This is a genomic window from Bifidobacterium sp. LH_512 (assembly GCF_056356435.1).
On the sequence record NZ_JBKEUE010000002.1, the window covers coordinates 1 to 57671 of the forward strand.

38 protein-coding genes, 1 tRNA gene and 1 other RNA gene (1 of these 40 running past the window's edge) are annotated in these 57671 nt (G+C 57.3%); 12 read left to right on the top strand and 28 right to left on the bottom strand.

The features are described from left to right. Positions 1 to 480: InlB B-repeat-containing protein (locus AC1AWD_RS05905; RefSeq protein WP_476564662.1), on the bottom strand; the 480-nt coding region annotated here is incomplete at its 3' end. Positions 481 to 1145: 665 nt separating this feature from the next. On the opposite strand from AC1AWD_RS05905, the gene AC1AWD_RS05910 reads away from it, so the two are divergent. Then, positions 1146 to 2651 (top strand): hypothetical protein, encoded by a 1506-nt coding sequence (locus tag AC1AWD_RS05910; protein WP_476564664.1) that lies wholly within the window; start codon positions 1146 to 1148, stop codon positions 2649 to 2651. Then, the gene (locus tag AC1AWD_RS05915) at positions 2648 to 5428 is read left to right on the top strand and encodes a hypothetical protein (RefSeq protein WP_476564666.1); all 2781 of its coding nucleotides are present in this window, start codon (positions 2648 to 2650) and stop codon (positions 5426 to 5428) included. The genes AC1AWD_RS05910 and AC1AWD_RS05915 overlap by 4 nt, the downstream gene beginning before the upstream one ends. Here AC1AWD_RS05915 and AC1AWD_RS05920 read toward each other — a convergent pair. The 3 genes from AC1AWD_RS05920 to AC1AWD_RS05930 form a co-directional block, all read right to left on the bottom strand. Beyond that, on the bottom strand, positions 5358 to 6509 hold the full coding sequence (locus tag AC1AWD_RS05920; protein ID WP_476564668.1) for a glycosyltransferase: 1152 nt from the start codon (positions 6507 to 6509) through the stop codon (positions 5358 to 5360). The genes AC1AWD_RS05915 and AC1AWD_RS05920 overlap by 71 nt on opposite strands. Before the next feature lie 26 nt (positions 6510 to 6535). Then, positions 6536 to 7576: a glycosyltransferase family 2 protein gene (locus tag AC1AWD_RS05925; protein WP_476564670.1), complete on the bottom strand. Its 1041-nt coding sequence runs from the start codon at positions 7574 to 7576 to the stop codon at positions 6536 to 6538. A 192-nt stretch (positions 7577 to 7768) separates the two neighbouring features. Further along, complete coding sequence (locus tag AC1AWD_RS05930; RefSeq protein ID WP_476564671.1) at positions 7769 to 9760, bottom strand: glycoside hydrolase family 25 protein; 1992 nt, start codon at positions 9758 to 9760, stop codon at positions 7769 to 7771. 561 nt (positions 9761 to 10321) lie between these two features. Here AC1AWD_RS05930 and AC1AWD_RS05935 point away from each other — a divergent pair. Then, positions 10322 to 10409 (top strand) — tRNA-Ser (locus AC1AWD_RS05935). Positions 10410 to 10649: 240 nt separating this feature from the next. Here AC1AWD_RS05935 and AC1AWD_RS05940 read toward each other — a convergent pair. The 3 genes from AC1AWD_RS05940 to AC1AWD_RS05950 all read right to left on the bottom strand — a co-directional run bounded on the left by AC1AWD_RS05940 (position 10650) and on the right by AC1AWD_RS05950 (position 14848). After that, complete coding sequence (locus tag AC1AWD_RS05940) at positions 10650 to 11957, bottom strand: GmrSD restriction endonuclease domain-containing protein (protein ID WP_476564673.1); 1308 nt, start codon at positions 11955 to 11957, stop codon at positions 10650 to 10652. 469 nt (positions 11958 to 12426) lie between these two features. Continuing rightward, positions 12427 to 13392 (bottom strand): aldo/keto reductase, encoded by a 966-nt coding sequence (locus tag AC1AWD_RS05945; protein WP_476564675.1) that lies wholly within the window; start codon positions 13390 to 13392, stop codon positions 12427 to 12429. A gap of 67 nt (positions 13393 to 13459) precedes the next feature. Further along, complete coding sequence (locus tag AC1AWD_RS05950) at positions 13460 to 14848, bottom strand: hypothetical protein (protein WP_476564677.1); 1389 nt, start codon at positions 14846 to 14848, stop codon at positions 13460 to 13462. A gap of 761 nt (positions 14849 to 15609) precedes the next feature. Here AC1AWD_RS05950 and AC1AWD_RS05955 point away from each other — a divergent pair. Both AC1AWD_RS05955 and AC1AWD_RS05960 read left to right on the top strand, forming a co-directional pair. Next, the gene (locus AC1AWD_RS05955; RefSeq protein ID WP_476564679.1) at positions 15610 to 16995 is read left to right on the top strand and encodes an ABC transporter permease; all 1386 of its coding nucleotides are present in this window, start codon (positions 15610 to 15612) and stop codon (positions 16993 to 16995) included. Between the two features lie 5 nt (positions 16996 to 17000). Beyond that, the gene (locus tag AC1AWD_RS05960; protein WP_476564680.1) at positions 17001 to 18212 is read left to right on the top strand and encodes an ATP-binding cassette domain-containing protein; all 1212 of its coding nucleotides are present in this window, start codon (positions 17001 to 17003) and stop codon (positions 18210 to 18212) included. A 163-nt stretch (positions 18213 to 18375) separates the two neighbouring features. On the opposite strand, the gene AC1AWD_RS05965 is transcribed toward AC1AWD_RS05960, so the two are convergent. From AC1AWD_RS05965 to AC1AWD_RS05980, 4 genes are all read right to left on the bottom strand, one after another. Beyond that, entirely contained in the window at positions 18376 to 19119 is a 744-nt protein-coding gene (locus AC1AWD_RS05965; RefSeq protein WP_476564682.1) for an HD domain-containing protein, read from the bottom strand. Between the two features lie 498 nt (positions 19120 to 19617). Next, positions 19618 to 21795: a KUP/HAK/KT family potassium transporter gene (locus AC1AWD_RS05970; protein ID WP_476564684.1), complete on the bottom strand. Its 2178-nt coding sequence runs from the start codon at positions 21793 to 21795 to the stop codon at positions 19618 to 19620. Positions 21796 to 22108: 313 nt separating this feature from the next. Then, entirely contained in the window at positions 22109 to 23065 is a 957-nt protein-coding gene (locus AC1AWD_RS05975; RefSeq protein ID WP_476564686.1) for a TatD family hydrolase, read from the bottom strand. 136 nt (positions 23066 to 23201) lie between these two features. Further along, positions 23202 to 23735 (bottom strand): GtrA family protein, encoded by a 534-nt coding sequence (locus tag AC1AWD_RS05980; protein WP_476564976.1) that lies wholly within the window; start codon positions 23733 to 23735, stop codon positions 23202 to 23204. A gap of 134 nt (positions 23736 to 23869) precedes the next feature. On the opposite strand from AC1AWD_RS05980, the gene AC1AWD_RS05985 reads away from it, so the two are divergent. Next, the gene (locus tag AC1AWD_RS05985; RefSeq protein WP_476564688.1) at positions 23870 to 24217 is read left to right on the top strand and encodes a phenylpyruvate tautomerase MIF-related protein; all 348 of its coding nucleotides are present in this window, start codon (positions 23870 to 23872) and stop codon (positions 24215 to 24217) included. Between the two features lie 753 nt (positions 24218 to 24970). On the opposite strand, the gene AC1AWD_RS05990 is transcribed toward AC1AWD_RS05985, so the two are convergent. The 4 genes from AC1AWD_RS05990 to ptsP all read right to left on the bottom strand — a co-directional run bounded on the left by AC1AWD_RS05990 (position 24971) and on the right by ptsP (position 31173). Next, positions 24971 to 26488, bottom strand: a complete 1518-nt coding sequence (locus tag AC1AWD_RS05990) for a formate--tetrahydrofolate ligase (protein WP_476564689.1) — start codon at positions 26486 to 26488, stop codon at positions 24971 to 24973. A gap of 262 nt (positions 26489 to 26750) precedes the next feature. Further along, positions 26751 to 28352 carry a C69 family dipeptidase gene (locus AC1AWD_RS05995; RefSeq protein ID WP_476564691.1) on the bottom strand — a complete coding sequence of 534 codons (1602 nt, stop codon included), beginning with the start codon at positions 28350 to 28352 and terminating at the stop codon, positions 26751 to 26753. 93 nt (positions 28353 to 28445) lie between these two features. Next, on the bottom strand, positions 28446 to 28997 hold the full coding sequence (locus tag AC1AWD_RS06000) for a YbhB/YbcL family Raf kinase inhibitor-like protein (protein WP_476564693.1): 552 nt from the start codon (positions 28995 to 28997) through the stop codon (positions 28446 to 28448). Between the two features lie 526 nt (positions 28998 to 29523). Continuing rightward, positions 29524 to 31173 (bottom strand): phosphoenolpyruvate--protein phosphotransferase, encoded by a 1650-nt coding sequence (ptsP, locus tag AC1AWD_RS06005; protein ID WP_476564695.1) that lies wholly within the window; start codon positions 31171 to 31173, stop codon positions 29524 to 29526. Positions 31174 to 31466: 293 nt separating this feature from the next. On the opposite strand from ptsP, the gene AC1AWD_RS06010 reads away from it, so the two are divergent. Both AC1AWD_RS06010 and AC1AWD_RS06015 read left to right on the top strand, forming a co-directional pair. Continuing rightward, positions 31467 to 31724 (top strand): HPr family phosphocarrier protein, encoded by a 258-nt coding sequence (locus AC1AWD_RS06010; RefSeq protein WP_476564697.1) that lies wholly within the window; start codon positions 31467 to 31469, stop codon positions 31722 to 31724. A 198-nt stretch (positions 31725 to 31922) separates the two neighbouring features. Next, positions 31923 to 32954, top strand: coding sequence for a LacI family DNA-binding transcriptional regulator (locus tag AC1AWD_RS06015; protein WP_476564699.1), 1032 nt, complete (start codon positions 31923 to 31925; stop codon positions 32952 to 32954). Between the two features lie 53 nt (positions 32955 to 33007). Here the strand turns inward: AC1AWD_RS06015 and AC1AWD_RS06020 are convergent, their stop codons facing one another. From AC1AWD_RS06020 to ffs, 5 genes are all read right to left on the bottom strand, one after another. After that, positions 33008 to 34168 (bottom strand): DNA polymerase III subunit delta', encoded by a 1161-nt coding sequence (locus AC1AWD_RS06020; RefSeq protein ID WP_476564701.1) that lies wholly within the window; start codon positions 34166 to 34168, stop codon positions 33008 to 33010. Beyond that, positions 34165 to 34881: a dTMP kinase gene (gene tmk, locus AC1AWD_RS06025; RefSeq protein WP_476564703.1), complete on the bottom strand. Its 717-nt coding sequence runs from the start codon at positions 34879 to 34881 to the stop codon at positions 34165 to 34167. Before tmk ends, AC1AWD_RS06020 begins: the two co-directional genes overlap by 4 nt. A gap of 122 nt (positions 34882 to 35003) precedes the next feature. Then, positions 35004 to 38063: a type I DNA topoisomerase gene (gene topA / locus AC1AWD_RS06030; RefSeq protein ID WP_476564705.1), complete on the bottom strand. Its 3060-nt coding sequence runs from the start codon at positions 38061 to 38063 to the stop codon at positions 35004 to 35006. 79 nt (positions 38064 to 38142) lie between these two features. Beyond that, positions 38143 to 39684: a phosphatase PAP2 family protein gene (locus AC1AWD_RS06035; protein ID WP_476564707.1), complete on the bottom strand. Its 1542-nt coding sequence runs from the start codon at positions 39682 to 39684 to the stop codon at positions 38143 to 38145. Between the two features lie 52 nt (positions 39685 to 39736). Continuing rightward, an RNA gene (gene ffs, locus AC1AWD_RS06040) (signal recognition particle sRNA small type) lies at positions 39737 to 39833 on the bottom strand. 382 nt (positions 39834 to 40215) lie between these two features. On the opposite strand from ffs, the gene glf reads away from it, so the two are divergent. Further along, the gene (gene glf, locus AC1AWD_RS06045) at positions 40216 to 41394 is read left to right on the top strand and encodes a UDP-galactopyranose mutase (protein ID WP_476564709.1); all 1179 of its coding nucleotides are present in this window, start codon (positions 40216 to 40218) and stop codon (positions 41392 to 41394) included. A gap of 498 nt (positions 41395 to 41892) precedes the next feature. Here the strand turns inward: glf and AC1AWD_RS06050 are convergent, their stop codons facing one another. After that, the gene (locus AC1AWD_RS06050; RefSeq protein WP_476564711.1) at positions 41893 to 42600 is read right to left on the bottom strand and encodes a hypothetical protein; all 708 of its coding nucleotides are present in this window, start codon (positions 42598 to 42600) and stop codon (positions 41893 to 41895) included. A 706-nt stretch (positions 42601 to 43306) separates the two neighbouring features. After that, entirely contained in the window at positions 43307 to 44449 is a 1143-nt protein-coding gene (locus AC1AWD_RS06055) for an inositol-3-phosphate synthase (RefSeq protein ID WP_476564713.1), read from the bottom strand. Positions 44450 to 44685: 236 nt separating this feature from the next. Between AC1AWD_RS06055 and AC1AWD_RS06060 the strand changes: the two genes are divergently transcribed. Beyond that, positions 44686 to 47052, top strand: a complete 2367-nt coding sequence (locus AC1AWD_RS06060; RefSeq protein WP_476564714.1) for a transglycosylase domain-containing protein — start codon at positions 44686 to 44688, stop codon at positions 47050 to 47052. Positions 47053 to 47238: 186 nt separating this feature from the next. On the opposite strand, the gene leuA is transcribed toward AC1AWD_RS06060, so the two are convergent. Beyond that, positions 47239 to 49149 (bottom strand): 2-isopropylmalate synthase, encoded by a 1911-nt coding sequence (leuA, locus tag AC1AWD_RS06065; RefSeq protein WP_476564716.1) that lies wholly within the window; start codon positions 49147 to 49149, stop codon positions 47239 to 47241. 172 nt (positions 49150 to 49321) lie between these two features. Here leuA and AC1AWD_RS06070 point away from each other — a divergent pair, with 172 nt between their 5' ends. Continuing rightward, entirely contained in the window at positions 49322 to 50800 is a 1479-nt protein-coding gene (locus AC1AWD_RS06070; protein WP_476564718.1) for a metallophosphoesterase, read from the top strand. A gap of 170 nt (positions 50801 to 50970) precedes the next feature. On the opposite strand, the gene AC1AWD_RS06075 is transcribed toward AC1AWD_RS06070, so the two are convergent. Beyond that, positions 50971 to 51591, bottom strand: coding sequence for a DUF5701 family protein (locus tag AC1AWD_RS06075; protein WP_476564720.1), 621 nt, complete (start codon positions 51589 to 51591; stop codon positions 50971 to 50973). A gap of 185 nt (positions 51592 to 51776) precedes the next feature. Here AC1AWD_RS06075 and asd point away from each other — a divergent pair, with 185 nt between their 5' ends. Further along, on the top strand, positions 51777 to 52871 hold the full coding sequence (gene asd / locus AC1AWD_RS06080; protein ID WP_476564722.1) for an aspartate-semialdehyde dehydrogenase: 1095 nt from the start codon (positions 51777 to 51779) through the stop codon (positions 52869 to 52871). A 318-nt stretch (positions 52872 to 53189) separates the two neighbouring features. Here the strand turns inward: asd and AC1AWD_RS06085 are convergent, their stop codons facing one another. From AC1AWD_RS06085 to dnaX, 4 genes are all read right to left on the bottom strand, one after another. Continuing rightward, complete coding sequence (locus tag AC1AWD_RS06085) at positions 53190 to 53756, bottom strand: ACT domain-containing protein (RefSeq protein ID WP_476564723.1); 567 nt, start codon at positions 53754 to 53756, stop codon at positions 53190 to 53192. A gap of 150 nt (positions 53757 to 53906) precedes the next feature. Then, positions 53907 to 54671: an aspartate kinase gene (locus AC1AWD_RS06090; protein ID WP_476564725.1), complete on the bottom strand. Its 765-nt coding sequence runs from the start codon at positions 54669 to 54671 to the stop codon at positions 53907 to 53909. Between the two features lie 143 nt (positions 54672 to 54814). Further along, the gene (gene recR / locus AC1AWD_RS06095; RefSeq protein ID WP_476564727.1) at positions 54815 to 55417 is read right to left on the bottom strand and encodes a recombination mediator RecR; all 603 of its coding nucleotides are present in this window, start codon (positions 55415 to 55417) and stop codon (positions 54815 to 54817) included. A 170-nt stretch (positions 55418 to 55587) separates the two neighbouring features. Then, positions 55588 to 57671 carry the 3' portion of a DNA polymerase III subunit gamma/tau gene (gene dnaX / locus AC1AWD_RS06100; RefSeq protein WP_476564729.1) on the bottom strand. Its footprint extends 604 nt past the window's final position, so 2084 of the gene's 2688 nt are visible here — the last part of the coding sequence; its start codon lies beyond the right edge, outside the window; its stop codon occupies positions 55588 to 55590.

Sequence of the window (57671 nt, forward strand, 5' to 3'; positions counted from 1 at the left end):
GGCGAGCTTGTCGCCCGGGGCCAGCTTCACGACACGGTCGGCAGGCTGGTTGGCGGTGCCGTCCTGGTCGGTGTCGGCGAATTTCGCGTAGGAGTTGTCCGTGAACGTGATGGTCTTGACCTCGGACGTCTTCGCCCAGTGCGCATACAGGGTCATGTCGCCGTAGTGCGGCGCGGTGAAGTCGACCTTCTCGCCCTCGCCCAGGCCCGGCTCGGTGTACCAGCCCGTGAACTCCCAGTCGGAACCGCTGTAGGTAGCGTCATTCTCGGTGAGCTTGTACGACTGAGCGGCGACACTGTTGTACTTCAGCTCCTCGGTTGCCTTCGTGACCGTGCCGCGGCCGTTCGTGTCGAACGTGGCCTTGAACGTCGGTTCGCCGGCCGCGTTCGCGGTGGCGGCGGCCATGCCCATGGTCGCGATCATCGCGACGGAGGCCAGACCGGCGAGCGGGGCGCGCCAAATCTTCGTGTTTCCTGTCATCTTCAGAAAACCTTTCTTTCTAGGACATCGGGTTTATGTGGGGACTCTCCCCACCCGACTGTGATACTTTTTACCCCGACCCCTCGATAATGTCAAACTCATTGTCATGTATGTAAGACATACATCCTGCAGTTGCTGCCAACCCCACTCATATACGCATCTGACCTATATGTCGATTACGCATATGGTGGGCAGGCAGCTATTTCAGGAAAACAGCAGTCCGACACGCCGAGGAATTCGGTTTTCTCACAATTCTTGGATTTTACCTTGTATATCGCTAATAGGCGGGATTTAACGCAAACCGCGTTTTGCGCACCGTGCTTTACGCGGCTCACCATTGCGACGCGCATGTACCATAATCGCCGCACATGGCTTATACTGTGTGCAGGCGCTTACTTTGTACGAAATACGAATAATGCACCTGAAGACATGTTTTACATATGTCGCGCTTTCGGGACATCGCGGTGTTTGTGGCCCTCGACGGATTCGTCGAGGGCCACAAACATATATGTTTCTTCACGGTCATACTGCGATAATCTTTTATTCCCTAGCCGACATTAATTCATCATCTCGTAATCTAACTTCGTCATTGCCTTGCCTTTCCTCGTCGTGGTATACCCAAAATGGGTATTTCCTACCCTCAACGCTCATCGAGGGAGAGCAATATGATCAGCGACGATTTTTATGCTGCGGTACAAACACAAACCATGGGTGCCGACGGTATCGATTATGGGCTGAAGCCACTTTGTCAAGACATCATGGTTCGTGCTCTTCAGTATGGAGATAGCCTCACAGGAGTCACATTCCATGGCGGCGGAGAGGGGTGCAACGGTTTTCTCACTGACACGAGCGTACTCGGGCACCTGAGCGAAACGGATGCGGACACCGTAGGCGCCATGTGTCTTACCTACACCTGCCTTCTCATCAATCAGGACGCTCAAACAACTGACGGTGGAGACAAAATCCGGAACGCTTTAAGATTGGACTCGAAAAATCCGACTTTGGACAATTTCAAGACTCAACTCGACTCCCAATGGGCAGACATTTCAATCAAGCTACTAGCGCTCAGGATCGGCGAATGCATCAAGGATTTCAATATTACCGAAGACAAGATCCACACAATGGTCACCGATGAAATGGCAAATTCCACGTCATTATGGAGAAAAATTCATAAAAACGATATACCGGTTCGAACCGAGTTGAAAGCACTACTGATTTTTCTCAAAATCGTATTCCCCGATGAATACAAGAAATTCAAAAATTCATGGACTGACGAGGGCAAACAATCTGATATAGAATCAATGACCGCCGTATACATGTCGGACTGGGTCGGCAACGAGCTTATGAGCGGCCAAAGCCTATACAACAAAATCAACGCATGCATCCCCGGCATAATCAGAAGGGCCGAAGTCACATATGACGGCTGGTATACCACGGGCCCAGAAGGTGCTTTCGGCACGCCAACCACCACGCAAAAAGAATATACTTCAGCATTCCGCAACTGGACGGCATCCGTATCAGCCAAAGGGTATTGGAACAAAAAAGAGACGCTGAGCCCCAGCGCAGGCTGCGTCACCGTCGGCACAATGATCGAATTGGAAGACGGTACACTCAAGCCGATAGAAAAATTGTCCTTCCCCGACATACTACGTAATGCGCAAAATACTGCATCTCCCTGCTCACGCGACGTCATCGTCAATACGGAAGTGTCCGAACTTTACGCCATCAATAACGACAAGCCTTTCATGTCTTTAGACCATCCAATTCTCACACAACGCGGATGGTGTGCACCGCAGCCAGATATTGCGCGCGAAAATTGTCCGGATATCCCAATTCATCAACTTCAAATCGGAGACATGGTATTGCGCCGCTTCAATGGTATCAACACATATGAGCGAGTCAACCGCATCGTTATCACCGAGAACACCGAGCATACGGAATGCCGAGACCTGAACGTATACGATGGTTATCGCTCCTATTTCGCCAACGGCTACGCATGCCTGATCACTTATCCGGTACTCACAGCAGCATCACTGCGTCGTACGCTTGAAGACCTTCCAAGTGAAGAACAACAACGTGTACTGGCTCTTTTCACCGACAACGCCAATCTATGGGAAAAAATCCTGCCAAGCGGCGCATACGCACAGCTCATCGGAGGATTGACGCGATGACAGAACTCGTGAACGTAGTCCCGAATGAACTGACCATCTACTGGGACATCGACAACGACGTCACTTCCCCAAACCCCATACCTAACAGCATGCTGACCGACTCACGCGCTGCGCGGACGCTGCACATAGCCCGTGGACACATACTGTGGAACAACGTTCCCATGCTCACATACCATAACGGCAACGATATCTACTGGACAAACATCGGCGCCGGCAGCGACAATGGCGACGCGCCACAATGTTTTGGACGACTGCAAGCCACACGGTTCCCTCGCCTGTTTTCCGGCGTGGTTGTGGAAAACGGCGAGCGCCGTACGTTTCAGGCCTCTTACGATTTGATGTACAATCTGACGTTCGCTCCTTGCACGAACGCTTCAAGCATGGGCGCAAAAGCCGAAACGCAGCATTTGTGGCTCAGCCTGGGTAGCACATCGGAAGCTGGCGGCGTTGTTCAGTTCACTCGTGTGGAATATCCGGACGCCGACCATGTGGCGTATGCACGATGCAGCAATTACGAATATGTGGACCCGTCCACGCACAGCGTGTCATACAGTTACCGTGGCTTCTTATCCGACGGTTTGGACGCATATACCGGATTCGCTTACGTCGATATGCATCTGTCCTCGGATTACACGACGCTATCCGGGAGTGCTTGGCTTCATCCGGACAAATTCACCAGCGAAGCACCGAACTATATGCTAACTGGTACGTATCAGCCAGATTCATTAGGGACACCAATCGACTCCGCTGCATTGGATTCTTCAAATATCGCAGTGCGTCAGGGCGTTCCCCCTTGCCTGCATGCCGATCAGCTTGCCTCATTGGAAGATATACAGCCCAGAATTGAATCATTGTTCGCACTGCCGGCGCCCATTCCGGAAAACGTCGATTCAGACTACAGCACCGCATTGCATAACCTGATGTTGTACTACATCAGCGACGAGCAATTGAAATACATCGGATATGAACGACCGAGCGCGTCGGCAATTCCTGCGCAGCTTATCGATTTTGTCAACTCGCGGCAGGATGTGAAGGACCTGCTCACAGGCGACTATTTCTACGCGTTCTTCAGCTATATGCTGGCAAACAGTGATGCAGGCGCATATTCCGAATGCATTACCAGCATCGACCATTATCAGGAACGCTTGGACGCTTACTATAACGGCTCACTGGTTACGTCACTGAGCCAGAACCCGACTTTTCGTGCTTTGTCTGACAGGGTTTACGAGGTCTTGTATTTCCAAACCATTCCAGAAATCAACCCTTATCGGGAAAATGCGGCATTGTGGGCCAAGAAACTACATGATTTCATGCTGCAGGACGATAACGCCGAATATCTGTTGGGAGATTTGCAACGCTCTACTGGTCCGAAACTACATCATCTCGTAGTGGTGTTGAATTCGCTGGATAATTCACGGCAAATCCCATTGGATTGTCCGCAGACACCACCGCTAGCCGATACGAGCAGCAATGGCACTGCTCTAACAGGCGAAACAACAACGGTGGATTATCGGCTTACACTAGGAACGGACGTATACTATCGGCTGTTGAACCGGAAAACCTCTCGATATGCAATGTCGGTATCCGCACGCGATCTGACGATCACAGCCGACGAGCGCATGCAAGTCTATGAGCTGTCTTGCCGCCAGCGCATCGACTGGCTGTATCAGCAGGATGTTGACACGCTGCCGGATTCTTGGAAATCTTTACGAATTGAAATCGACGAACTTATCGCCAATCACTCCATTGATTCACCAGGTAGTTACTGGCAATACATTGTGTCCAATGTTCTTGCGGGATTCGAAACGGTGCTCGCCAACAATGAGGCGCTCCCCTGCTTGGACACTTTGAACAAATGGCTCCATACCAACTGTCCGAAACTGTACAGCATCGGTTTGGGTACATTGGCATTTACCGTGGGACAGACCATGATGCTCGTCAACGCCATCTCAACGCTCACCGACTGGTCATCACTAACCGATGCACAGCGAGCTTCCGCGATTTCCAGCCTCAGTTATACGGCCATCGACGCGGTATCCTATGGCTTGCAAGTCACGCAAACGTTTATCCCAGCGAAAGTAACCGCTACCGCCAGCAACAGCGCGGCATCGTCAATCAAATCAACCGTGCTGCTCCGAGACGGTCAAATCAGCATGCTATCTGGAAAAGGCAAGAATTTCTTCCGGCGTCTAGCGGAATCCACAACCGGCATGAAACCCGGAATGGCGCTAGGACTCAAAACATGCGGCGCGCTTATGAGCATGTTCGCATTCGCGACATCCGTCTGCGACGTTGTATCCGATAAAGCCACATACGGATTCAGCAATGCCGTTTTCGCATTCGATGTGATTACCGCAGTAGTCAATGGAGTTGCTGTCGCCTTTGCTCTACTTGATGCAGGCTGCTTCCTGTCCGTCGGATTTGCCACTTCGCTTGGCGCATTCGCGGCTATGGTTCCAGGAATCGGATGGGCTTTAGTCATTGCCGGCATTGTATTGGCTTTTATCACATCCATTCTGCGTAAATACACAAAAACTGCGGAACAGCGGTATATCGAAGAACATTGCGTACCGTTCGTCACCAGCCTTGGCATACCTAGTACGAACGCAGTCAGAGTTATCATCTTCATTCAGATGCAGCTGCAAGGCAGTGTCCGCAATATGAGGGAAGCAGCGCAACAACTTCTCTCCGGAGCATCACAAGCGATTACGCAGACCGTCCATGAACTAACCCCTGCGCCCATTGCACCAAGTTCCAGGCTACAGACGACGATGTAAAACGCGCTGATGCGTCAATGGCGTTCTGACGGGCCTGCGCATATGCAGTCTTATCGCTCAACAGCCATTCGATCGCATCGGCCAGTGCATGCGCATCGCCAGGTTTCACCAGTACCGCGCCGCCGTCCAGCATGCGGCGTTGCGGCGCGGTATCGCTTGTAATCACCGCGCAGCCGGCGGCCATTGACTGGTATACCTTGTTCGGCACCACATGCAGGCCCTTCGGCGTGGTGGAAAAAATGCCGAGAGCAATGCTATGCCTCGCCACCAATGCAGGCAACTGTTCCGGTTCCACCCATTCGAGGAATTCCACGTTGTCCAAATCGTCGGCGATGGAGCGTACCTGCGCGTAATCCTGGCCTTTGCCGATCATCGTCACGTGTGGCGTGATGCCGCGGTCAGCCAGCAGGCGTAGTGCCCGCGCAATCACCGGTACACCCTGCAGCGGCGTATACAGGCCATAGAACACAATGCCGTCACGCTGTTGCGGAGCGTTCTTACCGGCGGCGTACCATTCGTCCGGCGCACCGACTGGCACGACCATGCCCTGTACGTCCGACTCCAGCATGCGGCGGTGTTCTTCCGTGTCCACCAGCACCAGAGATGCCGCATGCGTGGACATATGATCCAAATGGTTCAACAGGCGAACCTTCAAGCCTTTTGCGCCGCGATCCTTCGCCGTGTCGCCGGCGAAAATCAGATGGTCCAGAATAATCGGCGTTTTCTTGAACACGTGACGGGCCAGCAATACATCGAAATGACCCATGTAGCCGACCAGGATCGCATCGGGACGGCCGTTGCGCTTCATCCACGCCTTGGCGTCGCGGCGTAGCGCGCACCACAGCGAAAGCAGATTCCAAGCGAAGCCGAACAGTTTCCATGGTTTCTTCAGCACTTCCACGCGTTGCGCGGTGGACAGTTCCAACGGATGGTTGATCTCCTCCACTGTGCAGCCGTTGCGGCGCAGCCCGTCGATCAGTATGCCGACGCGCGGGTGTTTACGGACGTTATAGGTGCCGAAGGCAAGCACACGCGGCGGACGGTTCGTCTGCTTCTGCGATGACGATGGAATCGTGTTCATATGCGTACCTTGCTCCGTGGAATCGGTCATTTCGTATCGGAATTAACGGTATCGGCACCGGTGGCCGACGTGGCGGCATCGGGGAAAGCGCCGAACTCGTCCTGCAATGCCCAGATCTTCTGATACGGCGTGCTGTACAGGATCTCCTTCGTCCGCTCCAGCTCGTCCTCCACCAATTTGCGCTGAATGCGCAACAGTTCGGAAATGATCAGCAGCATCAACGAAATCAGAGCGCAGGTCAGCAGCACAGTGCCTGCAATCAAGGACTGCACATGCTGGCCGCCAAGACCGCCGAAGAAATACACCAGATAACGCACGAACGGAATCAGGCCGACGACGCCGAACAGGATCGTCGCCCATTTGAAAATCGAATGCGCGCGGAACATCAGATAGCTGCGCACGATCGCACCGCCGCTCTTCGCCATATGTTCGAAGATGTTCGAAAACAGGCGGGATTCGCGTGTCTTCGGATTCGTTGTGATCGCATAGCTCGTAATGGCGATACGCTTGTTGCCGGCCTGGATGATCGTTTCCATGCAATAGCTGAATTCCGTAACGATATTCAGCTTCAGCAAGGAATTGCGCGAATAGGCACGGAAGCCGCTGGCCGCGTCCGGAATGTTCGTGCCGGCGGCCTTGTTCACCACCCACGAGCCAAAGCGCTGCATCAGCTTCTTGAAGGCGGAAAACTCGGCGATCTTCGACGTCTGGCGGTCTCCGACAACGATATCGGCTTCATGACGGACGATCGGCTGCACCAGCTCGCCGATTGCCTCCGACGGATACTGATTGTCGCCATCCGTATTCACCACGATGTCGGCGCCATGCTTCAACGCATAGTCCACGCCGTCACGGAAAGCACGGGCCAATCCCATCGGACGCGCATGATGCACCACATGCTTCACACCAAGACTTTTCGCCACCTCAACCGTGCGGTCGGAGCAGCCGTCATCGATGATCAGCAGCTCGATGCTGTCGATGCCCGGAATGGACTTCGGCATATTCGCCAGCACCAAAGGCAGGGTCTTTTCCTCGTTCAGGCATGGAATCTGAATGAACAGCTTCATAATCTATATCCTCACCTACATCTTCACCATTCAACGTGCATAACATACTTCACGGTACGCGCAGCACTGGGCCACGCGTACCGTGAAGGCGGCAACCGGCAATGATTGAAGCATCCGCGTTTTCATGCCGGCCTTTTACAACGGACTCTCACGACGGAGTCTTGTGATGTTCGCCGAAAATTCACGCGGTATTCAGCGACGAACGGCGAACGTGTCCTTACCGTCACCATCCCAATCACCGACAAGGACGCTGTCGCTCACAAGACCGTAATTCATCTCGATATCGGCCACGCCGCTCGCAATGGAGTTCTTGATGTAATACGTGCGACCGCGACGGACCGCGAACGTGTCCTTACCATCACCGTCCCAATCACCAACCAGCACCTCGTCATCGGTCTTGCCATAATAAATCACGGTATCAGCGTTGCCGCTCTCGATGGAATTCTTCACATAGTAGGCGTTGCCACGGCGGACAGCCAGCGTATCCTTACCGTCACCGTCCCAATCACCAACCAGCACGATGTCATCGGCACGACCGTACGAAATCGTCACGTCGGCGGAGCCGGCGGCAATGGAATTCTTGATGTAATAGACGTTGCCACGGCGAACGGCCAGCGTGTCCTTACCATCGCCATCCCAATCGCCAACCAGCACGTCGTCGCTTTCGAGGCCGTAGTTCACCTCGATATCGGCCGCGCCGCTCTCGATGGAGTTCTTGATGTAATACGTGCGGCCGCGGCGGACAGCAAGGGTATCCTTACCGTCACCGTTCCAATCGCCGGAGAACACGATGTCATCCGAACGGCCATAGGCGACGGTTTTGTCTGCGGTGCCACCGTTCAGCGTGTTGGAGAAGTAGTACATGTTGCCGGGGTATTCGGTGGAGGTGCCGCCGGAGCTGCTGCCGCCGCTGGAGGAATCGCTGTTGCTATTACCGTTACTGCTGCCGCCATTGCTGTTGGAGTTTCCATTGCTGGCGCCGATCTTCTGGCCGAACGCGTTCAAATCGACACGGCCGGAAATGCCGTTCACCGAGCCACCCGACGTATACTGCCAGGCGCGGTCGGTCGTCGAAAAAGCGGTGAACTGCATGTAAGCGCCGTACTGCGCCACCCAACGAGTGCGTGCGTGAATCCTCGTGCTGTTCAGCGGTCCGTTCAGATAGCTGGTGTACGAATAGACGCCAAGATTGGTGTAGCCGGCAGACTGCAGCGCCGTATACCATGCGTCGACGATCTTCTCATACACGGCAGGATCGGTCGGCGGCGTGTGACCCGTCCACGTCCAACGCTCCAAGTCGTAGAACACCGGATAGCTCAAATCGTTCGGGCTGACTCCGGCCTGATTCAGCAGGTCGACGACGCCTTCGCCTTCCAACGTGCCGAGTGCCGCCGTGTCCGCATACGAATACAGGTACACGCCGAAGGGAATGCCCAGACGCTTGCATTCGCTGATGTTGTATGCGGCCATCGTGTCCAGGCCGTTGCCGGCGCCATAGCCGATGCGGATGATCGCGCCTTCGACGCCGTCGGCCTTCGCGGCAGCCCAATCGATCTTGCCCTGCCAAGAAGAGACGTCAATCACGCCCTTCGCGCTCTGCGCGAATGGGGTGCCATCGGCCTCAAAGAAAGCGCTCGTATTGTTGTAGGTGCCCCAGTAGGCGCCGTATTCGTTGTTCTGAAGGGATGCAAGGGAGACCGTGGCGTTTTCTGAAGTGTTTGCGGTCTGTGCGCCGCCTTCCTGTGCATCGTCGGACTGCGCATCGTCAATGGCATCTTTCACGTCCGACACGGCGACCGGAATGAACGACTCGCCGTCCGTCTTCGCCAACGGATCCGCCGGCGTGTCCTGCGTGCCGACCAGCTCCGGATCGGTCACCGTCTCACCGGTGGCGACGTCCTTCACTTCGCCATCATCCGTCACTGCCAAATCCTGTGACACCACCGTCGCATCGTCCGGAATCGACTCGTCAACCGAGTCCGGCAGATCCTGCTCCGGATTCTCCGGCATGGAATCATCCGACGCCACCGGCTGATCGATGAAGGTCGTCTCGCCGGAGACCATGGAACGTCCCAATGCGTCCACGACCGTGTCCGACAACGCATTCGCGGGAACGGCCAGCGCGCCCATCAACACGACCGATGAAACCGACGTGATTATTTTTACGGCCTTCGACGATAACATCCGAACTCCTTATTCTCCATTCGCATCCACATGTATCTAGGTGTATCCAGATTTTTTAATTTTCTTGAATTTTCAAGTCGGCAAGTCACCGAAACGCTTTAAGTCGGCCACGCCGCCCGGCTTGACCGGAAGAAGGTCGAACGCGAGCCGAGGCTGCAGACCGGGCTCAAGCCGACAGCACCGGAATGCCGTGCGCGCACAGACATGGCTGAACGTCAGCCGGTCGGCACGGCTCCCCGCCGGCCGAGGCAGCGCACGCACGGGCATGGCACAAGGCCGAACCCGCGCAGCACAGCAACGCGCAGCCGTGTCGCCAACGCACAATGTATCGCGACATGCTGAGAATCAGCAGAAATGTTCACACATTTATGCAGGTTGTTGACAAATGTCCGCGCATTCCGCTCCTTTCGGGAATCTTTTTCCGGGAAAATCAACGACGACGGCATGACACGGCACGGCATGACACCGCAGGCGCGACACGCGGAATTTTTATTTATCGCAAGAGTGCGGTATCTTAAACGAGTTGTCTTCAAGTGGTTTAACCACGAGAAGCGGCGCAATGGAGGATTCGCCTAGTGGTCTATGGCGCACGCTTGGAAAGCGTGTTGGTGTAACAGCCTCACGAGTTCGAATCTCGTATCCTCCGCCAGCAGGGTTTTCAGAGGTTTCTGAAAACCCTTTTTTGTTGCAAAATGGCGGAATTCTAGTATTTCAAGTCGTTACAGACATCGAGTCCTCTTCCACTCCCGCATCGAGAATGGAAGAGGACTCGATGCGCTGCGGCAGCTGCTTGAGCTGAACACCATTCGTTATGCACGAAAAGATGGAATCTACGACAATCCCAATCTGTGTAACCGTTGACAGGCAGCAGCGCTTGCGGCGACGAGGATCAGCGACGCCAACGAAGGATACCGTTGTTGTCACGTTTGCAGGTGTAGGTCACACTGTTCGACTTGCCGATGCCCTTGGCTCCCTCCGGGGAACAGAAAGCCCCGGGAGTAATGCCCTGCTGGGTGTTGTGGGACGGTTTACTCGGAGTAGATGGCTTACTCGGAGTAGATGGTTTGCTCGGAGTGGAAGGAGTGACATCCGACACCGTCGGGGCCCCCACGCCAGTCGGGATTACCTCCGTCGGGCAAGATGCAAGCACATTGGCCATGGCCTGATACTCAGAGTTGGTCACACTCAGCTTGTACTTAGCTTTGATACCGATCTGACGGGCGACATAATCGCAATGATATGCGGCATTCGACGGCAACCATTCATCGGCGGCGCCATCGCCCTTATCCAGATTTTCTTGATCGTCTACCGCCAACAGCACATACGGATCATTCGCATATTCCAGACGTTGCCGATCGGTCCACGTATTCGCGCCCGACTTCCACGCATTCGAAAGCGCGACAACGTGATCGATCTGCACACCGCCATCGTTGCCGCCATCCGTACCGCGGCGGAAATTAATCGTCGTGCCGGTGTAGGAGTCGTTCAGAACACCGGTACTGACACGGCAATCATCCAGTTTCGTTACATTGGTCAAATCACGAGCAAGAATATCATCGCGAGTGCGGCAACCATTGCCGTCCACATCAGCCCAAGATTCGCCAAATTCATCACGATTGTAGCCAGAGGCCTGGTAATCGCTGACTGTCAGACGCTTCAACGCCTCCGCTGCAGTTGGAGAAGCGGCCTCGCCGCTGAGCTTCTCATATTCCTGCACGTTTGTAGTCCACAGATGCTCGCCCGACGTCGACTTATACGCACGGTACACCGGTACGGACGAGGAAGCGCTAACATGCCAGGCAACACCTTCATATCTCCACCCCTGATTGACCAGCGAGTTCTTCTCCGACAGGCTCAAGGTGTAATGATGCTGCTGCCTGCTTGCGTTATACACACGATATACATTGGCGCCGGATACATCCGCATGGAAAGCGACACCTTCATCGCGCCAACCAGCGTTAACGAGTGAACGACGCTCAGTCGCGCTGCTTGTGTAATGATGCAAACCGCTATTTGCATTGTAAAGACGATACACTTCAACTCCGCCCGAAGCGGGAGCCATCCACGCAACGCCTTCCTGACGCCATCCCTCGCCTGCCGCATTAGCCGGAACTACAGCACTTATTGCGGTGACGCCCAGGCCAACGACCAGCATAGCCGAGGCGACAAGCGCACCAAATACCTTCTTGATATTCATGGGTCTTCCTTCGCTCTCACTGATTTGACTCAGTTTTCTCACAAGAAATTTTAGGAATCTTTCCGATGGATTCCTTCTACGAAACGCAAGCGTGTACGCGAAAAGCTGAGGAACTCGTACAGCATCATGCACGGTGAAAACAACATCGAATACGTCGCGTATTTATTTTGATTGGCCGTTTGAAAGACTCGGCAAGACCGGCCTCTGAACCGCACGCCACGATGTTTTTACGAGTGGGTGATGCAGGTCAAGGAAAGTAGCAAATTAGACATGTCTTCGAGTCTCTCTGCTCGAATCCGGCACTGGCTCATAAAAAGAGAAACTCGTTCAAACCCTTCAAAACGATTCGTCCGATCCGAAGGAGACGCCCACGAAAAAGCCGCCACACGTCGATATGCGGCGGCGTACAGCGGTTTTCAACAAGGATTAGTTACAAAATCGAATCGCCGACAGCGACTTGCGGAAGAGACTACGGAATCGGGTTGCCGGCGGCGGCGTACAGGCTCCACCAGTCTTCTCTCTCCAGCGTCACGTCGGCTCCGGTGAGGATGTCTTCCAGTCGGGACGGATTCATCGATCCGATAAGGGTCTGCATGTTGGCCGGATGCCGTGAGATCCATGCCAAGGCTATGCCGTTGGGGGTGACGCCGTACTTGTCCGCAAGCCGATCCAGTTCCGCATTGAGTTCGGGGAATTGCGCGTCGCCGACATATGTTCCGCCCTGTTCGCTGCGGAACGGGCTCCACGCCTGGATGGTCATGCGGCGCAGGCGGGAGTATGACAGTATTCCGTCGGAATGATTATCCGCTGCGACTCCCTGCTGCATGGAGTTGACGAGCAGCTCGTCGGACACCATCCGTGCATGGCCGAGGCCGAATTGCAGTTGGTTGGCTTCCAAATGCTGGCGCAATGCGGATTGCAGCAGCTCGACCTGCCACGGCCCCATATTGCTCACGCCGAAATGCAGTACCTTGCCCGCCTTCTGCAGCTCGTCGAAGGCTTCGGCGACTTCCTCCGGTTCGAACAGGCTATCGGGTCGGTGCAGCAGCGCAAAATCGACATGGTCGGTGCCGAGCGCCCGCAATTCCTCGTCGAGCATCGTGATCAGACGGTTCTTGGAAAAGTCGTAGCCGCGTCCGCGCACGCTTCCATCGGAACGATATTCGATGTCGATGCCGAATTTCGTTTGGATGATGACGTCTTCACGGCGCACGCCGGCAGCCTTCAATGCCCTGCCGAACGCCATCGAACTGCCGTGCATGCAATGCTTGGAGAAGCCGTAGATATCCGCCGTGTCAAAGAAGTTCACGCCATGGTCGACGGCGGTACGCACCACTTGCGCGGCCGTATCAGCGGCAACCCCATCCATGCGCATGACGCCCAACGCCGCCTGTGACGCCTGGACTCCCGACATACCGACTTCAATCGTTTTCATCACGGCTCCTTCCAGATGTTTCCATCCGAATCCGCAGCCACGCCGCATGGACCGGCAGTGCAGCCGTCTACAGGGTTTCCAAGCCGGCCGCGCAACACTCCGTCTCATCCTCACGATGCTCGCATTCACCGGACAGCAGCGGTTCTATCGCTGTCGCATACCGGTCGGCATCGCAATTCACCAAGGCGACGGCGCAACGACGGGCCACGTCCTCGTAAGGCATACGATACAGCATCACCGCAGCCATGTCCTCCCCGACCCTGCAGTAAGCGCGATGCTCATTCTCCCACTCATCCAAGCGTAAACGCTCCGACTGCAGCGGTGCCGGCTCGCATTCCTCCAACAGCAGCCCCGGCAACATCACCAGCCCGTGATCGCGTACCGTTTCAGCCATGCGTTCCAGCCGCCGTACGCCTTCTTCGAACCGCCGCTCGTCATGATTCTCAAATCCTTCCACCAGATCCGCCGACAGCGTCGCGCCCATCAGCGAATATGCAAGGTCTCGCAGATGAACGACGTTCACCCACAGCGGCACACGTGGCAGCGCGCGGTCGCGTTCGATATCGGCCATCACGTCATCCGCGCGAGCGACGTGCACGTTCCACAGGTCACGGTAAGCGCGTGCCAGGCGGGCGGCATCGCTGATATATCGTGCGTCGATATCGGAGAATCCCGGAATGCTGTTGGGCATCGTCTCCACAATGCCATCGCTGCCGACGGTCCGTGCATAATCCAGATCGGCCTGCGCGCGCAGCTCCTTCACATAGTCGACGATGCGCCTGTACCGCATGTCCGGAATGGCGCCCATGTCCATTACCGTGGAATCCTCGCGCAGCATGCACATGCCCACACCCGGATCTGTCAACAGCGCAAGCGCTATCGGCAGGCTTTGCCGCTCCCCTACGCCCCATCGCAGCAAACTGTAGGCACCGAGACGATGCATTTGGCGCGAATGCTCCCAAATGTCGGCTTCGCGCTGTTCGCGTGTGCCGTAGCGTTTGATGCCGTGCATATGGAAACGGCGCATCATGTCGACGTGGTGGCGCATACGAATGCAGATCGGCATGCGAGCGCTGGGCTCGCCGGTGAATACCGCCATGGAGGAGTCGTTGATCAGGTCGTATAGCCATACGCTGAGGCCGTATTTTCGGACGACGGCCGCACATCCGTGCATGAAGTCGCGGCAGGCTCCGATGAGTTGCGTGTCGTAGGAGATGCTGGCGAGGCCGATGGTGAATGCCCAGGCGGTGTTGCCGAAGACGCCGCAGGCGAGTTCGTAGAGGTGTGGATCGAGAGGGTCGCGGGCGTCGGAGGAGAGGGCGTCGTTGGCCTCAATTTCAACGGCATCGGTGGAGGCCGCGGCGGAATCCGGCGACACGACTTCGTCGAAGCGGCGCTCCAACTGATTGATGGCTTGCAGGAATCCGATATTGTCCATTGCAAATGACGTTCCCATATTGTGGTCCTTTCTCTGGAATGTGGCGCCGCGCGGTGCGGCGTTGCGCAGCGTGGCGCCCGCGATACGGCACAGGCCGAGCCGGTATAAAACCGGAGCCCGCACAAACCATGAGCTCATGCACAGCCCGAGCCCGCCTTCCACAATGCGAGATGCCGCACAGTTCGGGACATACCGTACGGGATGCTCGCGTCGCGAAAGGCATCGCGTATCCGCAACTGTGTCACGGCCGAGCAAGACTCCACCATGGAATACGGAAAATCTGTGGATTTGTGGATGAATACCGGCTTATTCACAATCAAAAGGATTCTGTGAATTACTGCAGCAGATGGGCACAATATCCGACGATGCATGAACCAACAATGCATGAACAAGTTTGGAAGATCACAAAGCCAGCAATCTAGAGGCAAACATCAATCAATCAATCAATCGATCAACCAACCAACCAGCTAACCAACAAATCAACCAACCAACCAATCTCTCTCCCCCCCCCAAAAAAAAATAATCGCCCCGAAATCATCACGCGAAAAGCTGCAGATCATGTTGCATTTCGACTATTGGACGACCACGCTTTCAGGCTATATTCAGATTTCACGCAGGGGTATAACAGTAATGCGCAAGAAAACATACACATACAGCGATAATGATGGAGGCTACGGGACGCAGCTGCCCGCCGAGGGTGCCTTGCTGTGCTGCGTCTCGGCCACCGCATTCCGCCGGCCGCGACGCCGGCGACACAGGAAGAGAACTGGAGAAGTAGCATGTTCGTTCTCAAGAACGCCGGAGCTGCGCTGAAACGCCACACATGGTACGGCGTTTCCACCGCCCTCATCGCCCTATTCGTCTCATTCGGCTCGACCGTGGGACTGGCCGTCATCCATGAGGACGACGTCGCCAACAACGACGACTATCAGTCGCAGACCGCAACCGCGCAGATTCGCCCCACCGCGGCAACACAAGCGAAGCGCGACGGCGGAGACGACAGCTACACCGACAATTACCTGGGCTGGGATGAATACAGCACGTATGCGACCGCCGTGCAAAGCGCGGGACTGACCTTCCAGTACACGCTGACCGAATCCATTCCGGTACGTCAAAGCGACTCCGTCACCGCTATTGCAACGTCCGATGGCGATTCTTCTGGCGAAGATGCCGATAAAACCGGCGGCGAACTGACGCTGCAAAGCTTCTACACGCTGGAAGGCGCGCAAAACAACAATCCGTACGGCAGCTACAAAGTGGTCGACGGCAAGCATCTGAAGTATTCCGGCGGTCAGAATAATGGCGTGTTGATTTCCAATGCACTGGCCAAGGCGAATGATTTGAAGGTCGGCGACAAGATCACGATCGGACACCCGACTGACACGTCGAAAACATACGACATGACCATTCGCGGCATTTACGAATATGTCGGCAGCGCGCCGGAAGGTTACGGCGATGACGCCAAGTACGCCAAGGATAATCGCAATAACGTGATTTACACGACGTATTACACGTTCGCTTCCAATTCGCTCGATGATTCCGAAGCGACCGGCTGGGCCAAGCCTGATTTGAATATCGTGTTCTCGCTGTCGAGCCCCGCCGATTACGACACGTTCGCGTCCACAGTGAAGAAGGCAAAGCTGGACTCCGCTTACGAGATCACGTCCCCGTCGTTGACGGCCTACAAGAAGTCGATCGCTCCGCTGGACCAGGCGGCTTCCATAACGCGCATCGCGCTGATTGTACTGTGCGTCATCGGCGGAATCGGCGTTATTGTGCTGACGCTGCTGCATACGATCAAGGGCCGTGCCAATGAGATCGCCACCGCACTGGTGTGCGGCGTGACCAAGGGTCGTTTGGGTGGACAGTTCTTCCTGGAAACGCTGATGTGCACGCTGCCGGCCGCCGCGATTGGTTTGCTGGTGGGCGCGCTTACGGCCAGGCCGATTGGTGTTGCCGTGATTGGACACGAAACCGCTGCCGTGTCAGCTTCGATTTGGCCGATGGTATGGGGCGGATTGGCTGCCTGCATTGTCGTTGGCATCATTGCCGCGCTTCGTGCCGCGCTCTACCCGACGCAGAACCTGCTTATGCCGTACGCGGGCGGCGCGAGGGGTGCGACGAAGACCGGCGCAAAAGCTGACGCGACAAAGAATGAGGCGTGAGCACAATGAGCGACCTAAACGAAAAAACGCAAAATTCCACCTATAACGCCGAGGATACGATGAACAAGGAAACGCTCGACAATACTGAGAATGTTGAAAGTGCTGAGACTGCCAAGTTTGGAACCGCCAATGCTGACGCCGTCGAATCCGACACGGAAGATATCAACAATCTTCCTTTTAATTTCGTATTTGACGATGCCGCCGATGACGAAATCAGTATGGCCGACGATACCGTCAATGCTACCGATGGCGAGGATGCCGGCGTGAATGCGGCCGCTGAAGGCATCACTAATAATGCTGCTGCTGACGAAGCGGACGAATCGGATGAAGGCGGCGAAAATGGCGACGCATCCTCTTCCGTGGCGGCCGACAATGCGATGAAAGTCAACGAAACGTTGGCCTTACAACGCGAAGACGATGCTTTTGGACACGCAGCCAAGGGCGAAAAGGAGCCGGCCTCCAACGCGGTCACCGACGCTGCGGCGACAAGCGTTTCAACTCGACTGGATCGCGAAATTCGCAGCAGCCGCGACTACGCGCTAAAAGCCAATCCGACGCTGGCATTGGAGCATGTAACCGTTAAAAACGCAAAAACCGGCCGCACTGTTCTTGACGATGTGTCACTTGCCTTCCATAAGGGCGGAACATATGCCATGCTGGCCGCCGAAGATGATTTGGAAACGCGACAGGCGATGCTCGGCGTGCTGACCGGAATGATTCTGCCGAACAGCGGCAATGTAATCAGCAAAAGCGTGAATCTGCGCGAATTGGAACCGCTGGAAGTGCTCGCGCATCGCATCGGCTTCATTCCGCAGCAGTATGCCGTGCGCGCGGATCTGGATGCGGAAAGCAACATTCTGTACGCGATGGACGCGTCCAACCGCAACTTCCTCAAGCCGAAACCGGTAATCGCACGCGAACTGTTGAAAAAGGTCGGTTTTGAGGGTGCAACATCCGGCGTATCTATTGGCGAACTGAGCGCCATCGAACAGTATCGCGTCGCCGTCGCGCGCGCACTGGCCTGCGAGGCGGAAGTGATCATCGCCGACGAACCAACCGCCGCCTTCGAAGACGACGAGGCCGGCGCTTCTGATGCTGCTACCGTGCTGGATTTGCTGACCGGGCTGAAGCGCGATGATGACGGCAAACGCTGCATCATCATCGTCACCGACCGCGAATCCGTAGCGAACGCTATGGAAACCGTTTACGAACTGTAAACCACCAACCCGTACCGTTGAAAACCGTTACAACCCTGTGGTTTTTACGAAAGCAGGCCCCCAATGTCCCGAATTTCGTAAAAACCACAGGGTTGTAACGAAACCGGGGGAAGCAAACCAGCAAAACCGTGAAAACCACAGGGTTGTAACGGTTTTCAACAGCTCAGATGAGGCGCATGTTGTATTTGGCTGCCAACGCCTCTACGTCCGGGACGCCGTATTTTTCCACCAATTCCAGCCAACGGCGACGATTGTCTTCGCCGAAACGGGCGGCGCGCTCCATATAGGCATCGACCGTCAGGAATTTCGCCGGCACCGACTTGCTGTGATACTTATCGGCCACCATCACCGTTTCCTGTTCCAGATTCATTGGCACATAATCGTCCAACGGCAGCGGCAATTCCTGCGCCGCAACCTGCTCGCGCGTCAGTCCGACGCCCGTATGGTTGCGGGCAAATTGCGCAATCGACTCGTCCACGCCTTCACCAATCAAGTATTCATATCCGCGGATGCCGTGCTGAATGTACTTCTTCTTGCTGAATTTCAGCGGTTCTCCATCCGTGCCGTCATGTTTCAGAACAAAATACGTGCCGATATCATGCAGCAGGCCGCCGATCAGCACTTCATGCTCATCCAGCAGACGCGGCGGCACCGTGCCGCCCGAAACGCCGCCGGTCGGCGGTACGGTAGGCTTATCGCAGGCGACGAAGCAGCCGGTTTTTTCAGGAGCATCGGCGGGCAGCGTGCAGCGACGCATGAACAACGCATTCTGGCGGCGCACCAACTGACAGGCAATCGTCGCGACAATCACACAATGCGTGTGCACCAGCTCGTATGCAGCCTCGGAGGGCGCGATCTTCTTGTGCAGTTCGTCGACCTGGTCAACGGTGGGAATGTATCCGCTCATAATGTACGCCTTTCGTGACTTTTCACGATTTTCAGTTCCGCGCACTCTGCGCAGCGGCTCACGGCCTGTGTTTCACAGCACATTGTAAAACTTCGCAGGATGCATATCGGCGTAAAGCCTTTTGAACAATCCGGCACAAGTCATCGGGGAGACATGGCGTCAATGCTGATTCACGGGGTCGATCAGGAGTAAAACCATATTCGCGTATTTTGAAGGCTATTTTGCGATTGTGTGTACCTTGCTTCCGAAATTAGGGTCTTACGCCGATATTTTCCTTGAATTTCCAACAAGCACAAACGGCATCCACCCATACGTGGTACACACAATCGTAAGATAGCCTCAAAAAATAAGCGTTTTGGGGTTGTACTCAATGTGGCACAACCCCAAAACGCTTATTTTTCCGGATTTACGAATGAGCCGAACACCCAAGGAGTCTCCCAAGGCACCCACAAAGTCCCTAAAGCACTCCAAGCCCCGCGGTCATGGCTCACACGCGTATCACACGCGCTTCAGACGCGGTGGACGGTGGGTCGCGATGAACAGCGGCTGCACCTCGACCAGCGGATTGTACGCGGCCAAGCCAAACCATTTGGTCGGGGAACCGGCCACATGGCGAATCGCATACTTCATGCTCAACGACAGCGCGCCACGCGCCGACACCTTCGAATCCGGCATCAACGTCTTGTGAATCAGCACATAGCGGATTGTGCCGATGTTCGGATCGGCGTCGACCTTCGGGTAAATCGACTTCTGCTGCGGCAGCTCGCCGGACTTCGACAGATCGTTCATGATCTGGTGCAGGTAGGCCGGAATCGACTGGGACACCTTGAAGCCCAAGCGGATGCGCACGCGGAAGAAGAAATCGGTACCATAACTTTCGACGCTGTATTCGCGGGTGAACGGCTCATCCGTCGTCTCCACCGACACGGCCCACCATGCGCGGGCGCGCTTCGGATGGTCGGCGAAAATCGAGAAGAAGATGTCCGTATCGAATCGCTTCATTTCCTGATCGGATGTCAGATACACGATATTGTCGGCGAAACGCGGAATCGAGGAATCGTCGTGCAGCTTTTCCAACACCGGCAGGCAATCAGTGGGCTGCATGTGGCGGCGCTGCGCGCGTTCCAGCTTCGTGCCTTCCTTCCACGTGTACATCACGGCGAGAATGGCGAGCGTCAGCAGCACAGTGAACCAGCCGCCATGCAGGAACTTCGCCATGGAAGCGATGAAGAACAAAATCTGGATGGCCAGGAAGATGATGGTGAACGCCACCGCGAAGATCTTGCTGCGACGATGCCACAGGTGCACAGCCAACAGAATCGTGGTCGTGATCATCGTGACCGTCAACGCCAAGCCGTATGCGGATGAAATATGCTCGGAATCGCGGAAGATCGCCAGCACGGCGAGCGTGGAGACGCACAGCACCAGGTTGATGGTCGGAATGTACAGCTGACCGCGTGTACGGGACGGATAGCGGACCTGCAGATGCGGCATCCAGTTGAGGCGCGTCGCTTCGGACACCATGGTGAACGCGCCGGTGATCAACGCCTGCGATGCGATGACGCCTGCCGCGACAGACAGGATGACGGCCACATAGCGCAGGGTCGGCGGCATCATCTGGAAGAACGGGTTGAGACTGTCGACGTCGGCGTATTCCGGATTGTTCTGGTTGGCCATGATCCACGCGCCCTGTCCGAAGTAGTTCAGCACTAGCGCGATCTTGATGAACGGCCATGTGAAGTAGATGTTGCCACGGCCGACATGGCCCATGTCGGAATACAAAGCTTCCGCACCGGTGGTCGACAGAAACACGGTGCCCATCAACGCGATGCCGGCGGCGTTATGCGGGCTGAACAGGAATTTGATGCCGTACACCGGGTTCAGCGCGGCGAACACGCTCCACTCCTGGCTGAGGTTCATGACGCCGACCACGGCGAGGAACGCGAACCAGACCATGACCACGGAGCCGAACACCTTGCCGATGCTTTCCGTTCCGCGCGATTGCACAGAGAACAGAATCAGGATGATGGCGATGGTGATGAACAGCGTGAGTTCCTTGTTTTCCATGAACACATGCTCGAACATCGGCAGCGTGCGCAGACCTTCGACTGCGGAGCTGATGGACACCGCCGGCGTCAGCACGGAGTCGGCCAGGAACGCCGCGCCGCCGATCATGGCCGGGATGGCCAGCCACGGGCCGTAGCGACGGATCAGCGAATACAATGCGAAGATGCCGCCTTCACCCTTGTTGTCGATGCGCATGGCGATCAACACGTATTTGATGGTGGTGATCAGCGTAATCGACCAGAACACCAGTGACAGCATGCCGAGAACGGCTTCACGGTCGGCGTTGCCGATACCGCCCTGTCCGGATATGAACGCCTGTGCGGTGTACAGGGGCGAAGTGCCGATGTCGCCGTACACGACGCCGAGGGCCACGATGCACATGGCAAAGCTGACTTTGTCCGGGCTGGCCTGCAGGCGGCTCCACCAACGGCCGATCGGGCCGTGACTTGCCGCCTTGTCGAGTTTCTTGCTCTCCTGCTGACGCTGCTCATGCTGCTTCAGAAGCTCTTTGCGCTCTTCTTTGGTCATCACCTGATGTGAGACCTTCGGCGCATTCGTATATTCCGCAGCCCGCAACAGGGGCTCATTATCCTTAGGCTCGTCCGCCATAACGTTTTCCTCCAATGGGACACATTGATCCGTCGTCGGTTGTCGACTGCGCGACGCTATGAAAAGCCTGACTGTCAAAACAATCTTAACGAAATCTTGACATTTTAACCACTTTTCACGGCATTCCCGACGAAGGGAATATCGTCCATCGGGGCAGTGTACAACGACTACACGCCAATACATATACGGCGGTATATGCAAACGAGTGCATATACCGCCTGATTTTGGGGTTTCTCACACGAACGCTGCGGGACGTGATCGTACGTGGATCATGCCGTAATCACACTGCAGCCACACTGCAATCATGCGAAAATCACACACCGTACACGGTCTGCGTGGTGCGACGCGTCGCGCGCGCGACCTCACCAATCGACAAATCCAAATAACTCGCCAATGCCTGCAACGTGTACGGAATCATATACGGCGCGTTTGTACGGCCACGGTACGGCATCGGCGTCAGATACGGAGCATCCGTCTCCACCATGATGTGGTCGAGTCCGACAATGCGAGCCGACTCGCGAATGCCGTCATTGCCCTTGTAACTTGACGTGCCCGACAGGCTCAAATACCAACCATGCTCACGCGCAATCTCGCCCATTTCCGCATCGCCCGAATAGCTGTGGAACACCGTGCGCTCGGGCGCGCCGTCGGCCAGCAGCGTTTCGATGACATCCTTGTGTGCATCGCGATCATGAATCTGCAGCGGCAGATTCAGCTCTTTCGCGAGCGCGATATGCGCGCGGAACGCCTCACGCTGCAGCTCTTTCGCCTCTTCGCCGGTACGGAACAGGTCCATGCCGGTTTCGCCAATGGCAACGACCTGCTTGGAATAGGTGACGGCGAGACGATGCACTTCCGCCATGGCATCGTCGAAAGAAACATCGTGCCACGGCTTGTAACGCACGGGCAGTCCGTCGGGACCGGGAGCAGCGCGATGGCCATGGTGTACGGATTCATTGGGATGAATGGCGATTGCCGCGTGCACCGTGTCGGGATGCTCGCGCGCCATGTCGATTGCGGTCATGAGATTCGGCAATTCGCAGCCGCAGTCGATAACACCGTCGATGCCTACTGCGGCGGCCTGTGCGAGCAGCTCGTCGACGCTGTAGACGGGGACGGGATCCTGGCCTTTTTCGACGGCCTCATGGCTCATGGCTTCCGAGAACGGCACGACGGAGGCGACATGCGTGTGATTATCGATGGTGTGAGCGTCGACGGGAAGTGGCTCCGGCGATGGCGCCCAATTGCGGTCACGATGATGTTTGCTCATGTTTTCAGTGTACGAGCGGGGCACCTGATGGCGACACGTGGGCAACGACGGGGCAGCAGCCTCGCATTTCCTGTCACAAACAAAAGGCCGCGGGTTTTCCGCGGCCTCAATCTCAACGTTTCTGTCGTAATCAGATTCAACGCCAACCTTTTGGCGTATGCCGCAACGACCAGACGCCAAGCTTATGCGAGAAACTGTTCTCCCACTTGGCGTCCAGCTCTTCCCGCGACAGGCGATTATCGGCACGCTTCAAACGATTCAGCGCATTCGTGCGCGTATTATCAAGCAGCCATTTACGAATTACAAAATTCCACACCATTACAATCGCCGTGGCAACCAGCTTTCCGGCATTCGTACGAATCAAATATTCAAGATGCTGCGTGTTATAGGCGTCACGATTCATGCCATATGTCGAAATCCAAATAATGGCATCATTCATGAACAGACCGATAACGGAGGCGCCAACAAAAATAAGGATCTCCATCCAACGCGCCATGTCGTCACGATGCGTGAAAACGAATTTCATGCTGGCCAGATAGTTGAAAACCAGCGAAATCAGGAAGGAAGCGGTTGCTGCAAGCACATTGTGCCAGTGAAACACACCGACGAAAATATTCAGCAGACCAAAGTCGATGATGAAAGCGACGACACCGACGATGCCGAATTTCACAAGTTGTTCAATCAGTTTCCTCACGGCATACCATTGAACACAGGCGCTTTGACACAAGTCCGAAGCGTCGGCCGCAGCCCGGCACAAGGGCGCACGCATATCACGCATACGGCTCATGTCCATAAGGAGGAATCATGCCAGTTATTCACACTCACGTCTCCGTTTCCACCACGCCCGAACAGCGCGAAGCGCTGAAGGCCGCCTATGGCAAGGCGATCACCGCTGTTCCGGGCAAGTCCGAGGGGTGGCTGATGTGCCCGTTCGAGGACAATATGCCGATTTATTTCGGCGGTGACGACAGCCAGCCGGCCGCCTATGTTGAAGTCAACGTGTTCGGCCGCTCCGTGCCGGGCTCCGCGTGGGAGAAGTTGACGCAGCAGATTATGGCCGCGTTGGAATCCGAGCTGGGCATTCCACAGGATCGTACCTACATCCGATACACCGCCACCACCGACTGGGGTTGGAACGGCGGCAATTTCTAAGCCTTACGCTGATTGCAGGGCTCGCCGCTGCTATGCGTCGCCTGTTACGCTGCGACTACGCGTCGCCCCGCCGCCCCATCGCCCTGCCATCCCGCCGCCCTGCGACTCTGCAACGACTCTGCACCGTTCCATTCCATTTCGGTCACATTTGCTGATATGAACGTACGCCATCAGCAAATGTGACCGAAAAACAGGGGCAAAACGGTCACTTCTGCTGAAGCAGGGCGTCCTCACCAGCAAGTGTGACCGTTTTCAAGCCCAAAAACGGTCACATCTGCTGGCGGGACACGTCCTTTTCAGCACATGTGACCGCAGCCGCATATCAGGTCGCCAAAATCACTGGTGCTCACGTAAATGCTCACCCAAATGCGGCACGGTAAATTGCAATAGGCCATGCCCTGCCGAGCGAATCGCACCGTCCATTTTGCGCACAGTATGCGATGGAGAAAAGTGGTGACGTTTGCGCCACATGGAAGTCGCAAAAAAGGAAGAAAAGGACGGAAAAAGGCGATACAAGACCGGATGCATGAACAAAGTCAAAGATCGGACACACCCCGGAGGAGATGTGATGAGTCGCATGCAAAAGGGCTGGAATACGCGGTTGAAAGCGTATTCCAGCCCTTGTTGGTTAGCGATTGAATGCCACCGATGCGCCGATATAGACGATACGACCGATCAGACGGCGCAGCAGACCAGATAATACGGCCAATCAGGCGATGCGGCCGATCGGACGATACGGCAGATGTGGAAGAATCAGACGATCTTCGGCATCGGGGTGGTCAGCGACGTGGTCAGGTTCACGTGCACCAGGCCTGCGCCGGCGTGCACTTCGACCTTCTTCAGCGTCACGGTGCGCTCTGTTTGAGGCGCGGAATCGTTGTCGGTCATCGTTGCCGGAGATTTCACGGCCACCAACGCCATATCGCTCAGACTCATGCCGGCGCTTGCGCACAACGCAGTGGCCTCATTCAGAGAATCGGCGAAGCCGTCCTTCAGCACAACGCGGTCGGCCGGCACACCGTACGCGTGTTCGGCCACCCAGCGCACGTTTTCGACAAGCGCCATGCCGCGATGCGTGTGCGGCTGAGCCGGCATGGCACCGTTCATCACCACATCTGCGAAAGCGTCCAGCTGCGGGGCCAGCGCGTCGCCGCCATCGCGGTACAGGTTGCCGATAATCGGGTCGCGGAAGTTCAGTTCCTTCGCGGTTTCACGCAAGGCCGGCACCTGATCGTCTTCGCCTTCCCACAGGTTGACCAGCGGGAAGGTCGGAATATCAAGGCCTTCCAAGCGCTGCACGTGGAACGGGTAGCGCCAGGAGAGGGCCGGGTCGTCACGCCAGGTGGAGGCGCGGGTCACGACGATCGCGGCGGACGGCCACTGTGCGCCGTATTCACGGCAAGCGATGTCGAGCCACTTCTGCGCGCCCGCGTCGGCGCCATAACCGGCTTCGACGATGACGACGTCGTGCAGCGAGCAGGCCATTTCCACGCTGACAAGCGTCGGGATGCCGATGGAAACGTTGGCGAACGGACCGCCGTGCACGTACACCGGGGAGCCGTTGACGGTTTCGGTTTTGGCCGGCTTCACGGCATCGGTCAGAATACCGGTGATGCGCCACAAATCAACGAATTCGCCGAAGGTGACGGCCTTGCCGTTCTTGGTGCCGGCGATCATCTTGGACACGCGTTCCGCGATTTCGTCCATGGAACGAGAAAGCACGACGATCTGCATCAGTTCGCAGGTCGGCGTGAGCACGACGCGTTCGGCGACGTTGCCTTTGCCGCGGTCCACTGCGATCTGACGCAGCGAACGCGACGGCACTTCGGAGACGCGCGGTACAAGGATGTCGTCGAGGAGGCCTTCGTCGACGGCCTTTTCAGCGAAGGAGACGAGCAGATTCTGGGCGGATTCGATGGCCGCCATTTCGCCGCACAGGCCCCAGTCGATCAGTTCGGGGTGGGTCAGGGATGCTTTGCCGCCGCCGGAGGCGCCGCCCTTGGAGCCGGCTGCGGTGATGCCCATGCTCGGCTGGCGCAGCACGGCTGCTGCGTCGATGCCGCGGGCGCGCAACGCGTCGATCATGGCGATCGTCGTGGTGGTTTTGCCTTCACCACGGGAGGCCTTGAGCGGGGTGTCCGCCGTGACCAGCACGATCTTGCCGTGCTTGCGCGGAGCGTCGGGATTGCTGTTCAGATAGTCGAGATATCCGAAGGCGTCGATCTTTTGGACCAGGCCATACTGGCTGGTGAAATCCGCAATGGTGGTCATTGGGGTTCCTTTCTGCTCATCTCAGGACGGATAGCATTGTATGCGGCATGTCGGATGTCGCTATCGCGTTTGCGGCCTTGAGAAAGGCCGATATTGCGTTTGTGTCCTGCTGATATTCGAGTGATGTTCAGATGTTGTTCGATGATGTTCGGATGCAGTGTGCATACCGTATGCCGATGTTTGATGATGTTTGATTTAACGGGGAGTTCGCTTATTGAGAACGCCCGCCACGACTTGGATGGCCGTGGCGGGCGTTGTCATATTAGAAGTCGGATCGGTTGAAGCCGTTCTTCATCTTCATGCTGGTGGTGTACAGCACGGAGTCGAGCAGATTGTCGGTTTCTTCCTTCAGGAAGTCCGCCATCTTGTCGTTGGCTTCGCCAAGAATCTGTCGGACTTCGTCGTTGCGCACGGCGTCGATGATGTCGTCCGGTTCCATCGGCTGCACGTCGATGATGCCGTTTTCGTCATCGTCATATTCGTCGTCGGCGACCTGTTTGGCGCTGACGTCCATGATGGAGGCCAGCTCGGCGATGCGAGCATCAGTATCGGCGATGATGCGGTGTCCAAAAGCGCCGGTCTTCTGCTGGTAGCGTTCGACGGCGTTGGCGGTGTCGGAGAAGGCGGCGTCGCACAGGGCTGCGATGATGCGATTCTCCCAGTAGAAGTTTTCGGAAGTGACGCGCGTGGTGGTGTCTTCCAAATACTTCGGCGTGCTGCCGACGTTCGGATAGAACGGGATGAGTGTGTTGAACGGGTTGGAACCGTAAGCCATCCACTGGATGGCACGGCTGGCCTGCGGACGGTAGGGGCGGATCTGCATGACGGCCAGCTGGCTTTGGCGGTTGATGCCGATGGTGCGGAACATGCGACGGGTGTGCTCATCGCCGAGTTTTCCGTACGGATCGTACGGCGTGCCCTGATAGTGGGAGCTCAGCACGTATTTCACGTCTTCGATGGTGATTTTGCGTTCCGGTTGGCGAGCCCACGGAATGTCATCGCTGGTCGGCTTGTGGTCTGCGTCCGGACCATCCCACACTTCATCATACGGGTTGAGGAAGCGTTGCATGTACCAGGCGCGCGGCGTGTTGTACACGTGGTCGGAGTCGGAGTGGGAGCCGAAGGCGTCACGCGGGTTGAACGGGCTGGTCGCTTCAACGGCCAGGTCGAGATGGTTGTCGTCGATGAATTCAGCCAGATCCGCGGAACACATGTGGTTTTCCTGCTCACCCAATGCGTCTTCGAGGTCGAACTCGTCGATGCCCAGCTGGTTCGGCATGGTCACGTACGCTTCGTCCGGCACACGCTTGGCGATCCAATGGTGTCCGCCTACGGTTTCCATCCACCAGATTTCGTCCACGTCGGAGAATGCGACGCCGTTCATTTCATATGTGCCGTATTCTTCGAGCAGCGCGCCGAGTCGTTCCACGCCTTCGCGCGCGGTTTTGATATACGGCAGCACCAAGGTGAGGAAGTCTTCTTCGCCGATGCCGCCGTGGATTTCCGGCTGGTCGCCCTTGGCCGGGACGAATTCGACGAACGGGTCGGCACCGAGCACGCGCTCGTTGGTGGTCAGCGTTTCGGTGGCGCTCATGGCCACGTTGGCTTCGTTCACGCCGGCTTCTCCCCAAATGCCTTCTTTCAGATCGGCATTGGGTACTGCGGTGTATTGCAGCGGGTTTTCCGGCAGGTCGATTTCGGCATGGGAGATGACGGCACGGTATTTACGCGGCTGGTCTTCCGGCTTGACAACGATGAAGCGCTTCGGATTGAATTCGCCGTTGGCGCTGTCTTCGTTGCGGGCAATGATGGTCGACCCGTCGTAGCTCGCGTCTTTACCGACCAGAATCGTGGTGCAGGCCATGGTGTTCCTCTTTCTTATTTGTGCGGCCATTGCGAGGCCGATGTGATACAAGCTTGGATACTCGTATGTTCGGACTTGAACAGTGTGATGTGATCAGGCTTCGCCGACTATGAACATGCCGCCTTGATCGGGACTTCCTTCGAGGTCACGAATCGCATGCTGCAATTCGTTGAGCCAGAATCCCTGATTCAATCCGGGCAGAGGCTTCGCCGTACCCCACACATGCAAGTAATATTCATGATTCTTATCCGGCGGTTGCGGGCCGTTATACCGCATCGTCACCGCGGGATCGGTGGCTCCGACAAAACGGGAGGCCGCCGATGTGCGCCCCTGCACTGCTTCAGGAATCATCGCAGGCATCATCCGCGAAAAATCGGCCGGGATCGCCAATGCGTGCGCATCGTTGAAGTCGTACATCAGCGCATCAACCGGCAAATTCGCAACCGACCAATGAATCCACTCGAATCCGCATACCGGAATGGAATCCGGATCTGTGAACTGCCAATGCAAATAGCGCACAGATGAATCAAGATCGTCAATATAAAACGGGAATGACACAACCGGTGTTCCCTCCGCGCGATTCTCAGGCGGCGCCGCCTTTGCGAATATGTCTGGAACAACGGTGAAATCAGCTGAAATTCTCATGTTTCCAGTATCCACCATTCCTGTGCCTCACACACCAGCCCGTCCACCTCGCGGCCATCCCAACGCAGCCCGTCTTCCCCAACCGATTTCCCGCCCCAACCAACTTCCCATTTCCCCCAATCAAGCCTTTTCCAGTCGTCCCCGCTCCCTAAACCGTTAAAACCACGGGGTTTTAACGAAATGGAGATGTTGGAGAACCCCAAAACGTAAAACCACGGGGTTTTAACGAAACAGGCGCCCGACAGGCCATAAAACCGTTAAAACCTTGTGGTTTTGACGGTTTGGGAGCTTGGGTGTTTTCCATTTCGTTAAAACCATGTGGGTTTAACGAAACTGACCCCCAGCAGGCCTCTAAACCGTTAAAACCACGGGGTTTTAACGAAATGGAGATGTTGGAGAACCCCAAAACGTAAAAACCACGTGGTTTTGACACAAAGTTGGGCCGGATTGTCCAGAAGCGCGGCCACAGAGTTGCGCAGCGGGCTACGCGAGCCGACGCGCGGCTGACTCTGCGGTCATGCGCGGACTATTCGGCCGGCGTGTAGAAGTCGCCGTTAAGGGCGGCGGCGGCGCGTTCGCGAGCCTCGTCCATGGTGACGGAGGCCAGTTCGGCGCGCACATCGTCGAGGGCGACTGGGGTCATCGATAGGGAGTTGACGCCCAGGCCCGCCAGCACGACGGCCAAAGCCGGATCGGCGGCGGCCTCGCCGCACACGCCTACCGGCATGCCCTTGGCGTTGCCGGCGTCGCAGATCAGCTTGATGGCGCGCAGCACCGCCGGATGCCATGCGGTCTGATAGTTGGCGACGGAGCCGAGCGTACGGTCGGCGGCCATCGTGTACTGGGTCAGATCGTTGGTGCCGATGGACACGAAGTCGGCCACTTCAGCGACCTTGTCGGCCATCAGGGCGATGGACGGGACTTCGGCCATGGCGCCGACCTTCTTCAGGCCGAAGCTCTTGCCGAGCTTGACGAAATAGTCGGCCTCATACTGGTCGGCGACCATCGGGGCCATGACCCACAGGTCGGCTTCGGTGGCGGCGTTGGCGGCGGCCAACGCCTTGAGCTGGCCTTCAAGCACGTCCATATGCGCCTTCAACGTGCGCAGGCCGCGCAGGCCGAGAGCCGGATTCGGTTCGTCTTCCGGAGTCAGGAACGGCAGCGGCTTATCGGCGCCTGCGTCAAGCATACGAATAACGACCTTCTTGCCCGGGAACTGGGCCAGCAGCTCGGTGTAGGCCTTGGTCTGCTCTTCGACGCTCGGCGGTTCGGAGTTGCCGATGAACAGGAATTCAGTGCGGAACAGGCCGACGCCTTCTGCACCGTATTCCAACGCTTTGGCAGCATCGGCAGGTTTGCCGACGTTGGCGAGCAGCGGGATGCGAGCGCCGTCCTTGGTGGCGCCCGGCTGGCCTCGCAGTTCCTTGGCTTTGGCTGCCTGCGCCTTGGCGGCTTCGGCGGCTGCGATCTGCTCGTCGCTCGGATCGGAGATGACGACACCGTGGGCGGCGTCGACGATCACGGTTTCGCCGTTGGCCAAGCCTTCAGCTTCGGCGGCGGAAACGACCGCGACGATGCCGCGGGCACGGGCGAGGATTGCGGTGTGGGAGGTCGGGCCGCCCTGGGAGGTGACGATGGCAAGGGTCTTGCTCATATCGAGCGCGGCAGTGTCGGCCGGGGATAGGTCTTCGGCGACGAGCACGAACGGGGTGTCGCTGACAGGCAGACCAGGAGCCGGCACACCCATGAGGTCGGCGATGACGCGCTGGCCGACGTCATGCAGATCGGCGGCACGTTCCGCCTGATAGCCGCCGATGGCGCGGAACATGTCTTCGACCGCGGCGAAGCCTTCGAGCACTGCACGCTCTGCGGTCTTGCCCTGGCTGATGAGAGTCTTGATGGATTCAGCCAATGCCGGATCGGAGGCGAACATGGCGATGGCCTGCAGGATCGGAGTGGCCTGCTTGGCGCCTTCGTCGCCATTGGCAGCCGCTTCGGCGCGAACGTTCAGGTCGGCGTTGACGGCGTCGAGGGCTGCGGTGACGCGGGCGATTTCGGTTTCCGCGGCGATGCTTTCGGCACGCGGCGTATCCGCTGGTTCGGCCAGCGGAGCAGCCATGCGAATAACTGGTCCGACCGCGATTGAACGGCCGATGCCAACACCTTTGATGTCCATGTGTGATCTCCTATTCCTGTTCGGATTTTCGCCGCGTCTTTGCCAAGGCCATGCCGGCGCAACTTCAGGCCGTGGTTCGTCTTACTTGTCTTATCGGCAGTCGCATGATTCGCGACTTCATCGCCGGTAAATCATTTTCAGCCTTTTGGATATTATACATAAGAAAATTGTTGATGCAACTTGGGTAAACGATTGCTGAAAATGTCCGATGAAGTGTTATAATGTCCCTTATAGTCGGCTTGGACGCCGTCTAACCGAAAGCACAACTACCATGACCCCAAAGGAGCGTTTCCATGGAAACCCGTAGCACAGTCATCAACGATCCCGTCGGCATCCACGCGCGTCCGGCCGCCACTTTTGCTCAGGCCGTCACCGCATCCGGCTGCACCGTGACCATCGCCAAGGGCGAAAACGCCCCGGTTCCGGCCAACTCCATCCTGTCCATCATGGGCTTGGGCGTGAAGCAGGGCGATACTGTCACCATCACCGTTGATGGCGCCAATGCCGCCGAAGTGGCCGACAACCTGATCTCCACTCTCGTCGCCGAATAATCGAGCGGTCAGATTTTTCACGTAAAAACGGCCGTGGCCGCCTTCGGGCGCCCGGCCGTTTCGCATACCGCAATCGTCATCGGCAAACATCATCTACAATGCTTAAGGCGTTTCTCCAACGCCATCCCATCATTCACGGCACCGCGCCGGCATTCATACTGCTTGTACCGCGCGCGGCAGCATCATTGCGGAGGAACCATGGCAGGCAAAGTAAGCGGCAACAGCTCGATCACCAATGTCGCCGCCCTCGCCAACGTCTCCACCGCCACAGTGTCCCGCGTGCTGTCGGGCCGCCGCACCAAAGACGACGACATCGCCCGTCGCGTGCGCAAAGCCGCGAAAACACTCAATTATTCCGTCAATTATGCAGCCAGCTCGCTACGCAGCGACATCACCAACACCATAGGATTGGTGATTCCCAGCGCCACCGAAAACTTCAGCGCCCGCTTGCTTGACCAGTTTGAGCCAGCTATTGACACCGATTCACAGCAACTACTGCTTGGCATCGGCAATACGCAAGATGCACAGGCCGAACGTATCGAATCATTGGCGGCCCGTCACGCGGATGGCATTATTGTCGTCACCGCAGCCGGCGCCGATTTGGCCGGCGTTCTCGAAGAATACGCGCCAACGTTGCCGATTGTGCAGGTCGGCGGCAGACAACGATCCTTCCGCACATCGATGGTCAGCATCGACGAAAACGCCGCGATGGAACAGGCCATCGGGCATTTGCGCGCGCAGGGCGCGCACTCCATCGCATATCTCGCCGGTAAGGAGATCTCGTTCGAATCGGCGGAATTGTTCGCAATGTTCCACACGCAGATTCGCGCCTTCCGCCTGCGCACATACGCCGACTGGAATCGTTTCGGCGAACGCACGGTGCAGCGCGGCTTTGATTGCGCGATGCGCCTGTTCACCGCTCCGGATGGCAGCGTGGAGAGCGCGGAAACACGCCCGGATGCGCTGGTGTGCGCGGATGATGCGATCGCGTTTGGCGCAATGGTCGCGTTGCACGCGTTGCATTTGCACGTGCCGCAGGATGTGCGCATCATCGGCTACAACGATTCCCCCATTGCGACAACCACAATGCCGACGTTGACATCCGTACGCCCGCCGTTCGAGCAGATCGTGTCAGAAGCCTTGCGATTGATTGCTGCCGGCCCGGACAATCCTGCGCATATTGCGTTGCCGCCGCAGCTGATCGTGCGAGAATCGACCGTCGCACAGTGATTGCGCGCAACAATCGTATACGACGTTTTCAGACGACGCTCGCACGCGGCATCTCAGCGCGAAGGCGGAATCAGAGCACAGAATAGCGCTTCGAAAACCAATGTCGGATTACCGTTGCCGGCAAGACGACGGCGCGCGGCGGCGATGTCTTCCAATCGTCGCACCGCATCAGCGCGCGTCAATCGCACCGACAATTCGCAAATGGCGGTACGGTTTTCCAAATTGATCAATCCGACCGAATCCTCGGCATTATTCTGCACGACGGCAACATCGCGATAAATGCTGGCCACCGAATTCAATGCACGATCCAACACGTCACGGCTGCGACGCGTCGCCTGTCGCTTCAATTCATCCTTTTTGGCAATCGCGTTGAAGGCGCCACGAAGCTTCGGCGGAATCCTATCCTTCTCGCCCAGGCCGTTGATGCGGCGAAAATCAGCTTCCGCAGCAGCCGCCTGCACTTCGACATCCGCCTCGGCCTGGCCTTTCGCATCGTCAATGAGATTGCCGGCAAGCAACACAGCGTCCGATGCGCGCTGCAGGCCAAGCACGCCGACGACGAGCTCGTCACGGTCGGACAGGACGCGCTCGTTCGTCGCATACAATTTCGCGATGCCGATATGCCCTTCGGCCAAGCGCGCCGCACGAACCGCTATCTTCTGTTCGACGCCCGTCGACTGTTGCAGGAATTGCGCGACGGCCTGATTCGAGGGAACAGCCAGATTCACAATACGCGTACGCGAACGAATCGTCGGCAGCACGTCCTGCGCGCTCGGCGCGCACAGCAGCCAGATGGCATGTTCGCTTGGTTCTTCGATTTCCTTGAGCAGCACGTTCGTCGTGCGCTCCAGCATGCGGTCGACGTCTTCGATAATGATGATGCGCCACGGTGCCACGCTTGGCATTTGTTCGGAAGTGCTGATCAGGTCGCGCACTTCGTCAATGCCAATGGTGACCTTGTTGGTTGACAGCACGGTGACGTCGGGATGAGTGCCGGCCATGATTTGCCGTGTCGTACGAGTGGGCTCGTCGCTCATGCCGTGATCAGGGCTTTGCAGCGCCGCCGCGAATGCGCGCGCCATATTGGAGCGGCCTGATCCCGGAGGCCCGCAGATAAGCCATGATTGGGCGATTGCTTTGGGATCGCCGCTGGCGATTGCGGATAGTTGGCTGACCGCTTGCTGCTGACCGACGATGGAATCCCAGACGCTCATGATACGCGCTCCGATGATTCGGGGGCGGCATTGGCCGGCTCTGAGGACGTTGCCGATTCCGGAACGGGCGCTTGTGGCATTTGGTCCAGCAGCGCGTCCAGATCGGCGCGAATGCTTTCCCACACCACTTTCACCGGGCGGGCCGCGTCGATGACGCGGAAACGGTTGGGCTCGCGCTGCGCCAAGTCAAGGAAGGCCTGACGTGTGCGCTGCTGAAAATTGTCGCCTACGGATTCCATACGATCGGCGGCGCGGTGCAGACGCCGATGGGATGCGGCGGGATCCATATCCAACAGATAGGTGCGCGCCGGCAATAATTCCGCCGTGGCCCACATGCTCAAATCGCGAATCTCATCAAGCGTCAGCTCGCGGCCGCCCGCCTGATAGGCCAGCGACGAATCAAAATAACGGTCCGTAATCACCACTGCGCCGCGTTCCAACGCGGGGCGGATCACTTCGCTGACGTGCTGGGCGCGATCGGCGGCGAACAGCAGGGCTTCCGCGCGCGGCGCGATATCAGCGCTTTGCTCGTCTCGTGCCTCAACGCCATACAGCAGCAGCTTGCGAATCGCCTTGCCCAATGCGGTGCCGCCAGGTTCGCGCGTCACCACGACTTCGCGTCCCCGAGCTAGGCAATACTGCTTTAGTCGGCGCACCTGCGTGGTTTTGCCCACGCCGTCAACGCCTTCGAACGAAATGAACAGACCCGTCATCGTGTTCCCCCCTTCCGGACGCCTAGACGGTCAATGGTTCGCGGTTTTCCGGTTTCGTAGCCCGCTGGCTTCGTATTGCGTATTACGCGTGTTTCTGTTTCACGTGAAACACGCAGCAACCATCAGCGGGCGGGCACCACAGCAGGACGCACGTAGCCTTCGTTTGCGGCCAGCCAGTCAACATCGCTTTTCACCGTGGATGCGGTGGAACCGATCTCTTTGGCGATACGCGTATTCGCCCAGCCCTGATCAGCCAGTTCCTTCACCTTCGCACGACGTTCGGCGCGTACCCGGTCCTGTGCGCTGACCTTCGAAGGCTTAGTGGCCTTGCCCGACTTCGTCGATTTGGCGGCAGTCTTCTTGGCGCCGCCGCGGCCGCGGCGCTTGGACGGACCGGCCGCACGCTTTTCAGCGAGCAGACGGAATGCTTCGGCAGGTTCAATCGTTTCCGGAGCATACTGCTTCGGCAGCGTACGATTCGTTTCGCCGTCGGTGATGTAGGCGCCGTAGAAACCTTCCTTGATCGTCACCGGCTTATTCGTCTCCGGATCCAGGCCCAGCTCACGCAGCGGCGGCTTGGCTGCGCCACGACGACGGCCATACTTCGGTTGTGCGAACAGTTCCTTCGCCTGGTCGAGCGTAACGGTGAAGATCTCCTCTTCCGAACCGAGCGAGCGCGTATCGGACTTGCCGTCAGCGCCGGTCTTCGTCAGATACGGGCCGTAGCGGCCATTGTTGGCCTGCACGGTTACCGTGCTCAATTCGCCGGTTTGCGCATCAGTCTCTTCGTAGGAGCCCAATTCACGCGGCAGGCTCAGCAGCTTCAACGCGTCTTCCAAAGTCAAGGATTCGGCGTTCATGGTTTTGAACAGCGAAGCCATCTTCGGCCGGTCCGCGACATTCTTCTTCGCACCACGCTTCGGCTTGGCGATCTCCTGTTCACCGGATTCCGCAGTAGCGTCCGCGAGTGGAACCAGCGCCACATACGGGCCGAAACGACCACTGCGCACTTCAACGGTGCCGCCGGTTACCGGATCCTTGCCCAGTTCACGCGGTCCGCCGGAATGGTTTTCAATCAAATCGTGGCCGACTTCAACGGTCAGTTCATCCGGCGCAAGCGTATCCGGCAAGGAAGCGCGTTTCGGATTGCCTTCACCATCCAAATCATTCGCATCTTCCAAATATGGTCCGAAGCGACCAACACGAACACGCAATCCATCGCCGATTTCAATCGTATTGATCATGCGCGCGTCAATCTCACCAAGCTGCGCGACATGCTGCTGCAAACCAGCCTGTGCATCCTCAGCTGACTGTGCGGCATCACTGCCTGCGCCGAAATAGAAACGCGTCAGCCAGTCGCGACCGGATTCCTCGCCGTGCGCGATGCGATCCAATCCGTTTTCCATATCAGCGGTGAATTCGTAGTCGACGTATTTCGTGAACTTCGTTTCAAGCAGCTTCGTCACAGCAAAGGCCAACCATGAAGGAATCAGCGCGCGGCCGCGCTCATACACGTATCCACGGTCGATAATCGTCGAGATAATGCTGGCGTACGTCGATGGGCGGCCGATCTCCTTGGCTTCCAAGGTTTTGACCAGCGAAGCTTCCGTATAGCGCGCCGGAGGCTGTGTCTCGTGGCCATCGGCTTTGACGTTGCTTGCAGGTAGCACGTCGCCCTCGCTCATCGGCGGCAGGGACACGTTGTCTTCCGCGGATTTCGCGGATTTCTTGGCAGCATCCTGAGATGCGTCAGCGGTCGAGCTTTCAGACTTCGCCGCGCGGCGCCCCTCCCCCGTGGCCTTCATGAAGCCGGGGAATTCAATCACCGTACCGGACGCCTGGAATTGCGCCTCACCATGGCCTTCAGCCGGAGCGGACAGCTTCACCGTCGCCGTCGAACCGGTCGCATCAGCCATCTGCGAGGCCAACGTACGCTGCCAAATCAGCGTATACAACTTCAATTGATCGGCCGGCACGCGCGTCGCCAACTCCGCCGGATCACGGAAATGCGCGCCAGCCGGACGAATACACTCATGCGCCTCCTGCGCACCAGCCGTCTTCGTCGCGTACTGCTTCGGCGCATCAGACAAATACCGCTTACCAAAATGCGCGGCGACCGCATCTCGGGCGGCGACAATCGCCTCCTGGCTCAACGTCACCGAATCGGTACGCATATACGTGATATAGCCGTTTTCATACAAGCCTTGCGCAGCGCGCATCGTCTGACGGGAGCTCATCGACAGGCGGTTGCCGGCAGCCTGCTGCAACGTCGACGTCGTAAACGGCGGCAACGGGCGGCGACGATACGGCTTCGACTCCATCGAAATCACCGTGAACGGCGCATGCTGCAACGCCTGTACAATCGCCTCGGCCCGCGCCTGATCAAGGCGGCATACATTCTCACGAGAGGCCGCCTCGGTCAAAGCGCCCTTCGTGTCAAAATCCTTCGAAGCAGCAAGACGACGTCCATCAAGCGCAATCATGCGCGCATCAAAATCAACGTTTTCGCCATCGGCACCGGACGCCGTCAACGTGGCGGCGATATCCCAATAGGACGCGCGCACAAACGCCATACGATCACGCTCACGCTCTACGATCAGGCGCGTCGCCACCGACTGCACGCGGCCAGCGGAAAGACCCGGCCCCACCTTGCGCCACAACACCGGCGAAAGTTCATAGCCGTACAGGCGGTCAAGAATACGGCGGGTCTCCTGCGCGTCAACCATTGCGCCGTCAACGTCACGAGTATGATCCAGCGAAGCGCGAATGGCTTCCGGCGTGATTTCGTGAAACACCATGCGCTTGACCGGCACCTTCGGCTTCAACGTTTGCACCAAGTGCCACGCGATGGCCTCACCCTCGCGGTCCTCATCAGTTGCCAGATACAGTTCGTCGGCGTTTTTCAGCGCGTTCTTCAGCTCGGACACCGTCTTGCGCTTATCGGCGTCGACGATGTAGTACGGCTTGAAGCCGTCGTTGACGTCCACACCGAATCTGCCGAAGCTCGCTTTGTTTTCGGCAGGCACCTGACTAGGCTGCGCTAGGTCACGAATATGGCCAACCGAAGCCATGACGGTATAGCCATCACCAAGGTATCCCCCAATTTTCTTGGCCTTCGTGGGAGACTCCACAATGACGAGCTTACTGCCGGACTTGCTGCTGAACTTACTGCCATTAGCCATGTTCGTTCCTCATTCTCCTTGCACTTGGAACGCAATCATACTCACGCGACGACGCCAAATATAAACGTCGCGTGTGGCGTCAACGCTTCGGCGGCGCCGGCGGGGCGCCCACCAATCCCAATTTCGTCAGCGGCGAGGCCGTCAATTGACGCATCGATAACACCAATCCGCACATCAGCGACGCCAATGCCGCGACTGCAGCCATCGCCGAAACCACAGCACCACGCTGCGTCCATTCCGCGCCTAATTGCAGGCCCGGCTGAATCTGCCACAATATATAACCTGCATACAACAATCCCAGCACACCGGCCGTCAGCATCACACTGCCAACGATCTGAATGGACGGCGACGACGCTCGGTCGCCAATCTGGTCCATGCCGGACGTGCGAGAGGCCGCCAACATGAGCAGTGCAACGCCGCCACACAGCAGCAGCGACATCACCACATCCGTCGGGCGATGCCAGCCGCCGGCGATCACCGACATGCCGACCAGTATGGCGTAAACCCATGCGACAACCGCCGTAAGCGCACGCCAGGCTCGCGGCACCGCGCACAGCAGGGCGATGCCGGCAGCGGCGGCCATGATGGTGTGACCGGAAGGAGCGGAATTCATTGTGCTCGACTCCGTGTTGATCAGGAAAGGACGCGGAAGAGCGTCTTTAAGCAGCAGCGCGATTAGCACATTGACCAGCGCATATGCAACGAGTTGACCAAGCAGCCACCAACGGCGACGCACGGCCACAACGATGGCAGCGATTATGCCGAGAATGACGCTGATTGCTTGGACCAGCCACGAATGTGTGAATATGTTGACGATTGGGGCGAATGCGGCCGGCAGCACATCGTTGAATGATGTGAACACGATGTCGTCGTAGCTTTGGCCGTCCATAGTGCACACGCCCAGACGCCATGCTCCGAATGCGGAGGCTACGGCGAGGAGGCCGAAAATCACACACAGCACGCGGCTTGACGCGCGTGGGCGGAGGGCGAGCGGATCGAGACGGGCAAGGCCGGCGGTGAAGTCGGATGAGGATTGCGCGGCGGAGGTGGCGTCGGGGGTGCCGGTGATATCGGTGATGCCCGCGATACCAGCGATGTCCGCGTTGGTAAGGCCTGCGTTGGCGACGCCCGAATTGGCAGCGTTCTCGGCATTATTGGCGTTTGCACTGGCGATACCATTCAATTTTGCGGATGATGCGCCCATGCCGGCATCACGCATTACGGCGGCTTTCTTCTTCGCAGCGGCCTTCTTCTGCGAGCGGCTACTATACGACGCCGTCTGCGGAATAGTCACACCATGATTGGCGTCAGACGTTTCCACTGGCTTGAATACCGGCGTAAAAACCAACGGCAGATTTTGCTCTTCGGCATTCCGCTGCTTTGCTTGCGAAGCATCCCGCGAATCGTTCTGCGTGTCATTTGGATCACGCGAATCCTGCTGCGACGAACGCGGCTGACGAGGGGGCGGCGGTACCGTTGGAAGCTGTATTGCGTCAGATGCCGCCAAACGCTCAGACGCAGTCGACTGTTCGCATACAGCCGGCTGTTCGGACGTCACCTGCGAAGAAGCATTCTCGGCAGAAGGCGCGTCGTTCATCAAAGACTTGGATTCGTCGCTCATACTTATCGACTTTACGGCCTGCCCACGCCTGAAGACCCCAGGCGGGCAAGAAAAGGAAAAACCTCCACGTACCCGGCAGAGGCCACTTACCCTTGCTGCATTCCTGCCCTGGGGGAGTTGGGTGACATACCGCCACGCGGAGGCTCTGACCAGTGTACACCATCCCACGAATTAGGCGTGTTCCGACTAATTCCAACAACACAAGCAGTCTGAAGCATCATTCAAATGCAATAGTTCAATCCATCGAAAATCATCAAGCAATCATATGAACATACGCGCAAACTATTGGGCGCATCAATCACACTGCGCACATTTGCAATCATCATGTACCCATCACTGCCGTATGCATGCATTTTTCAATCGCACAATCATTTTGAAATAACGAACAACCTGCTGGCATGCCCCTTCCCTCGCATATTTTGCGCCTTTTCACGCATTCCTCCATACTTTTCCCGCAGGCGCGCATATGCCTGCGGGTACGATAGTCAAGGAAACGCACACACTTGGTGTGCTTCGGCTTTGGAGGTTTACATGACTGAATCCGTGGAATACCCGGATCTTGTTGTCGTCGGCGCCGGTCTGTTCGGCCTGACCGTCGCACAGCAGGCGGTTGAACATCTCGGCGTCAACGTGCGCATCATCGACGTGCGTGATCATATCGGCGGCAACGCGTACAGCTACTTCGACGAAGAGACCGGCGCCGAGATCCACAAGTACGGCGCGCATCTGTTCCACACGTCCAACAAGCGCGTGTGGGACTACGTAAATCGCTTCACCTCATTCACCAACTATGTGCACCGCGTCTACACCACGCATGACGGCGAAGTGTACCCGCTGCCGGTCAATCTTGGCACCATCAACCAGTTCTTCCGCGCGCACTATACGCCCGCCGAAGCGAAGGCGCTTATCGACGAGCAGGCCGGCGAATTGGCGGGCACCGATCCGCAGAATCTCAACGATAAGGGCATCTCCCTGATTGGGCGCCCATTGTATGAGGCGTTTATCAAGAACTACACCGGCAAGCAGTGGCAGACCGATCCGAGCGAACTGCCGGCCGGTATCATCAATCGTCTGCCCGTACGATTCAATTACGACAACCGCTACTTCAAGGACACATGGGAAGGCCTGCCGACCGACGGCTACACCGCCTGGATGCAGCGCATGATCGACGACCCGCGTATTGAAGTGTCGCTTGGCGTGGACTTCTTCGACGAATCCCAGCCATATAACAGGACCGCTCTGGCCGCAGCCGGCGTGCCGGTCGTATATACGGGCCCGGTCGACCGCTACTTCGACTATTCACTGGGTGAACTCAAGTGGCGTACCGTCGACTTCAAGGAGGTCCGCTACGACGAGGGCGATCATTTCGGCTGCCCGGTTATGAACTTCGCGGACGCGGACGTGCCGTACACGCGCGCCATCGAATTCAAGAACTTCAATCCGGAGCGCCGCGACTCTCAGAATCCGGACCGCACTGTGGTGTGGGAGGAATACAGCCGATTCGCCACACGTGACGACGAACCGTATTATCCGGTCAACACCGACGCAGACAAGGCCTTGTACGAACGCTACGCGGCGCTGGCCGAGGCCGAGCCGAACACCGTTTTCGGCGGGCGTCTGGGCACGTACAAGTATTACGACATGCATAACGTGATCGACGCAGCCCTGACCGCATACGAGCAGCAGGTCGAGCCACTGCTGAAAAAGTAGGCTCCGCGTCCGGCAGCAAGCTGGCGAACGGCCAGCAGATAATTGGCGGATAACTGGCAAATACCTAGCGAATAACTGGCAGCCGGCAACGCATCTAGCGTCAGCCGGCTGCCTCTTTCTTTTTCCCCCTCCTCCCTTCTCAGCATTCCTTCTCATTCCTTCTCAGCCCCTCTCATCCTCCCCTTCTCATCCCCATTTCGCCCCCATTTCGGTCACACTTGCTGACATCAACGAAGCTCATCAGCAAAAGTGACCGGAACAGAGGTCTGAAACGGTCACAAATGCTGAAAAAGAACACAACCACCAGCAGATGTGACCGAAACAAAGGCCCAAAACGGTCACACTTGCTGAAGCAATACGTCAACATCAGCAAAAGTGACCGAAAATAATGCACAATCAGCTATGGATAAGCACCGTCATTCAATCGCCACGCGACACTCATTGCACACCAAAGAATCGCACACCAATAATCACGCAACACTCATCGCACACCGATAATCATCGGTAATTGACGCGCTCGTACATCGGCAAATGCTGCAAATCCGGCACCCCGGCGCGGTCAAGCCATCCGGCAAGCGACCTGCCGTCAATCACATCGTCATAGGTCACATGAATAATCTCGTTCACGCCGGCGCGCTGCAACATCGCATCACGCCGCCTCTGGTCATCCAATACCTGCGCGTAATCACGACGCCTCGCCATGGCAGGATCGACGTATTTACGCGCCCCGTCATATTCCAGCACCACGATGCGGCCATCCGGCAAATGCCACACGAGATCGACGCGGGCATTGTCATACAGATTATCCGGATCAATGAAAGTATGCTGCAACTGCGGCACCGCGAATCCTAATTCAATGATCGTGGCTCTACACAAGGATTCGCCACCGTTCTCACTCGCCGGATCCGCATAATGCAGCAGACGGAAGACGCCACCACAATCAAACTGCAGCCCGTCGCACACCGCGACGACCTCGTCCTTCGTCACCGCCCTCGCGCGCAAGGCCGAGTCAAACATCGGCAGCGCCTCCTTGAAGGAATACAGCAAGGCGCAATCCACCAACGTGCGCGCCGGCGACGTCACTAGAACATCATGCGGTAGACCATCAACAGAATATTTCATCGTATAAGCGTCCAGCGAAGGCACGTACACCCATTTCACCCATCCATGAGAGCGCCTATCGCCGTAATGAAACGGCGTCGCCATATACACATTCCCTGCATGATGCAACGTCCACGACTGCTCCCAGCCAAATACCATTGCCGCGCTGCCACCAGCAAATACAGACGCGGGACGCTGGATCGCAATGCAGCGTATAACATGCATCGTTCGCTCTGCCGGATTCAAGCTATTCCAATATTCAGTGCGCGCATATAAATTTCGGTAAGGATGCGGAGCGACTAAATCGCCACGGCATAGTCGACGATATACCGCGCGGCGCTCCACATTTTCAGACACAAAAAAGCAACGCCGCTCTTTTTCTGCGGTTTCAATCAGTGGCGTCAGTCGTTGGTGCTCTTTCATGTACTTATAGTGATGGATTTGAGACTGACTTGTAAAGCAGTGCAGGAAATGTGGACGAAGAGACGCGATAACGGCATGTCGCGAATGCTGAATTTACTATTTTTCGCAGTTTTCCAACGTTTATCCTGTGAATACACGATTGTGGATAACTGATTTGAATATCGACGATTTCTATTTGTTGCGGTCACTTTTGCTGATTTCGACGGAGACCATCAGCAAATGTGACCGAAACAGAAGCCAAAAACGGTCACACTTGCTGATATCAACGAAGCACATCCGCAAAAGTGACCGAAACAGGGGTCCAAAACGGTCACACTTGCTGAAGTAGTGTGCAACCATCAGCAAATGTGACCGTTTTATGCTGAAAACAGGAACGCCACGGCAGATCTCAGGCGCGCCAGACGTCCTTGCCTGCGGCCTTGGCTGCTGCGACATCAGCATCAAGCTGCGCCTCGGTGGCTTCCACTTCGCCGGCGATGAACCGCTCGACCAATTCACGCGCCTCATGATCCTCATGCTGCACGGCCGGAGACTTCATAAAGTAGGAGCTCGGCGCCAGCACCGGACCGGCCAAGCCGCGATCGAGCGCGATCTTGGCGGCGCGCACAGCGTCAATCACGATGCCTGCGGAGTTCGGAGAGTCCCACACTTCCAGCTTGTATTCCAGATTCAACGGCACATCGCCGAACGTCGTGCCCTCCAAACGGACAAACGCGAACTTGCGGTCGTCCAGCCATGCCACATAATCCGACGGACCGATGTGCACGTTGTGCGGGTCCATCTCATGGGGCACCACCGAAGTGACGGCGCGCGTCTTGGAAATCTTCTTGGATTCCAAACGCGAGCGCTGCAACATGTTCATAAAATCCATATTGCCGCCAACGTTGAGCTGGTAGGTGCGGTCAAGGCGCACACCACGGTCTTCGAACAGGCGGGCCATCGTACGATGTGTGATGGTGGCGCCCACCTGGGACTTGATGTCGTCGCCGACAATCGGCACGCCGGCATCGCGGAATTTCTGCGCCCATTCCGGATCGGACGCGATGAATACCGGCAGACAATTGACGAATGCGCAGCCTGCGTCCATGGCGGCCTGCGCATAGTACTTGTCCGCTTCTTCGGAACCGACCGGCAGGTAGGAGACCAGCACGTCCACCTTGCGGTCACGCAGCACCTGCGCCACGTCGACCGGCTCCGCGTCGGATTCCTCGATCATCTCGCGATAATAGGTGCCGAGACCGTCATGTGTCGGCCCGCGCTGCACTTCAACACCCAGATCCGGCACGTCAGCAAACTTAATCGTATTGTTCTGCGAAGCTTCAATCGCTTCCGACAAATCCTTGCCGACTTTCAAGGCGTCAACGTCGAACGCCGCGACGAATTCGATGTCGCGCACGCGGTATCCACCGAAATTGTTGTGCATCAGGCCAGGGATTTTGTCATCATCCTTGGTGTCCTTGTAATATTCCACTCCCTGCACCAGCGACGAAGCGCAATTGCCCACACCGGCGATGGCTACGCGAATACTCATTGGTAATCGCCTCCTTGAGATCAAGCTTTTTTTACCTCTGCCAAGCTTACTTGCTTTGCTGTGAATCCTCTGTATGTCAGCCAAACGCGCATATTCAACATTCCGTCAATGTGCAGGCACCGACAGCCATCGCGAACGCCATGATTTGTGTGGATTCAGCATAAATCGTCGTCGCGAATACGGTTTCCCGATATTTTTCATCGTCATTTTCAAGAGGCACGGTTACGGTAGACTTCATGGCTTCACATATTCGCACCACTTCTTCGAGCGTCCGCAGCGCCGTTTCCCGCAGCGCGCAACATTCCGGCGCAGCCGCTGCCGCCCGTACCACACGTGGCGCGCATCGTCAGAACGGCCCTCGTCGTAGGCGCCAGCAGAAGAAGCAGCGCAAAAATCTTGTGCTCAAATGGATTCTCGGCGTTTTCGCCACGTTGATGGTGGCCGGCATCGGCGTATTCGCATATTTCTATATCACCACTGAAATTCCGCAACCGGAGAAATTCGCGTTGGCGGAAGCCACGACCGTCTATTATGCGGACGGCACAACGAAAATCGGTACGTATGCCGAGCAAAATCGCGACATCATCGAATGTTCTGCGCTGCCTGACTATGTCGGCAAGGCGATTGTCGCGTCGGAAGACCGTTCGTTCTATACGAATAAGGGCATCGATCCGATCGGTATTGCACGTGCATTGTACAACAATCTGACCACGGGCAGCCGTCAAGGCGGTTCGACCATTACGCAGCAGTATGCAGAGCGCTATTATTTGGGCGAAACGACGACGTATCTTGGCAAGCTTCGCGAAGCGTTCCTTGCTTTGAAGATTGCACAGGTGCAGGATAAGGATCAGGTGCTGTGCAATTATATGAACACGATTTATCTGGGCCGCGGCGCGTACGGCATTCAGGCTGCGGCGCAGGCGTATTTCAATAAGGACGCCAAAGATTTGACGTTGTCGGAATCGGCGATGTTGGCCGGCATTATTCCGGCGCCAAGTTCATGGGATCCCGCGGTCGACCCCGAACAGGCGCAGACGCGTTTCACGCGCGTGCTGAACATTATGGAAGAGGACGGTTATATTTCCGCCTCCGACAAGGCTTCTGCCGAATTCCCCGCGACGGCTGATATTTCGCAGCAGAATCAGCTGGCTGGAGCAAACGGATACCTGCTGACCACTGTGGAGAACGAACTGGTCGATTCGGGCGCGTTCACCAAGGATGAGCTGGAAACGGGCGGCTACAAAATCATCACCACGCTGGACAAAACCATGCAGGATGAGATCCAGACCGTTGGCGACACGCGTCCGTCTGACATGCCGGAAAGCATTCAGGTTGGCGGCATTGCCGCGGATCCGCGCGACGGCACGGTTAAGGCCATGTATGCCGGTTCAGATTATTTGACGCAGCAGCTGAACAATGCCACACAGTCGACGTTCCAGGCAGGATCTACGATGAAGCCTTTCGGTCTGCTGGGCGCCGCGCAGGAGGACGTCAGTTTCAGCACGATTTTCAATGGCAACTCGGGGCAGACTTTTGTTGGCGCGCCACAGCCTGTGAATAATGCATTGGGCAATAATTGGGGTTATATCAACCTGTATGCGGCTACAGCGAATTCCGTGAATACGGTATTCATGAATGTCAATGAGCATTTGACGTCGCAGCGTCTGGCTGAAATCGCGCACCAGGCCGGTATTGAAGGCGATATTGATGCTGATTCGATTTACAACATCCTCGGCATTAATGCGATTACCGTGTGGGATTTGGCGCAGGGCCACGCCACGATTGCAGCGAATGGTGTGAAGAATACGCTGCATATTGTCGACAGGGTGTTGCAAAGCGATGATACGGAGGCGTATAAGATCGTCACCGAAAACAAGAAGGTCTTTGACGCCAATGATTGCGCGCTTGTGCAGAAGGCGATGCAGGGCACGACGACGACTGGCACGGCCGCTGGTACGGCCGCCGCGTTGGGGCGCCCCGTCGCAGGCAAGTCGGGTACTGCGAATGATGAGACGGCCGCTTCGTTTGTCGGATATACGCCGCAGCTGCTTAATGTGTGGGCGATCTGGAATCCGGGTGAGGATGGCAGTGCGCAGGTTGTGCCGCAGTTCGCGGGATATGGTGTTACGTCTACCGGCTATCCGTCGCATTTGTTTACCGAATTTATGCAGCAGGCGTTGGAAGGCCAAGAGATTATTGATTTCCCGACCGCTGTTGATAACGGTAAATTGGGCGGACCCGACGGCACGTGGGGCATCGGGGGATCCGGTAAGACCGCCACGCAGGAATGGCAGGATTCGCAGGCACAAGCCGAGACCGGACATCAGGCGCAGGATAAAACGGCTCAGCAGGATGGCGATGCGCAAGATTCCAACGCCAATGGACAAGATGCGTGCGCAACGAATCCTGAGGACCCATCTTGTGCGGGCGGTGGAGACAGCGGTACTGGTGACGGCACGTCGAATAGTGGCGGCACCGGCGGCGACGGCAATGACGGTACTACTGATGACGCCGGCGGCGGCACTGGCACTGACGGCAACGGTGGCAACACCGGTAATGGTGCCACGAATGAGTCCGGCGGGCAGATCAATAGCGGACAATAGTTTGCCGGGGTGATTGTGGGTCGGCTGATTATCAGACGATTATGTGGGGTGTGTTCTGCTGATTACCGCAGAACACACCCCACATTCGTCATATCAGTACTGATACGACGTTTCTGGATATAATTCGAGGCCGTGCTGGCGGGCACGGCCTCGAATTGGTTTAAGCTGACAAGCTGCGGAAGCTGCTCAGCGCTCAGAGCGGTTGATGGCGGAGATGATGGCTTTCAGAGAGCTGGTGATGATCGACGAATCGATGCCGACGCCCCACACGATCTGGGTTTCGGCGTCCTCGCCCACCTGGCATTCCACATAGGATGCCGCCATGGCGTCCGTACCGGAGGCCATCGTATGTTCGGCGTAATCCAGCACGGATGCGGTAATGCCGAAGTTCGACACGGCGTTGAGGAATGCGGCGATTGGACCGTTGCCGATGCCGGAGACTTCGCGAATCACCGGTTCGTCCTTGCCCGGGTTCAGGCCGCGGTCGAGTAGCTTGGCCTTGAGCACGGTGTCGGAGCCGTCTTCGCCGGAGGAGACCGCGACCTTGAGCAGTTTGAGACGTCCCCACTGTTCCAGGGTCTCGTCCTTGCTGTCGCCGACGATCGCACCCGCAGCGGTCGCGCCGGATTCTTCGACGGGCAGGTACTCGTCCTTGAACAGACGCCAGATGACTTCGTCCTTGACTTCCTTCTTAGTTTCGTCGGCATAGGCCTGAACGATCTTGTCGAATTCGATCTGCAGACGCTTCGGCAGGTCAAGATTGTGGTTGGTCTTGAGCAGGTAGGCCATGCCGCCCTTGCCGGACTGCGAGTTCACGCGGATGATGGCCTCGTATGTGCTGCCGATGTCCTTCGGATCGAGCGGCAGATACGGCACGAGCCACAGGAAGTTGTCCAATTCCGCGCCTGCACGTTCGGCCGCCATCTGGCGGGCTTCGAGCCCCTTCTTGATGGCGTCCTGATGGGAGCCGGAGAATGCGGTGAACACGAAGCTGCCCGCATACGGGTGGCGTTCGGAAATCTTGATCTGATTGCAGTATTCGACGGTCTTACGGATGTCGGGCACGTTCGAATAGTCGAGTTGCGGGTCGATGCCCTGCGTGAGCATGTTGAGGCCCAGCGTGACCAGGTCGACGTTGCCGGTACGTTCGCCGTTGCCCAGCAGGCAGCCTTCGATACGGTCGGCGCCGGCGAGGATGCCGAGTTCGGCGGCGGCCACGCCCATACCTTCATCGTTGTGCGGGTGCAGCGAAAGCACGATGGCGTCGCGGTCCTGCAGATGGTTGGACACGTATTCCACTTCGTCCGCGAACACATTCGGCGTGGTCATCTCCACCGTTGCAGGCAGGTTGATGATCATCGGGTGTTCCGGGGTCGGTTTGATGACGTCGATGACGGCGTTGCACACTTCGACGGCATAATCCGGTTCGGTGCCGGTGAAGGATTCCGGAGAGTACTCGTAATACAGGTCGATGCCCTTGGCTTCGCCTTCAAGTTCCTTGCACAGTTCGGCCGCATCGGTGGCGAGTTTCTTGATGCCGGCCTTGTCTTTGCGGAACACGACTTCGCGCTGCAGCACGGATACGGAATTGTAGAAGTGCACGACCGCACGCTTGGCGCCCTGCAGACATTCGTAGGTCTTGCGAATCAGATGTTCGCGGGCCTGGGTCAGCACGACGATGGTCACGTCGTCCGGGATCAGCTCGCGCTCAATCAGCATGCGAATGAAGTCATAATCGGTTTCGGATGCGCTCGGGAAGCCGACTTCGATTTCCTTGAATCCCAGTGATACGAGCAGATTCCAGAAGCGCAGCTTGCGTTCGGAATCCATCGGGTTGACCAACGCCTGGTTGCCGTCGCGCAGATCGACGGAGCACCAGCGCGGCGCGCGCTGCAGACGTTTGCCGGGCCACGTGCGATCGGGCAAGTCGAACGGGACCTGCCTGTCGTAGGCCACGTACTTGTTGTATGGCATTTTGCTTGGGCGCTGTGGCTCACCAATGAATCGTGCCGGAGGCAGCAGCGGGTCGTTGTTCCCCCCGTTGGACGCTGCGGCCACCGCCGCAAGATCAAACACTGACGATTGATCCTGACCCATTCCGTTCCTCCTTTTCCTCTGATTACGGTTGATATTTCAACCTCTCATTCTATCGCTCCCCGGCAGGGCATCTCGTTGGACATTTCAGGATACGGCCACGTATTTCGATATGACGGTACGCGGATGCAAAGCCCGCCCCCCACTGGCCGTTTTCCGATTACAGTAGGGATTCATGGCTTTGCGTTTCCACGAGGACGGCACCTTCCGCGTGCTGCAGATGGCCGACATTCAGGACGGCCCGAATGTGAATCTCGACACGATTCGACTGATCGACGCCGCAATCCATGCGTCGAACCCCGATCTCATCGTGCTCACCGGCGATCAGATTCGCGGCTACGACCCCGCCTACATGAACACTTTTCTGCGCCGCCGCGGCGAGCGTCACGGCATGCGCGTGCGCGCGGTGACGATTCTCGAAGCACGGCTGCACGGCAAGAAGCCAGCGGTCGCCCCCGGCGCAACCGCGGAGGAGATGCTTGAAGACGCCCGTCAAAAAGTGCGCGTCACATTCGCGAAATTCCTAGCCCCCGCGATGCGCCATAAGATTCCTTTCGCGGCGACGTACGGCAATCATGATTTTCAATGCGGCATCCTCGCCGACGAGCAGGATGACATCTACCGCGAATTCGAAGGATGCTTGAATCCTCCGGCGCCGCACAATGATGATGCCGATGCCGCGCTTGCCTGCGAGCCCGGCACGTTCGCACTGCCGATTGAAGCCTCAGACCGCTCCGGCCGCATCGCAATGAGCGTGATGCTGGTCAATTCCGGCGATTATGCCGACGCCCCGGATGCCGCCGGTAGCGTCGGCACCGCAAGCACTAAGACCGCCGCCCCCATCGAAGACGCCGAAAACGCCGACGATAAGCAGTCCCCTGCTGAAGCTGCGGCGGAAACGTTGGAAACACTACGATACGCCACTAATTCTCGCGGTCTCGACTTGGCCGATTCCGACGGCTACGGCACGCCGTCGCCGCAGGCGTTGGCCTGGTTGAGGGATGTGCAGCATACGTTGGGCGCGATGAACGGCGACGGGCATCCGGTGCCCTCAATCGCCTTCCAGCACATCGCACCGCAGGAATTCTATGACTGCCTGCGCGAAGTGCCGGCTTGGACGCCGAATGCGGTGGAGGGCGCGCGCACATTCGCAGGCCACTGCTATATTATCGATGAGCGTGTTTGCCGCCCGGGTTCGCGTTTGGGCGAGGCCATCGGCTGCGCCGACGAAAATGTTGGCGAGGTCGAGGCTTTACGGGATGCCGGCGGATATTTCGCACTGTATTGCGGCCACGATCATAAGAACTCGTTCGTCGGGCATGTACACGGCTTGGATTTGGGCTACGCGCCGACCTGCGGATTCGAAGCGTACGGGCCGAAGTCGCGGCTGCGCGGCATCCGCCTTTTCGAATTCCATGAAAGCAATCCGGCCGCATACGATACGCGCATGCTGACGTGGGGCGACCTGGTCGGGCGATATTCCAGTAATGAATTGCGCATATTCTTCGCCGATCATTGCGTGACCGACGCGATCGGACTTCGCAATGAACTGCGCCGTCCGCAGGTGTTTGCCACCGTTACCAGTCTGATTTCAGCCGGATTGATCGGCGCAGTGCGTACAATCGCCAGGATGCTGAGAAAAAGGCGCCGGTAAAGCGCGAAATTGTGTAGCGATAATCATTGACGATCATGCATGATTGCGAGCACCGCATTCGATTAATGCAGTAATCGCAAAGTATTGCGCATGATTGCAATCAATGCTGTCTATTGCAATCAGCAAACATGTTTACTAATTGCATATCAATCGCAATGATTATTCGAAAATCATTCGAACAGGCTGATGCCGCGACGGGCCATGCAATATGCGTTGCCCAACCAGGTGTGACGCGAATTCGGCCAGACCGCGCCCAGATGCGGCGCGTTCTGGCTCAGCCAAATGCTGGGCACGCGGCCGTCCGCACTGCGCGACCCCAGCAGGTTGAAGCCATTCTTTTCCAGCAACCATTCCGGATGCTGCGTGGCGATGGCCAGTCCCTCCTCCAAGGTCAGCGGCGTGCGCTCGTCGGAATCGATGAGCTTGCGCGCCACATCCGGTTCGCGATTGATGTAGCAGGTTCCGGTATGCGGCTCAATCACCAGATAGAACGGCCCTTCCGGCGGTTCGAAGCCGTCCTGCGGCAGGAAACTGGCGATATCACGCGGAGGCATCGTCGTGAAACCGGCCATGCGATTGATTGAGGTTCGCGCGATCAATGATTCCGGCGAAACCAGCTCGCGCGTAGGAATCAGCAGAATATCCATACCCAAATCGGAATCCTCCAGCGCGCGAATCAGCGGTCGGGCAAGTGCACGGAACGCGGCCGCACTCATATCGGCCACATCCGGGTAGCCCAGCGCCACAATGCGGTCAAGCTGTTTCTGCGCTTCTACTGATGCCTTTGACATGACATCCAGTGTACGCGTCGGGCTGTGAATAATGGAAGATTTGGCTGCGGCGACGCGATGGCCCGCAATATGAAAGCCGCGGCCGGCGATGTTGCGCACGTTCGTAAGATGGAAGAAAAACCGCGGCACGGCCACGCACTGTCCGCATGTAAGCAAAAGAGCATTCAACACAGCAAGAGGTTGTTATGTCCGAAAAATTAAAGGTCGGCATTCTCGGCGCCACCGGCATGGTCGGCCAGCGTTTCATCACGCTGCTCGAAAATCATCCGTGGTATGAAGTGGTCACGCTAGCCGCATCCGCGCGCAGCGCGGGCAAAACGTACGAAGAGGCCGTCGGCAGCCGTTGGAAGCTGGAGACTCCGATGCCTCAATTCGTTAAGAACATGACCGTTCTTGACATGGCTGACATTGAAAACGTAGTCAAGAACGTTGATTTCGTGTTCTGCGCGGTGAATATGCCGAAGGATCAGATTCGCGCGATCGAAGAGGCGTATGCGAAGACGGAAACGCCGGTCGTTTCCAATAACAGCGCGCATCGCTGGACGCCGGACGTGCCGATGGTGGTTCCGGAAATCAACTCCTCTCACTACGAGGTGATCGAATATCAGCGCAAGCGTCTGGGCACGAAGCGCGGCTTCATCGCCGTCAAGCCGAACTGCTCGATTCAGGCGTACACGCCGGCGCTGGCCGCATGGATGGAATTCGAGCCGCGCGAAGTGGTGGTGAGCACGTATCAGGCGATTTCCGGTGCAGGCAAGACCTTCCGCGAATGGCCCGAGATGGAAGGCAACATCATCCCGTTCATCTCCGGCGAAGAGGAGAAGAGCGAAAAGGAGCCGTTGAAGGTGTTCGGCCATGTGGACGCTTCCAAGGGCGAAATCGTGCCGTTCGAAGGCCCGCTGCGCATTACGTCGCAGTGCATTCGCGTGCCTGTGCTCAATGGCCATACCGCAACCGTTTTTGTGAATTTCGGTAAGACCGTCACGAAGGAGGAGCTGATCGACCGACTGGTGAATTACACCAGCGATGCCGTGAAGCTGCAACTGCCGCACGCGCCGCAGCAGTTCATCCAGTATTTGACGGAAGATGACCGCCCGCAGGTGCGTCTGGATGTTGATTACGCCGGCGGCATGGGCGTTTCGATCGGCCGACTGCGCCCGGATTCCATCTTTGATTGGAAGTTCGTCGGATTGGCGCATAACACACTGCGCGGCGCTGCCGGCGGCGCCTTGGAAAGCGCCGAAATGCTGACCGCCTTGGGTTACATCGCCAAGAAGTAAGCATCAGCAGCCTGGGTGGGGCTGCCGACAGTTTGGCTGCCTCACCCAGCTCAGCTTCTCAACCGTAATTTCCCTAGGGGGTTTAACGAAATATGAGCCTCAGAATGCCCTAAAACGTAAAACCCTTAGGGAGGTTACGTTTTAGGACTTCGCAGCCGACCAATTTCGTTAAAACCCTGGGGTTTTAACGAAAATCGAGATTCTGAAGCCTTCAAACCGTTAAAACCACAGGGGTTTAACGAAATGAAAAGCCGCCCGACTCCTGGGTGCAGGAGATGGGAGGCTTTTTTAGGTATTGGGACTGCCTAGCTGCGTGGCTCAGCGGCCGGTGCCGCCGTAGACCACGGCTTCGACCTGATCTGCATCCAAGCCATAGGCGGTATGCAGAGCCTTGACGGCCTCGTCCAGCTGCGCAAGCGGCACCAACGCGGCGATACGGATCTCCGAGGTGGAGATCATCAACACGTTGATGCCTTTCTCGCTCAGCGCGTTGAAGAACTTCGCGGCCAAGCCGGAATGCGTTTTCATGCCGACACCCACGACAGCGACCTTACCGACATTCGCATTGATATCGAAGGACTGGTAGCCCAATTCCTCCTGCTTGTCGAGAAGAACATCCTGAACGATCGGGGCGGTGACTCCCGGCACGGTGAAGGAAATATCGGCAGTGCCGACGGAGGCACCCGCCTGCACAATCATGTCGACGTTCACGCCGGCTTCAGCCAGCTTGGTGAACACCTTGGCGGCCATGCCCGGCTCGTTCGGCACGCCGCGCAGCGTCGCCAGAGATTCGCTGCGGTCGTGAGCCACGCCGGAGATGACCGGGGCTTCCGGGCCAAGGTCAGGGAACAGATCGCCCATGGACTTGTTTTCGTTTTCGTTCATTTGCTTTCGCCTTTACGTGTAGTCAAAACCTGTAATCAAAACCTATGGCCGGAGCCTGCAATCAATGCATCGCCGCATGCGACCATATGCGCGCACAAATCAGAACGCGGGCCAGCACTCGTATATCATACGTGCGTGGCCGGCGCCCGGCTATCGCAGATTCGGCAGCGTTCGCGGATCGATGCCTTCCGGCACAACCAGCGTGCCCGGACGATGCGAGAAAGAGCTGCGCACATGCAGTGGCATGTTGAAGCGCTGTGCATATTCCACGCATCGCAGTGCCAGCACCTTGGAACCGCAGGACGCCATTTCCAGAATCGCGTCATAGTCAATCACCGGAATGCGTCGCGCCGTCGGCACGATGCGCGGATCGGCGGTGAAGATGCCGTCCACATCCGTGTAGATCTCGCAAATATCAGCGCCCAGCGCAACGGCCAGCGCGACAGCGGACGTATCGGAGCCGCCTCGGCCCAACGTCGTCGCATCGCCGCCTTCGTTGATGCCTTGGAAGCCTGCCACGATGGCGACGCTGCCCTTGCTCAGAGCGCGTTGTACGCGATCGGGTTTCACCGCCTTGATATGCGCGGCGCCGAACTGTGCGTCGGTCATAAAACCAGCCTGGGAACCGGTGAACGAATAAGCATGGGAGCCGGCCGCATGAATTGCCATGGCGAGCAAACTCATCGAAATACGCTCGCCTGCGGTCATCAGCATGTCCATCTCGCGCGCCGGCGGATTGGAATCGATGCTGAGCGCCTGATCAATCAGGTCGTCGGTGGTGTCGCCCATGGCGGAAACCACGACGGCCACGTCGTTGCCGGCGTTCTTGGTTTCGATGATGCGTCGGGCCACGCGCTTGATGGAATCTGTGTCGGCAACGGATGAGCCGCCGAACTTCTGCACGATAAGAGCCACAGCTGTCCAATCTTCTTCAGGGAATTACCTGCCGTACATTTTACGCAGGTAGGTCGATTATAAAAACGCAGAGACGTCGTCCATTAGTTGCGCCCACGATACGGAATCGCGCCACCAAATCACATGTCAGCCGCGCCCAAATGTCACGCCTCGCGACGCCCGCGCAATGCACGCCCCAATGTGATTTCGTCTGCGTATTCCAAGTCGCCGCCGACAGGCAAACCGCTGGCCAGGCGGGTGACGCGCAGTCCGAGCGGTGATAGCAGTCGACTCAGGTATGTCGTCGTCGCCTCACCTTCGATATTCGGATTCAACGCAAGAATGATTTCCTTGACTTCGTCGGTTTTAAGCCGATCCAACAACGACGCGATATTCAGGTCGGATGGGCCGACGTTGGCCATCGGATTGATGGTGCCGCCGAGCACGTGATACAGACCACGATATTCGCGCGTGCGCTCGATGCTCATCACATCTTTCGGCTCTTCGACAACGCAGATCAGCGTATGGTCGCGACGCGGGTCGACGCAAATCGGGCAAGGACTGGTTTCGCACACGTTGCCGCAGGTTTCACAGAATCGCACCTTAGTTTTGACCTCGGTGATGGCGTCGGCCAACGATTGTGCTTCCTCATCGGATGCGCTCAGCAGGTGGAAGGCGATGCGCTGCGCACCTTTCGGCCCGATGCCGGGCAAGCGCGAAAACGCGTCGATAAGCCGTTGAATGGCGCCGTCATACGCCAAAGCCATATGCGTGTCCTCTCTATATGCCGCGCGAAATATGCGGTTTTGCGCGGCGCAGTGTGCTGCTGCGCCGATTTGCATTGCGCAAAACACATCACACAATCATTCTGCGATATTTTGCAACGCACAATATTTGCAATCGTTCAATCTGAAATTATTCAGGATTACGCGCGATTTCAGGTTTCCAAATTTTTCTTTATCCTGATATTGCGCGGGTTCTTAGGATCGTCAGCCGCAAACTCTTCAATCGCTTTTGCTTCGAACATTTTGGCGACGTCTTCGACGCTCATCATCGACGCGCTTTCCAAGGACGCGTCATTCATCGAATACTCGTCCTCTTCCGGCGCGACCTGCGGTACGGGAGCGGATGCCTGCTGATTCCACGGATCCGCAGCGGTCGTGCCACCGGAATTGGCATCATTACCAGCATTGGCGCCATTAAAGGAAGCGTTCTCCACCACCGGAACGGCGTGGAAATGGTGCTCGCCATGCTGCGTGCCGCCGTATTCGCCGGCATTGTTCGCAGCATTATTCGCGTTCATCGACGCATCATTCCGCACGGCACCATTCGACGCAGCATTCGCGGAGGCGCCGCCAAAATCGGCACCAGCATTTGCTGACGGTAGCGGTTGAGCCCAGGGATCAATGTCATCACTGGTATCCGGCACAGCCACATGCTTGCTATGCGACGATTCCTGCGCGGCGGGCGTCATGTTTGCAGACGATGTGTTCGTAGAGGCCGTATTCGAAGAGGCCGCGAATGACGACGGAGAAACGGTCGATGTGGCCGCGAGCGGCGTGGCCCAAGGATCGTCATCGTCCGTCGCCAAATCCGACATGGCGGAATGCATTGCAGCGAATCCGCGCGGCTCGGGCTGCTTCGAAGAAACCGCCCACTGGTCCTCGTCATCCGACGACGCCGCAGATGCCGTAGATGCGGCACCGGAGGCCGCGCCAACCGACGATGCGCCAGACAGCGCCGCGCCCAACGCCATGCCCGAGGACGCAGCATTCAGATCCTGCTGCAACACCTGCAATTTGATACGCTGCATGTCCTGCGGCGACAGCTTGCTCAGCGGCGGCGCCACCTGCCCGTCAGCCATTTTCTGCGTCGGGGCCAACGCCACATCCTGTCCGAATTCGGCGCGCACGGCAGCGCGCACGATGTCTTGCACCTTGTTGCTACCGTTAATCGCTTCATCGGTGGCCGCCATGGCGAACGCATACTTGCTCAGCGGCACGTCGAACTTGATCCACAGACGCTTCTGGCCGCTCTTGGGATCGGGCGACAGATTAATGCGCGGCACCTTAGTGCGATTGATATAGCGCTGCACTTCCGGCGGCATTGCGGCGACCAGCGCGTCCCACCGTTCGTCGGGCGTGCGATTATCCGGCCGGGGGACCGCTTCGGCGGTGCTGCTCGCCGTATTGTCTGCGATATTGGCTGCAGTATGTTCGGACGCGGTGACAGACGACGTCGTCGCAGGCGAAGACGCAATCGACGAATTCGCCGATGCAGACGCATCAATTTGCGCATTCGCCGATTCGGGTGCAAGCGCAGTCGATGCAGTCACAGTCGGCGCAGTCATGGCAGGATTGGATTGCTGCGTTTGCGCAAACGTTGCCGACGCCGCACGGCTTCCGATAAAACCGCCACGCTTTACCGCAGGATTCTGCTGTGCAGATGCATCACCAGACTGCGCCGCAGTCGTGGCGGGCATTCCTGCGGAGGCTTCACGTTGTGCCACTGCAAAATCATTTTCCCTGCCGGCAAGCAATCGAGCGGCCAGCAACTCCAATCGCATACGCGGCGAAATCGCCCCCGTCATACTACCTAACGTGTCATTGATAATGTCTGCGATTGCGGTCAATGCAGGCAATCCCAACGCAGAGGCCTGCCGGCGCAAATCATTCACGTCTTCCGCGGCGGCATCATCACTCAGCACGCTTTCCGCACGTTCGCCGCCCAACGTCAACACCAGCAGGTCGCGGACGCGGGCCAGCAGATCCTCAACAAAACGACGCGGATCAAAACCGCCGACGACAACCTTCTGGATCACGCCATACAGCGCTTCGCCATTGCGGTCGATCACCGCATCAATGGCTTCGCCAATCAACGTATCCGGCGTAAAACCAAGCAACGCGACGGCCGAGTCCAACGTCATCGCACCATCGACTGCGCCCACCATCAGCTGGTCGAGCACAGACAAGGTGTCACGCATCGAACCGCCGCCGGCACGCATCGCCAAACGAAGAACGC

Bases quoted from the DNA above. Each gene is read 5' to 3' on its own strand.
- AC1AWD_RS06070 (WP_476564718.1), top strand. From the start codon at position 49,322: ATGGCTTTGCGTTTCCACGAGGACGGCACCTTCCGCGTGCTGCAGATG.
- AC1AWD_RS05940 (WP_476564673.1), bottom strand. From the start codon at position 11,957: ATGAATATCAAGAAGGTATTTGGTGCGCTTGTCGCCTCGGCTATGCTG.
- topA (WP_476564705.1), bottom strand. From the start codon at position 38,063: ATGGCTAATGGCAGTAAGTTCAGCAGCAAGTCCGGCAGTAAGCTCGTC.
- AC1AWD_RS05920 (WP_476564668.1), bottom strand. From the start codon at position 6,509: ATGAACACGATTCCATCGTCATCGCAGAAGCAGACGAACCGTCCGCCG.
- tmk (WP_476564703.1), bottom strand. From the start codon at position 34,881: ATGACGGGTCTGTTCATTTCGTTCGAAGGCGTTGACGGCGTGGGCAAA.
- AC1AWD_RS05960 (WP_476564680.1), top strand. From the start codon at position 17,001: ATGAGCGACCTAAACGAAAAAACGCAAAATTCCACCTATAACGCCGAG.
- AC1AWD_RS06060 (WP_476564714.1), top strand. From the start codon at position 44,686: ATGGCTTCACATATTCGCACCACTTCTTCGAGCGTCCGCAGCGCCGTT.
- AC1AWD_RS06050 (WP_476564711.1), bottom strand. From the start codon at position 42,600: ATGGCGACGCCGTTTCATTACGGCGATAGGCGCTCTCATGGATGGGTG.
- AC1AWD_RS05915 (WP_476564666.1), top strand. From the start codon at position 2,648: ATGACAGAACTCGTGAACGTAGTCCCGAATGAACTGACCATCTACTGG.
- AC1AWD_RS06000 (WP_476564693.1), bottom strand. From the start codon at position 28,997: ATGAGAATTTCAGCTGATTTCACCGTTGTTCCAGACATATTCGCAAAG.
- AC1AWD_RS06055 (WP_476564713.1), bottom strand. From the start codon at position 44,449: ATGAGTATTCGCGTAGCCATCGCCGGTGTGGGCAATTGCGCTTCGTCG.
- AC1AWD_RS05950 (WP_476564677.1), bottom strand. From the start codon at position 14,848: ATGGGAACGTCATTTGCAATGGACAATATCGGATTCCTGCAAGCCATC.
- asd (WP_476564722.1), top strand. From the start codon at position 51,777: ATGTCCGAAAAATTAAAGGTCGGCATTCTCGGCGCCACCGGCATGGTC.
- AC1AWD_RS05925 (WP_476564670.1), bottom strand. From the start codon at position 7,576: ATGAAGCTGTTCATTCAGATTCCATGCCTGAACGAGGAAAAGACCCTG.
- leuA (WP_476564716.1), bottom strand. From the start codon at position 49,149: ATGGGTCAGGATCAATCGTCAGTGTTTGATCTTGCGGCGGTGGCCGCA.
- AC1AWD_RS05945 (WP_476564675.1), bottom strand. From the start codon at position 13,392: ATGAAAACGATTGAAGTCGGTATGTCGGGAGTCCAGGCGTCACAGGCG.
- AC1AWD_RS05985 (WP_476564688.1), top strand. From the start codon at position 23,870: ATGCCAGTTATTCACACTCACGTCTCCGTTTCCACCACGCCCGAACAG.
- AC1AWD_RS06075 (WP_476564720.1), bottom strand. From the start codon at position 51,591: ATGTCAAAGGCATCAGTAGAAGCGCAGAAACAGCTTGACCGCATTGTG.
- AC1AWD_RS05975 (WP_476564686.1), bottom strand. From the start codon at position 23,065: ATGAGCAAACATCATCGTGACCGCAATTGGGCGCCATCGCCGGAGCCA.
- AC1AWD_RS05930 (WP_476564671.1), bottom strand. From the start codon at position 9,760: ATGTTATCGTCGAAGGCCGTAAAAATAATCACGTCGGTTTCATCGGTC.
- AC1AWD_RS05910 (WP_476564664.1), top strand. From the start codon at position 1,146: ATGATCAGCGACGATTTTTATGCTGCGGTACAAACACAAACCATGGGT.
- glf (WP_476564709.1), top strand. From the start codon at position 40,216: ATGACTGAATCCGTGGAATACCCGGATCTTGTTGTCGTCGGCGCCGGT.
- AC1AWD_RS05955 (WP_476564679.1), top strand. From the start codon at position 15,610: ATGTTCGTTCTCAAGAACGCCGGAGCTGCGCTGAAACGCCACACATGG.
- AC1AWD_RS06010 (WP_476564697.1), top strand. From the start codon at position 31,467: ATGGAAACCCGTAGCACAGTCATCAACGATCCCGTCGGCATCCACGCG.
- AC1AWD_RS06020 (WP_476564701.1), bottom strand. From the start codon at position 34,168: ATGAGCGTCTGGGATTCCATCGTCGGTCAGCAGCAAGCGGTCAGCCAA.
- AC1AWD_RS06035 (WP_476564707.1), bottom strand. From the start codon at position 39,684: ATGAGCGACGAATCCAAGTCTTTGATGAACGACGCGCCTTCTGCCGAG.
- AC1AWD_RS06015 (WP_476564699.1), top strand. From the start codon at position 31,923: ATGGCAGGCAAAGTAAGCGGCAACAGCTCGATCACCAATGTCGCCGCC.
- AC1AWD_RS05990 (WP_476564689.1), bottom strand. From the start codon at position 26,488: ATGACCACCATTGCGGATTTCACCAGCCAGTATGGCCTGGTCCAAAAG.
- AC1AWD_RS05965 (WP_476564682.1), bottom strand. From the start codon at position 19,119: ATGAGCGGATACATTCCCACCGTTGACCAGGTCGACGAACTGCACAAG.
- AC1AWD_RS05970 (WP_476564684.1), bottom strand. From the start codon at position 21,795: ATGGCGGACGAGCCTAAGGATAATGAGCCCCTGTTGCGGGCTGCGGAA.
- AC1AWD_RS06085 (WP_476564723.1), bottom strand. From the start codon at position 53,756: ATGAACGAAAACGAAAACAAGTCCATGGGCGATCTGTTCCCTGACCTT.
- recR (WP_476564727.1), bottom strand. From the start codon at position 55,417: ATGGCTTTGGCGTATGACGGCGCCATTCAACGGCTTATCGACGCGTTT.
- ptsP (WP_476564695.1), bottom strand. From the start codon at position 31,173: ATGGACATCAAAGGTGTTGGCATCGGCCGTTCAATCGCGGTCGGACCA.
- AC1AWD_RS05995 (WP_476564691.1), bottom strand. From the start codon at position 28,352: ATGGCCTGCACCACGATTCTGGTCGGTAAAGACGCGAGCTACGACGGG.